48 protein-coding genes, 1 pseudogene and 1 riboswitch (2 of these 50 running past the window's edge) are annotated in these 56,776 nt (G+C 71.3%); of the genes and pseudogenes, 17 read left to right on the forward strand and 32 right to left on the reverse strand.

The features are described from left to right. Positions 1-254, reverse strand: partial view of an ATP-binding protein gene (locus tag ACFVT5_RS32815; RefSeq protein ID WP_389895485.1) — the start only. 1,642 nt of this gene lie to the left of the window's left edge; only the first 254 of its 1,896 coding nucleotides appear in the window; it begins with the start codon at positions 252-254; its stop codon lies beyond the left edge, outside the window. A gap of 514 nt (positions 255-768) precedes the next feature. Further along, positions 769-1,998 (reverse strand): MBL fold metallo-hydrolase, encoded by a 1,230-nt coding sequence (locus ACFVT5_RS32820; protein WP_389895488.1) that lies wholly within the window; start codon positions 1,996-1,998, stop codon positions 769-771. A gap of 196 nt (positions 1,999-2,194) precedes the next feature. Between ACFVT5_RS32820 and ACFVT5_RS32825 the strand changes: the two genes are divergently transcribed. The 3 genes from ACFVT5_RS32825 to ACFVT5_RS32835 all read left to right on the forward strand — a co-directional run bounded on the left by ACFVT5_RS32825 (position 2,195) and on the right by ACFVT5_RS32835 (position 4,459). Then, complete coding sequence (locus tag ACFVT5_RS32825) at positions 2,195-2,491, forward strand: hypothetical protein (RefSeq protein WP_389895491.1); 297 nt, start codon at positions 2,195-2,197, stop codon at positions 2,489-2,491. Positions 2,492-2,592: 101 nt separating this feature from the next. Then, positions 2,593-3,789, forward strand: a complete 1,197-nt coding sequence (locus tag ACFVT5_RS32830) for a Glu/Leu/Phe/Val dehydrogenase dimerization domain-containing protein (protein ID WP_389895493.1) — start codon at positions 2,593-2,595, stop codon at positions 3,787-3,789. Positions 3,790-3,826: 37 nt separating this feature from the next. Then, positions 3,827-4,459, forward strand: coding sequence for a TetR/AcrR family transcriptional regulator (locus ACFVT5_RS32835; protein WP_389895496.1), 633 nt, complete (start codon positions 3,827-3,829; stop codon positions 4,457-4,459). Between the two features lie 24 nt (positions 4,460-4,483). On the opposite strand, the gene ACFVT5_RS32840 is transcribed toward ACFVT5_RS32835, so the two are convergent. Beyond that, positions 4,484-5,560: a DUF6745 domain-containing protein gene (locus ACFVT5_RS32840; RefSeq protein ID WP_389895669.1), complete on the reverse strand. Its 1,077-nt coding sequence runs from the start codon at positions 5,558-5,560 to the stop codon at positions 4,484-4,486. Positions 5,561-5,723: 163 nt separating this feature from the next. Beyond that, positions 5,724-6,050, reverse strand: coding sequence for a hypothetical protein (locus ACFVT5_RS32845; protein WP_389895499.1), 327 nt, complete (start codon positions 6,048-6,050; stop codon positions 5,724-5,726). A gap of 242 nt (positions 6,051-6,292) precedes the next feature. On the opposite strand from ACFVT5_RS32845, the gene ACFVT5_RS32850 reads away from it, so the two are divergent. The 5 genes from ACFVT5_RS32850 (at position 6,293) to ACFVT5_RS32870 (ending at position 11,577) form a co-directional block, all read left to right on the forward strand. After that, positions 6,293-7,252, forward strand: a complete 960-nt coding sequence (locus tag ACFVT5_RS32850; protein WP_389895500.1) for an STM4015 family protein — start codon at positions 6,293-6,295, stop codon at positions 7,250-7,252. Between the two features lie 3 nt (positions 7,253-7,255). Further along, complete coding sequence (locus tag ACFVT5_RS32855) at positions 7,256-8,395, forward strand: STM4014 family protein (protein ID WP_389895502.1); 1,140 nt, start codon at positions 7,256-7,258, stop codon at positions 8,393-8,395. Between the two features lie 73 nt (positions 8,396-8,468). Beyond that, complete coding sequence (locus tag ACFVT5_RS32860) at positions 8,469-9,281, forward strand: STM4013/SEN3800 family hydrolase (RefSeq protein WP_389895672.1); 813 nt, start codon at positions 8,469-8,471, stop codon at positions 9,279-9,281. After that, positions 9,278-10,621 carry an STM4012 family radical SAM protein gene (locus ACFVT5_RS32865; RefSeq protein WP_389895504.1) on the forward strand — a complete coding sequence of 448 codons (1,344 nt, stop codon included), beginning with the start codon at positions 9,278-9,280 and terminating at the stop codon, positions 10,619-10,621. Before ACFVT5_RS32860 ends, ACFVT5_RS32865 begins: the two co-directional genes overlap by 4 nt. Beyond that, the gene (locus ACFVT5_RS32870; RefSeq protein WP_389895506.1) at positions 10,618-11,577 is read left to right on the forward strand and encodes an STM4011 family radical SAM protein; all 960 of its coding nucleotides are present in this window, start codon (positions 10,618-10,620) and stop codon (positions 11,575-11,577) included. The genes ACFVT5_RS32865 and ACFVT5_RS32870 overlap by 4 nt, the downstream gene beginning before the upstream one ends. Here the strand turns inward: ACFVT5_RS32870 and ACFVT5_RS32875 are convergent. The 3 genes from ACFVT5_RS32875 to ACFVT5_RS32885 form a co-directional block, all read right to left on the reverse strand. Beyond that, a complete protein-coding gene (locus ACFVT5_RS32875) occupies positions 11,527-12,318 on the reverse strand; it encodes an SGNH/GDSL hydrolase family protein (protein WP_389895508.1) in 792 nt (263 codons plus the stop codon). The genes ACFVT5_RS32870 and ACFVT5_RS32875 overlap by 51 nt on opposite strands. A gap of 180 nt (positions 12,319-12,498) precedes the next feature. Further along, entirely contained in the window at positions 12,499-13,446 is a 948-nt protein-coding gene (locus ACFVT5_RS32880; protein WP_389895509.1) for a peptidoglycan DD-metalloendopeptidase family protein, read from the reverse strand. Between the two features lie 4 nt (positions 13,447-13,450). Continuing rightward, positions 13,451-13,639: riboswitch (cyclic di-AMP (ydaO/yuaA leader) on the reverse strand. Between the two features lie 303 nt (positions 13,640-13,942). After that, complete coding sequence (locus ACFVT5_RS32885; protein WP_389895511.1) at positions 13,943-16,063, reverse strand: alpha-galactosidase; 2,121 nt, start codon at positions 16,061-16,063, stop codon at positions 13,943-13,945. Between the two features lie 218 nt (positions 16,064-16,281). Here ACFVT5_RS32885 and ACFVT5_RS32890 point away from each other — a divergent pair, with 218 nt between their 5' ends. Beyond that, positions 16,282-17,079: a tyrosine-protein phosphatase gene (locus ACFVT5_RS32890; RefSeq protein ID WP_389895512.1), complete on the forward strand. Its 798-nt coding sequence runs from the start codon at positions 16,282-16,284 to the stop codon at positions 17,077-17,079. A 29-nt stretch (positions 17,080-17,108) separates the two neighbouring features. Here the strand turns inward: ACFVT5_RS32890 and ACFVT5_RS32895 are convergent, their stop codons facing one another. From ACFVT5_RS32895 to ACFVT5_RS32990, 20 genes and pseudogenes are all read right to left on the reverse strand, one after another. Beyond that, positions 17,109-17,225 carry a DUF6126 family protein gene (locus tag ACFVT5_RS32895; RefSeq protein WP_389895675.1) on the reverse strand — a complete coding sequence of 39 codons (117 nt, stop codon included), beginning with the start codon at positions 17,223-17,225 and terminating at the stop codon, positions 17,109-17,111. A gap of 92 nt (positions 17,226-17,317) precedes the next feature. Beyond that, the gene (locus ACFVT5_RS32900; RefSeq protein WP_389895515.1) at positions 17,318-18,001 is read right to left on the reverse strand and encodes a helix-turn-helix domain-containing protein; all 684 of its coding nucleotides are present in this window, start codon (positions 17,999-18,001) and stop codon (positions 17,318-17,320) included. Between the two features lie 112 nt (positions 18,002-18,113). Continuing rightward, complete coding sequence (locus ACFVT5_RS32905; protein WP_389895518.1) at positions 18,114-19,499, reverse strand: aspartate aminotransferase family protein; 1,386 nt, start codon at positions 19,497-19,499, stop codon at positions 18,114-18,116. Between the two features lie 593 nt (positions 19,500-20,092). Then, positions 20,093-21,955: pseudogene (gene dxs / locus ACFVT5_RS32910) on the reverse strand (1-deoxy-D-xylulose-5-phosphate synthase); the annotation flags it as partial. Between the two features lie 48 nt (positions 21,956-22,003). After that, a complete protein-coding gene (gene ispG, locus ACFVT5_RS32915; protein ID WP_389895521.1) occupies positions 22,004-23,200 on the reverse strand; it encodes a flavodoxin-dependent (E)-4-hydroxy-3-methylbut-2-enyl-diphosphate synthase in 1,197 nt (398 codons plus the stop codon). A 4-nt stretch (positions 23,201-23,204) separates the two neighbouring features. After that, positions 23,205-24,227: an adenosyl-hopene transferase HpnH gene (hpnH, locus tag ACFVT5_RS32920; protein WP_389895524.1), complete on the reverse strand. Its 1,023-nt coding sequence runs from the start codon at positions 24,225-24,227 to the stop codon at positions 23,205-23,207. Between the two features lie 5 nt (positions 24,228-24,232). Continuing rightward, positions 24,233-24,901: a 1-hydroxy-2-methyl-2-butenyl 4-diphosphate reductase gene (locus tag ACFVT5_RS32925; RefSeq protein ID WP_389895527.1), complete on the reverse strand. Its 669-nt coding sequence runs from the start codon at positions 24,899-24,901 to the stop codon at positions 24,233-24,235. Continuing rightward, on the reverse strand, positions 24,901-26,931 hold the full coding sequence (gene shc, locus ACFVT5_RS32930) for a squalene--hopene cyclase (RefSeq protein ID WP_389895530.1): 2,031 nt from the start codon (positions 26,929-26,931) through the stop codon (positions 24,901-24,903). Before shc ends, ACFVT5_RS32925 begins: the two co-directional genes overlap by 1 nt. 105 nt (positions 26,932-27,036) lie before the next feature. Further along, on the reverse strand, positions 27,037-28,167 hold the full coding sequence (locus ACFVT5_RS32935) for a polyprenyl synthetase family protein (protein WP_389895532.1): 1,131 nt from the start codon (positions 28,165-28,167) through the stop codon (positions 27,037-27,039). Continuing rightward, the gene (gene hpnE / locus ACFVT5_RS32940; protein ID WP_389895535.1) at positions 28,164-29,603 is read right to left on the reverse strand and encodes a hydroxysqualene dehydroxylase HpnE; all 1,440 of its coding nucleotides are present in this window, start codon (positions 29,601-29,603) and stop codon (positions 28,164-28,166) included. Before hpnE ends, ACFVT5_RS32935 begins: the two co-directional genes overlap by 4 nt. Next, on the reverse strand, positions 29,600-29,749 hold the full coding sequence (locus ACFVT5_RS32945) for a DUF6380 family protein (protein ID WP_389895538.1): 150 nt from the start codon (positions 29,747-29,749) through the stop codon (positions 29,600-29,602). The genes hpnE and ACFVT5_RS32945 overlap by 4 nt, the downstream gene beginning before the upstream one ends. Next, positions 29,746-30,699: a presqualene diphosphate synthase HpnD gene (gene hpnD / locus ACFVT5_RS32950; RefSeq protein WP_389895540.1), complete on the reverse strand. Its 954-nt coding sequence runs from the start codon at positions 30,697-30,699 to the stop codon at positions 29,746-29,748. The genes ACFVT5_RS32945 and hpnD overlap by 4 nt, the downstream gene beginning before the upstream one ends. Next, positions 30,696-31,643 (reverse strand): squalene synthase HpnC, encoded by a 948-nt coding sequence (gene hpnC, locus ACFVT5_RS32955; RefSeq protein WP_389895679.1) that lies wholly within the window; start codon positions 31,641-31,643, stop codon positions 30,696-30,698. The genes hpnD and hpnC overlap by 4 nt, the downstream gene beginning before the upstream one ends. Positions 31,644-32,025: 382 nt before the next feature. Then, positions 32,026-32,823 carry an ABC transporter ATP-binding protein gene (locus ACFVT5_RS32960; RefSeq protein WP_389895543.1) on the reverse strand — a complete coding sequence of 266 codons (798 nt, stop codon included), beginning with the start codon at positions 32,821-32,823 and terminating at the stop codon, positions 32,026-32,028. After that, positions 32,816-33,745 (reverse strand): ABC transporter permease, encoded by a 930-nt coding sequence (locus ACFVT5_RS32965; protein ID WP_389895546.1) that lies wholly within the window; start codon positions 33,743-33,745, stop codon positions 32,816-32,818. The genes ACFVT5_RS32960 and ACFVT5_RS32965 overlap by 8 nt, the downstream gene beginning before the upstream one ends. Before the next feature lie 96 nt (positions 33,746-33,841). After that, positions 33,842-34,726, reverse strand: coding sequence for a glycosyltransferase family 2 protein (locus ACFVT5_RS32970; RefSeq protein WP_389895548.1), 885 nt, complete (start codon positions 34,724-34,726; stop codon positions 33,842-33,844). 8 nt (positions 34,727-34,734) lie between these two features. After that, complete coding sequence (locus ACFVT5_RS32975; protein ID WP_389895550.1) at positions 34,735-35,514, reverse strand: CDP-alcohol phosphatidyltransferase family protein; 780 nt, start codon at positions 35,512-35,514, stop codon at positions 34,735-34,737. Beyond that, positions 35,492-36,553, reverse strand: coding sequence for an iron-containing alcohol dehydrogenase family protein (locus ACFVT5_RS32980; protein WP_389895553.1), 1,062 nt, complete (start codon positions 36,551-36,553; stop codon positions 35,492-35,494). The genes ACFVT5_RS32975 and ACFVT5_RS32980 overlap by 23 nt, the downstream gene beginning before the upstream one ends. Next, positions 36,541-37,305, reverse strand: coding sequence for a sugar phosphate nucleotidyltransferase (locus ACFVT5_RS32985; RefSeq protein WP_389895555.1), 765 nt, complete (start codon positions 37,303-37,305; stop codon positions 36,541-36,543). The genes ACFVT5_RS32980 and ACFVT5_RS32985 overlap by 13 nt, the downstream gene beginning before the upstream one ends. After that, the gene (locus ACFVT5_RS32990) at positions 37,302-39,125 is read right to left on the reverse strand and encodes a DUF5941 domain-containing protein (protein WP_389895681.1); all 1,824 of its coding nucleotides are present in this window, start codon (positions 39,123-39,125) and stop codon (positions 37,302-37,304) included. The genes ACFVT5_RS32985 and ACFVT5_RS32990 overlap by 4 nt, the downstream gene beginning before the upstream one ends. Before the next feature lie 345 nt (positions 39,126-39,470). Here ACFVT5_RS32990 and galE point away from each other — a divergent pair, with 345 nt between their 5' ends. The 4 genes from galE to idi all read left to right on the forward strand — a co-directional run bounded on the left by galE (position 39,471) and on the right by idi (position 43,733). Then, on the forward strand, positions 39,471-40,454 hold the full coding sequence (gene galE, locus ACFVT5_RS32995; RefSeq protein WP_389895557.1) for a UDP-glucose 4-epimerase GalE: 984 nt from the start codon (positions 39,471-39,473) through the stop codon (positions 40,452-40,454). A 158-nt stretch (positions 40,455-40,612) separates the two neighbouring features. Then, entirely contained in the window at positions 40,613-41,551 is a 939-nt protein-coding gene (locus ACFVT5_RS33000) for a cation diffusion facilitator family transporter (RefSeq protein ID WP_389895684.1), read from the forward strand. Between the two features lie 204 nt (positions 41,552-41,755). After that, positions 41,756-43,021 carry a bifunctional class I SAM-dependent methyltransferase/N-acetyltransferase gene (locus ACFVT5_RS33005; protein WP_389895558.1) on the forward strand — a complete coding sequence of 422 codons (1,266 nt, stop codon included), beginning with the start codon at positions 41,756-41,758 and terminating at the stop codon, positions 43,019-43,021. A gap of 118 nt (positions 43,022-43,139) precedes the next feature. Next, positions 43,140-43,733, forward strand: coding sequence for an isopentenyl-diphosphate Delta-isomerase (gene idi, locus ACFVT5_RS33010; protein WP_389895561.1), 594 nt, complete (start codon positions 43,140-43,142; stop codon positions 43,731-43,733). Positions 43,734-43,816: 83 nt separating this feature from the next. On the opposite strand, the gene ACFVT5_RS33015 is transcribed toward idi, so the two are convergent. Beyond that, positions 43,817-44,353 carry an ATP-binding protein gene (locus tag ACFVT5_RS33015; protein WP_389895687.1) on the reverse strand — a complete coding sequence of 179 codons (537 nt, stop codon included), beginning with the start codon at positions 44,351-44,353 and terminating at the stop codon, positions 43,817-43,819. Between the two features lie 286 nt (positions 44,354-44,639). Between ACFVT5_RS33015 and ACFVT5_RS33020 the strand changes: the two genes are divergently transcribed. From ACFVT5_RS33020 to ACFVT5_RS33030, 3 genes are all read left to right on the forward strand, one after another. Next, on the forward strand, positions 44,640-45,401 hold the full coding sequence (locus tag ACFVT5_RS33020) for an enoyl-CoA hydratase/isomerase family protein (RefSeq protein WP_389895563.1): 762 nt from the start codon (positions 44,640-44,642) through the stop codon (positions 45,399-45,401). 87 nt (positions 45,402-45,488) lie between these two features. Further along, complete coding sequence (locus tag ACFVT5_RS33025; protein WP_389895565.1) at positions 45,489-46,352, forward strand: hypothetical protein; 864 nt, start codon at positions 45,489-45,491, stop codon at positions 46,350-46,352. 143 nt (positions 46,353-46,495) lie between these two features. Then, entirely contained in the window at positions 46,496-48,955 is a 2,460-nt protein-coding gene (locus ACFVT5_RS33030) for a Tex family protein (protein WP_389895567.1), read from the forward strand. Between the two features lie 97 nt (positions 48,956-49,052). Here the strand turns inward: ACFVT5_RS33030 and ACFVT5_RS33035 are convergent, their stop codons facing one another. After that, positions 49,053-50,690, reverse strand: coding sequence for an ABC-F family ATP-binding cassette domain-containing protein (locus tag ACFVT5_RS33035; protein ID WP_389895569.1), 1,638 nt, complete (start codon positions 50,688-50,690; stop codon positions 49,053-49,055). 594 nt (positions 50,691-51,284) lie between these two features. Beyond that, on the reverse strand, positions 51,285-52,334 hold the full coding sequence (locus tag ACFVT5_RS33040) for an oxidoreductase (protein WP_389895571.1): 1,050 nt from the start codon (positions 52,332-52,334) through the stop codon (positions 51,285-51,287). Positions 52,335-52,412: 78 nt separating this feature from the next. Between ACFVT5_RS33040 and ACFVT5_RS33045 the strand changes: the two genes are divergently transcribed. Then, positions 52,413-53,366 (forward strand): FAD-dependent oxidoreductase, encoded by a 954-nt coding sequence (locus ACFVT5_RS33045; RefSeq protein WP_389895690.1) that lies wholly within the window; start codon positions 52,413-52,415, stop codon positions 53,364-53,366. Positions 53,367-53,429: 63 nt separating this feature from the next. Here ACFVT5_RS33045 and ACFVT5_RS33050 read toward each other — a convergent pair whose 3' ends face one another. Continuing rightward, a complete protein-coding gene (locus tag ACFVT5_RS33050) occupies positions 53,430-54,776 on the reverse strand; it encodes a M14 family metallocarboxypeptidase (protein ID WP_389895573.1) in 1,347 nt (448 codons plus the stop codon). Further along, a protein-coding gene (locus tag ACFVT5_RS33055; protein ID WP_389895575.1) for a Xaa-Pro dipeptidyl-peptidase crosses the window boundary here: on the reverse strand, positions 54,773-56,776 show its 3' portion. 3 nt of this gene lie beyond the right edge of the window; the window shows 2,004 of its 2,007 coding nt (coding positions 4-2,007); its start codon lies off the right edge, out of view; its stop codon occupies positions 54,773-54,775. The genes ACFVT5_RS33050 and ACFVT5_RS33055 overlap by 4 nt, the downstream gene beginning before the upstream one ends.

Here is a 56,776-nt window from a genome sequence, read left to right on the forward strand (position 1 = left end):
GTGACGGCCGCGGCGCCGGTGAGGACCAGCCACACCGCGGGACCGGTGCGTACGGGGGCGGCGCGCACGGTGAACAGCACGGCGGCGCAGGCGCTGAGGGCGACGGCCACGGCGGGGAGCACCGCGATCCGGACGAGTTGCGCGCGTATATGGGTCTCGGGCAGGGGTGGCGCGGCGGTGCGGCCACCGGGCCTGCCGTGCCGTCCGCCCTCACGACGGTCTGCGCGTGCGGCCGGTGCGCGAAGGTGTGACATCAGCGTCCTTCTTGCGTCCTGAGAGGTACCCCCAGGCCCGCGGGGCCGTGAGGGAGCGTCGGGACTCCTGGAACGCGAATCGGGCATACGGCATCGCGGTGCCGGTCCGACGAAACGGCATCGCGGTGCCGTGCGGGCGGGTCGGTTCGCGATCCCTGAGCCACTCGGCGACCACTCACCGTAGTCGGGAACGCCTCATGTGCGCCGGGCAGTTGACAAACTCCCCCGAGCAAGGTCCCGCTCTGGTATGACCCTTCGCACGACTGCCCGAAACAGGACCGGCTACGCAAGTCTCCTGCGGAGGACTGACGGAGGGTCGGGGGTGGGGCACGGTGAGCGACGGGGGGAGGGTGGTTCGGAGGAGCGGCAGGCCGAGCCGGGGGCGGGTCGGGGCCTGGTTGAGGTCGGGTTAAGGCCGGTTGCGGCTGGACAGGGGCCCGGTTGGTGACTCTCCGCTTATGACGGGGGTGAGCTTGCGTCCCGCGCTCTCCCCCGCCGAACCCGCGTCCCGGCCCTACTTCCCCGCGCCCTCCGTCTCCTGTTCCGGCTCCCCCGCCCCGCCCACGGGGACCGTCTCGGCCTCCGTCACCGGGGCGGTCTCGCGCTCCGGGGCGGTCGTCGGCCAGCCGCCTTCCGGTACCGGTGCCACCGGACGCCACCACAGGTCCTGCGGGAGCGAGTCCGCCGCGGGCTCGAACGGCTCCCCCGGGCGCGGCAGGGCGATCTTCGTGGACAGCGCGCGTCCGGCGGCGACGGTGCCTTCGCCGGGGTCGGCCCAGGCGTGCGGTGCGAGATTGAACGTGCCCCAGTGGATCGGCATCATCACGCCGGACGGCAGGCCGCCCTGGAGGTCGACATGGGCCCGCATGCCCTCGGCGGGTGTCATATGGATGTCGGGCCAGTACTCGCTGTACGCCCCGATCTGGATCATCGTCGCGTCGAACGGGCCGTGCTCCGCGCCGATGTCCTGGAAGCCGGGAAAGTATCCGGTGTCCCCGCTGTGGTAGATCCGGTGCTCGTCGCCCGCGACGACCCATGACGCCCAGAGGGTGTTCTGCTGGTTGCGCAGCCCGCGTCCGCAGAAGTGCCGGGCGGGGGTCGCCGTCAGCTGAAGTCCGGCGATCTTCGTGGACTCGCCCCAGTCCAGCTCCCGCAGCCGGTCCGCCGGGACCCCCCACCGCTCCAGATGGGCCCCGACGCCGAGCGGCACCGCGAACACCATGTCCGTACCGGCCAGGGCCTTGATCGTCGGCATGTCCAGGTGGTCGTAGTGATCGTGGGAGATCACGACCGCGTCGAGCGTGCCCAGCGCGGCGAGCGGCACCGGGACGGGGTGCAGCCGCTTGGGCCCCGCGAAGGAGAACGGAGAGCACCGCTCGCCCCAGACCGGATCGAACAGCACCCGCCGCCCGTCGATTTCCGCGAGCACACTGGAATGCCCCATCCAGGTGAGCCGCAGCCCGCTCGCCGGCGCCCGGTCGAGATCGGTGAGCGTCTCCGTATACAGCGGGATGGCGCCCACGGGCGCCCGCCGGGCCCGCTCTTCCTTGCGGAAGTAGTTCTTCGCGAACTCGGTCATGGAGCCGGACGGGCGGGTCCTCGCGCCGAGCGGGTTCTGGAACGACCCGTCGGCGAAATGCGGTGATCTGCGAATACGCTCCAGCCGCTCGCCCGTCGCGTCCGCGCCGAAAGCAGCGGGCCGCAGCGCGCGAAGCCCGGAGCGCAGGGAACGGGAACCGGTCACAGTGCCTCCTGGTGAGGTCGGTCAGCTTTTCCATTATGGGCGGCCCTCCGACAACGCCGGGTCCCAGGGGTCACCACCGACGGCGCGGGGGCCGTCATGGATCAGGACGCGACGGCGCCCTCCGGGGATGTCACATCCCGGGACCTCCATCCGTCGTACAGGTGACAGCGCGCCGTACGCCCTGGAGGTGGCCCCCATGGCACGTATCTCGCTCACCCCGCCCCGCACCCTTTTCCACCGGGCGGTCGAGTGGTACTCAAAAGCGGCCGAACGACTGTGCGAACAGCTCGGCGAGCCCGCGTTCGTGGAGCTGACGGCGATGGTCGCGGTGGAGAATCTGCGCTCCGGTATGAACTCCGTGCTTGGCCTGACCAGCCAGGGTTTCAAGGACTCCTGCGAGGTGTCGCCCCCTGCCGCCCGGAAGGCTCCTGACGGCGCCGACAGCGCCACCCGCGCCGACGCCCCGGGTGGAGGCGCCCTGGAATCGCTTTGACACCGGTGTGGGCCCCTCCTGATACTGACCGGCGGTTCAGTTGAGCCGCCGGTCAGTGTCCCGAGGGGTCCGTCCGACGCACCGTCCCACGAGGAGACCGCATGCCCGTCGCGCCCACCGCTCCTGACCCCCTGATGTCGCTGACCTGGACCGATCACATCACCGGGCGTCGCGGCCACCTGGTCGTGGACCGGCTGGTCCGGGGTGTCTCCAGCGGCGGGCTGCGGATGCGGGACGGCTGCACCCTGGACGAGGTGACAGGGCTGGCGCGCGGAATGACCATGAAGGAAGTCCTCCACTACGACCCCGACGCCCGGTACGTCCCCCTCGGCGGCGCCAAGGGCGGCATCGACTGCGACCCCCGGGACCCGGAGGCGTACGGGGTACTCGTGCGCTATCTGCGCGCGATGCGCCCCTACATCGAGCAGCACTGGACCACCGGCGAGGATCTGGGCCTGACGCAGGACCTGGTGGACCGGGCGGCGGCGGACGCGGGGCTGGTGTCGTCCGTGCAGGCGGTCTATCCGCTCCTCCACGACGAGACGGCGGCCCGGCGGCGGCTGGCGGACGCCTTCGCGGTCGAGGTCGACGGGATCGGTCTGGACGAGTTGGTCGGCGGCTGCGGGGTCGCCGAAGCGGTCCTCGCAGCCCTGGACCGGGCGGGTCTGCCGTACGCGGGCACGCGTGTGTCGGTGCAGGGGCTCGGCACCATGGGCGGCGCCACCGCCCGCTTCCTCGCCCGCGCGGGCCTCGATGTCGTCGCGGTCGCGGATGTGCGAGGCACGATCGTGAATCCGGCGGGCCTCGACATCGAAGCGCTGCTGGCCGCCCGCGACGCCCACGGCACCGTCGACCGCGCGGCCCTGCGTCCCGGCGACCGCGAACTGCCGGGCCCCGCCTGGCTGGCCGTCGACGCCGACGTCCTGGTGCCCGCCGCCGTGTCGTACGTCATCGACGCCACCAACCAGCACCACATCAGGGCCCGATGGATCGTCGAGGCCGCCAACATGCCGGTCCTGCCGGGCGCGGAGGAGCTTCTCACCGCGCGTGGGATCACCGTCCTGCCCGATGTCGTCGTCAACTCCGGTACGAACGCCTGGTGGTGGTGGACCCTCTTCGGCGACATCGGTGCCGACGCCGACGAGGCGTTCGCCCACACGCGGCGCGCGATGCGGGTGCTGATCGACCTGATGCTCACGCGCGCCGAGGCGGACGACACAACCCCACGCGCCGCCGCCCACGCCATCGTGGCGGACCGGCTTCCGGTGATCGCGGAACGCTTCGGCTGGTACCGGTGACGGCGCCGTTCCATGACGAACTTCCAGGGTGGCCCGGGTGGCGAGAGTGCGGTTGAGCGTGGCCGAGCGGCGCGAGGAGCTGCTGTGCGCCGCCATCGAACAGATCAAGGCGCGAGGTGTGGCCGCCGTCCGCATCGCCGATGTCGCCGCCGCCCAGGGCGTGAGCAACGCCCTGGTGCTGTACCACTTCGGCTCCAAGGAGAATCTGGTCGCCGCCGCCTTCACGTATGCCGCCGAAGGCGACCTGGCCCATCTGCGCCGAATCCTGGGCCGCCGCACATCGGCCCTACGGAGGCTGCGCGCCGCCGTCCGCTGGTACGCCCCCACGGGTCCGGCCAAGGGCTGGCGCCTGTGGATCGAGGGCTGGGCGGTGTCCCTGCGCGAACCGGCCCTGCGCGAGCTGACCCGCGACCTCGACCTGCGGTGGAAGGCCGCTCTGGCCGAGGTCATCGCCGAGGGTGTGGCCGCGGACGAGTTCACCTGCCCCGACCCCACGGCCGCCGCACTGCGCCTGACCGCCCTCCTCGACGGACTCGCGGTACAGATGACGGCCTACACCGGCAGCGTGTCCCGGGCCCGCGCGCAGGAGTGGGTCGATGACGCCCTCGCGCACGAACTCGGCCTGAAGCGCGAGGCGTTGACCGCGCCGGGGGCGGCGTACAGGGGGTAACGACCGTACGGGCCACCGGTCATGTCATGTCTGGCGCTCCGGCTCGTACACCTCGGCCGTGAGTCCGAAGGTCCAGGCGACACCCTCCTTGGCCGTGCTCGTCGTCGGCGGTACCCGGAGCCAGTACGTACGGCTCGTGCCGTCGGGCTCCGGTGTCGAGTTGATCACCTCGACCATCACCACGTCCTCGTCGCCGGGCAGGGCGATGCGCCAGAGCACCCCGGTCTCGTCCCGGTGCACCGGGACGGCGCCCGACTCGGTGAGATACCGGTCGTACCCGAAGTGCTCCAGCATCACGCGGCGCAGCTCGGCGTTCTCCTCCTGGCGGATGCGCTCCGGGGTGAGCGCCGACAGTTCCTTGAGGAAGTCGCCGGGCACCGGCATCCCGCGCCACGCGTACAGGGCGAAGCCGTCGGGGAAGGCGAGCGCGGGGCCGTCCGCGTGGTCGAGGCGGCCCGCTTCGTCGCGGTGCAGCTCGGTCGGGCGCTCACAGACGACGGCGACCCGCTCGAACGGCCACCACCAGCCCGCCGACCGCGCCACCGCGGCGAGTCCGTCGAGCGGGCTGCCGTCGGCGGTGTCGAACGCGCAGAGCCAGGCCGCGTCGTGCTGGCCGAGCACCGCGTCCAGCAGGATCAGGCGCAGCCGCGACTCCGTCATGGGGGTGCCCTGCGCGTCGACGAGCGGATCGCCGGGCGGGTTCTCGGCGGCGCGCCTGCCGGTGCGGACCGCCATCTCCTCGATCAGGCCCGCCCGCAGGCGCTCGGCCAACGCCTGCACCGAGTCCCAGAGCTGACCTCCCGTCGCACCCCAGTGGGCCGCCCAGCCGACCGGGCCCAACTCCGTGTGCAGACGCTGCCGTTCGGCGGCCCAGGGGCGGCTTCTGATCTCGTCCCGCACACTGCGGCCCGGCGCGCCTCCCAGGGCCTCCGGTCCACCGACGACCAGGCGGACGGCCTCGCGCGGGGACCCGGCCCAGACGATCCGCTCCGGTTCGGGAAGGCCCGCGCGACGGTACGCCAGCCGCACACCGGCCTCGGCCACGGAGCGCTCGGCCGGCCGGGTCACCACCGCGACCTCCCGCCAGCCCGAGCCCGTCATGTCCCCTGCCTCAGTCACGTCCGCCGCGCCCACCCCGTCCTCCGTCCCCGTCACATCCGCCCTGCCCGCCATGTCCGCCGTCCCCGCCATGTCCCCGTGCCCCACCGTCTCCGTACGCACTGTCATCTCCCTTGCCCCACCGGTCCGTTCGCCGCCACCGGCCTCAGTCGGCGACGATCCGTACCGACCCCGGTATGTACTCCCGCTGGCGCACCACCCGGTACCAGCCCTTCGGCAGCGGGATCGCCGCGTGCTCCTCGTGCACCACCCGCCCGCCGTCCGGCAGATGGAGCAGGAACGGTCCGAACGGGCCCGGCTCCCGTACGAGTCGGCCCGGTCCGACCACCGCGTGGGCATGGCCCGTCACTTCGCCGAGGGCGAGGATCAGCCTGCCCCGGGCATCCCTCGGCTCCTGCGGCGCGTCGGCCGCATGCGCCGGAACCGCCGACTCCGCGACCGGCACGATGAGGACATCTCCCTGTCGGAACATGGCTCTCCCCTCCCCGGGCCGTCACACGGTGCGACGGCCACGAGATCGACAGTAGGCGGAGGGTCTGACAATCGAGCCCGCCTCGCCCACCCCACCGGAGCCCGCACCGCCCGCCCCACAAGTTCCGTACGCCTGCCGTCCTCCCACCACACCCACCCGTCCCACCGGGTTGTCAGTCCGGCTTGGTACAACTTCAGGCACATCAGCCCGACCGTCGTCCTCGTGTGTCAGGAGCAGCAGGCATGGCCATCTCGCAGCGCCTTCAGGAGCTTTACGGTTTGCCCGCGTTCGACTTTCCGGAAGCGGGCAGGGAGCTGAAGCGGAAGCTGCCCGATCCGGATGCGGTGGCCTGGCGTGTGGAGGTCGACTCGTACGACAGCGACGAGGCGTGGGAGGGCGCGTTCGCGCGCTTCCTCGACATGGTGGACACCACCGAGGTGCGGGCGCTGATCGTCGGCGCCTGGAGCGACGCCTACGACTCGGGTCCCGACGCGATCATCGCGGCCCTGCTCGCGGCCCGTGACCGGCTGCCGGGGCTGCGGGCGCTGTTTCTCGGCGACATCACGTCCGAGCAGTGCGAGATCTCGTGGATCCACCAGGGCGCGGTCACTCCGCTGCTCGAAGGCTTCCCGCAACTGCACGAGTTCGCGGTGCGCGGCGGCACCGACTTGGTGTTCGACCCGCTGCGGCACGAGCAGTTGCGCTCGCTGACCGTGGAGACCGGTGGGCTGCCCGTCGCCGTGGTGCGTGGCATCGGCGCGAGCGACCTGCCCGCCCTTGAGCACCTGGACATCTGGCTGGGCACGTCCTGGTACGGCGCGGACAGCGAGGTGTCCGACCTGGCGCCGATCCTTTCCGGCGCGCGGCTGCCCAGCCTGAAGCGGCTCGCGCTGTGCAACAGCGACATCCAGGACGAGATCGCGGTCGCGGTCGCGGCGGCCCCGGTCGTCGCGCGCCTGGAGCGGCTCGACCTGTCGATGGGCACGATCGGAGACGTGGGCGCGGCGGCACTGCTGTCCGGCCAGCCGCTGACCCACCTCACGTCCCTTGACCTGAACCACAACTACCTCTCCGACGCGATGCGCGAACGGCTCCGGCAGGCCCTGGAGCCGGCGGGTGTCGAACTGGACCTGGACGGGTCCGACGCCGATGAGGACGAGGACGAGGACGGCGTTCAGCGCTACACGGCAGTGGGGGAGTAGCCGATGCCTGGGGAGTCGGTCCGCTTCGTGGTCGTCGGCAATCCCGCCGACCGCCGGGTCACGTTCTTCCGGGACGCGGTGCGTGCCGCCGGGCTGCCTCCCGCGCGCGTACTGCCGTGGGTGGACGTCCTGCGCGGGGGTGCCGTGTTCCGGCCGGGCGAGACCGTGCGGATCGACTCGCCGGGCGAGGACCCCGAGGTCGACGCGATCCTGCGGGGCACCGGTGATCCCGCGCGCGTGGAGGGCACATCCCGCTGGTACGAGCGGTTCACGGAAGCGGTTCGGGACGTCGCGGACGCGGCGGCCCTGCGTGGATGCCGACTGCTCGACGGTCCTCACGACCTGGCGGCACTGTTCGACAAGCGGCTGTGTCACGGCGTGCTGAGCCGCGCCGGGGTCACGGTGCCGCCGTCGCCGACGTCCGGGGCCGGCGCGGCGGTGCGGGGCTGGGACGACGTACGGGACCTGATGGCGGAGCACCGGATGCCGCGGGCCTTCGTGAAGCTGGCGCACGGTTCGTCCGCGTCGGGTGTGCTGGCCGTCGAGACGGCGGGGCTCGGCCGGGTCCGGGCCACCACGTCGGTCGAGCTGACGGACAGTGGACTGTTCAACTCGTTGAAGGTGCGCCGCTACACGACCGAGCGAGAGGTCGCCGCGCTGGTGGACGCGCTCGCGCCCGACGGGCTGCACATCGAGCGCTGGCTGCCGAAGGCGTCGCTCCACGCGCGCGTGGCGGACCTGCGGGTCGTGGTCGTCGCCGGCCGGGCCACCCACGCGCTCGTCCGTACCAGCCGCTCCCCCATGACCAATCTGCATCTCGGCGGCGCCCGGGGCGATCTCACGCTCGCGCGGGCCGCCGTCGAGCGGGCGGGCGGCGACTGGGCCGACGCGCTGGGCCTGTGCGAGCGGGCCGCCGGATGTTTCCCGGACACGCTCTGTGTGGGGGTTGACCTGCTGCCGGGCATCGGCTGGCGCAACTTCGCGGTCGGCGAGGTCAACGCCTTCGGCGATCTGCTGCCCGGCCTCACCGGTCTGAAGGGTGGCGGAGCCGAGGACCTGGACACCTACGCGGCGCAGGTGGCGGCCGTCCACCGGGCTCCGGCACCCGACCGGCGGGAGGAGAACGACCGTGCGACCGTCTGAACCGGCGGGAAGCCCCCACCTGCCGGGAAGTCCGCACCCACCGGGACACCCCGACCCGGCCGACATCCCCGACATGAACGAGGTCGTGGGCCGTGACGACCTCCTCTTCGTCACGCTCGACACCCTGCGGTACGACATCGCCGCCGATCTCGCCGCGTCCGGACGGCTGCCGCATCTGGCGCGGTATCTGCCGGGCGGTGTCTGGGAGAAGCGGCACGCGCCGGGCAGCTTCACCTATGCCTCGCACCAGGCGATGTTCGCCGGTTTTCTGCCGACGCCCGCCGAACCCGGCCCGCATCCCCGGCTGTTCGCCGCCCGGTTCGCGGGCAGTGAGACGACGGCGGGGCGTACGTTCGTGTACGAGACCCCGGATCTGGTCTCCGGTCTCGCCGACGCGGGCTATCGCACCGTGTGCGTCGGAGGCGTCGGGTTCTTCAACAAACAGGGCGCGCTCGGCGACGTCCTGCCGGGCCTGTTCCAGGAGAGCCACTGGGAGCCGGAGTTCGGCGTCGCGTCACCCACGTCCTTCGAGGCACAGGTCACGCGCGCGGAGAAGGTCATCGCGGAACTGCCGCCCGAACAGCGCCTGTTCCTGTTCGTGAACGTGTCCGCGCTGCATCAGCCCAACTGGTTCCACCTCCCGGGCGCCACGCGTGAGGCGGGCGACAGCCCCGCGACGCACGCCGCCGCCCTGGAGTACGTCGACCGGCACATCGGGCGGCTGCTTGCCGCGATGAGCGGGCGGCGCCGCTGCTTCGTGATCGTCTGCTCCGATCACGGCACGGCGTACGGGGACGACGGATTCACCGGTCACCGGCTCGGCCACGAGGTGGTCTGGACAGTGCCGTACGCCCACTTCTTCGTCGACCCGACCGAGGCGCCATGAGTACCGACCGGACCAACACACCGGCCCCACGCCCGTACCAGAGCTACGTGTACGCGTACCCGCACAAGACGTCGTACCGCCCGCTGCCCGACCGGCCCGCGCTGCGCGACCTGTGGCGGGGCGAGCCCAAAAGCGCGCTCTCGCTGTACGCGCACATACCGTTCTGCGAGGTGCGCTGCGGGTTCTGCAATCTGTTCACGCGGATCGGCGCCCCGGACGAGCTGACCACGCGGTATCTCGACGCGCTGGACCGCCAGGCGACCGCCGTACGCGAGGCGTTGGGCGACGACGAGCCGGTCCGGTTCGCGACGGCCGCCTTCGGCGGGGGCACACCGACGTTCCTGACGGCGGACGAGCTGAACCGGCTCTGCGACATCGCCGAGAAGCGGACGGGGGTCGACCTGCGCGCGGTGCCGTTGTCCGTGGAGGCGTCCCCCGCGACCGCGACGCCGGACCGGCTGGCCGTCCTAGCCGAGCGGGGCGCGACACGGCTCAGCCTCGGTGTGCAGAGCTTCGTGGACGAGGAGGCGAAGGCGGCCGTACGACCGCAGCGGCGGGCCGACGTCGAGGCGGCGCTCGGGCACATCAGGGAGGCGGGCATCCCGGTCCTCAACATCGATCTGATCTACGGAATCGACGGGCAGACCGAGGCGTCCTGGCGGACGTCGCTGGACGCGGCGCTCGCGTGGCGGCCCGAGGAGCTGTATCTGTATCCGCTGTACGTACGGCCGTTGACGGGTCTGGACGGGCGGACGCCGCTCGGGGACCGCGCGTGGGACGAGCAGCGGCTGCGGCTGTACCGGCAGGGCCGCGACCATCTCCGCGCGCGGGGCTACGAGCAGGTGTCGATGCGGATGTTCCGCCGCGCGGACGCTCCCCCGCAGGGCCCCGAAGACTACGCGTGCCAGACGGACGGCATGATCGGCCTGGGCTGCGGCGCCCGTTCGTACACGTCGACGCTGCACTACTCCTTCGACTACGCCGTGCACGCGCGCGAGGTCCGCTCGATCATCGACGCCTACACGGCCACGGAGGACTTCGCCCACGCGGCGCACGGGCGACGCGTGGACGCGGACGAGGCGCGGCGGCGCCATCTCCTCCAGTCGCTGCTCCAGGCGGACGGGCTGGACCGGGCCGAGTACCGGGAGCGGTTCGGGGGCGATCCGGAGCGCGACTTCGCGGCCGAGTGCGCGCGGTTCACCGCGCGCGGGTGGCTCGACGGCACGGCGGACGACCGGCTGCGGCTGTCGCCCGAGGGCCTCGCCCACTCCGACGCGCTGGGCCCGGAGTTGTTCTCGCCCGCCGTGCGCGCCGCGATGGCCGCGTACGAGGTGCGATGAGCGCCGGGGTGAGCGAGGCGGGCGGGGTGAGCGAGGTGGGCGGCACGGATCTCACGGTGCTGTACCGGGGCCCGCTGGCGTCCTGCGACTACGACTGTCCGTACTGCCCGTTCGCCAAGCGGCGTGACAGTACGGACCAGTTGCGGGCCGATCGAGCCGCGCTCGCCCGGTTCTCGCGGTGGGCCGGGCAGCGGGTGGACGGCCGGCTGTCCGTGCTGTTCACGCCCTGGGGCGAGGGCCTGGTCCGGTCCTGGTACCGGCGCGCCCTGGTCGAGCTGTCGCACCTGCCGCATATCGACCGGGTCGCGATCCAGACGAATCTGAGCTGCCGTACGGACTGGCTGGCGGAGGCCGACCTGGACACGGTCGCCCTGTGGTGCACCTACCACCCGGGGCAGACACCGTACGACCGGTTCCTCGCGAAGTGCGGTGAACTGGCCGACCGGGGCGTGCGGTTCAGCGTCGGCGTCGTCGGCCTTCCGGAGCATCTGGAGCACGCCCGGCGGCTGCGCGCGGCGCTGCCCGCGCACGTGTACCTGTGGATCAACGCGGCCGAAGGCCACACGTACACCGACGCGGAGGCCGAGCGGTGGACGACGCTCGACCCGCTGTTCCCGTACAGCCGCCACCCGCACCGCAGCGCGGGCCTGCCGTGTCGTACCGGCTCGTCGGTGATCTCCGTGGACGGCGAGGGCACCGTGCGGCGCTGCCACTTCGTCCCGGCCGAACTGGGGAACCTGTACGACGGTTCGTACCGCGCGGCGCTCGGCCCGCGCCCCTGTCCCCGTACGGCGTGCGACTGCCACATCGGGTACGTCCATCTGGAGACCCTGCCGCTGTACGACGTGTTCGCCGGGGGCGTCCTGGAACGCGTACCGGCGAACACGGTCGTGCCGCCGGGCGGTTCAGAGGGGCAGCAGGTCCGGACGCTTGGCCTCCATGTGGTCACCCGATGACTCGCCTCGCAGCCGCCGCCCGATCCACGGCACCAGATACTCACGGGCCCAGTGGATGTCGTCGCGCCGTACTTCGAGGGTGCCGCGCGGCGGTAGCGGCGGCCACGGCTGGTCGGGGTCGGCGGGCACGTCGACGCCGAGGACCTGTCCGGCGCGCAGCGCGACCCGGGTGTGCCCCTCGGGCGAGAGATGCAGCCGGTCGTCGTCCCAGGCCCGCCGGTCCTGCACGGTCCGCAGCGACCAGAGGTCGAGCACCGGACAGCCGTAGCGGTCGGCGACCGCGCGGACATGTCCGTTGTACGTGGCGATCTTCCCGCGCAAATGCTTGAGCAGGGGCACACCGCGGGTGTCGAAGCCGGTGGTCACCACGACGGTGCCGACGGCGTTCGCGAGGTCGGCGACGGCGCTTTCGAACCGCTCGGCGACCTCGTCGGGGTCGGTGCCCGGCCGGATGATGTCGTTGCCGCCCGCGGCGAAGGTCACGAGGTCGGGCGCCAGCTTCTTGGCGCGCGGTACCTGGTCCGCGACGATCTGGTCGAGGAGCTTTCCGCGGACGGCGAGATTGGCGTACCGGAAGGTGTGTTCGGGGAGTCGGTCGTCGAGAAGGACGGCGAGCCGGTCGGCCCACCCCACGAAGCCTCCGTCGGGCCCGGGGTCCCCGACCCCCTCGGTGAAGCTGTCGCCGACCGCTGCGTAGGACCTGATCGCGTCTCTGATGAAGGTTGTCGACTCTGCTGCCACAACGCCCCATCTTTCACCGGCGCGAGTGAGCTACGCCACCGTAATAAAGCCATCCCAGGGGTTGACGAAGCGTGAGAAAGACCACCGGTCAAGATTCGGCCAACCCGGAATACGCGGAAGGGTCGCATCCGCCGATGCGACCCTTCCGTGAATCCGACCGATCGAGTGGATCGAGTTCGGTCAGACGCTGACTCCGTGCGCCCGCAGATACGCCAGCGGGTCCACGTCGGATCCGTAGTCGGGCGAGGTGCGGATCTCGAAGTGCAGGTGCGGTCCGGTGACATTGCCGGTCGCGCCCGAGAGTCCGAGCTGCTGGCCGCCGGTCACGGTCTGCCCGGCCGAGACGGACAGCTGGGAGAGGTGGGCGTACTGCGAGTACTGGCCGTCGCTGTGCTGGACGACGACCTGGTTGCCGTACGCGCCGCCCCAGCCCGCCGAGACGACGGTGCCCGGACCGACGGACTTGATGGTGGTGCCGGTCGGGACGACGAAGTCGACACCGGTGTGGTAGCCGCTGGACCACATGCTGCCGGACTGGTGGTACGGCGTACCGACGGCGCCGCCGTCGACGGGCAGCGTGTACCCCGAGGCATTGCTGTCGGCGGCGTTGGTGGTCGCGCCCTGGTCGGCCGGGGCCGCGGTGTCGGCGGACGACGAGGAAGGCGCCGGCTCGGTGGACGGCGCCGCGGTGTCGTCCGACGAGGAGGACGAGGACGACGGGTCGGCCGGAGCGTCCGCGGCCTTGCCACCGATGGTCAGCTTCAGACCGGGGTGAATCAGGCTCGGGTTGTCGCCCACGGCCTCCCGGTTGTCCTCGTAGAGCTTGTGCCAGCCGCCGCTGACGCTCTGCTCCTGCGCGATCTTCGAGAGATAGTCGCCGGACTTCACGGCGTACGTCCTGACCGTGGCCGTCTTGGCGGACTTCGCCGCTTCGGCCTTCTTGACGGCGGCCTGGTCGAGGGCGACGGACTTCTCGGCGGCCACGGGTGCGGCCTGCCCGGGAGCCGCGTGGGCGCCGGTGGCGCCGATCAACGGCAGTGCGAGCGCGGCGCCACCGGTGCCGGCGACGGCGATTCCACGGGTGAGGCGCTGGGCCTTGGGACGACGGTGCTTACCCTTCGCGGGCATGACGAATTCCTCTCCGGCGCCTACGAGGTGAGCTGTCGGGTTCGGGCTGGAGATGCCCGGTCGCGCTTTCACGCGACTTCACCCCGAGCCGCTCCGGTCTCCCGATAGGGGTTCCGGATTCGGCGTACTACCTGTGGATCCCCCGCTCCTGCCAATTTCGGGTGGGTGTCCGGATTCCGGGCGGCGGCAGGATTAGGCGTCCGTCCGGATGGAGCTGGACGCTAAGCGAGCAGGAATGCCGCAGACAAGCAGAGAATTCGCAAACGCATTCCGCTTCTTGATCCTTGGTGAATTTCCCGGTCACCCTGCGTCGATGAAGGACCTTCCGGAGTACCGCAATTCCCTTGGAGCGCACGGAACATGGCCCGAGCATGATCGCCACCCACCGTCACGGATATGATCCTGCTCACTGACGCCGCCGCCATAGCGCCTTATTCCGGTTATTTCAGGGCTAGTTGGACCAGTGGCCCAGAATCCCATCAAACGCGCAATTCGGTCAGATGCGGCGTAGCCGGATGACTGTCGCGTCCAGATCGCCGCGTAGTCCGGTGCGCAGCCCGTGGTGCAGCAGGACCGCGCCTCGGTGCACGGTCCCGGTCTCCCGGCACTCGTAGGAGGCCAAGGCGTCCAGGCCGCTCAGTCGCACCGGGGCCGTCGCTTCCCCGTACTGCTGGGCCGGCAGCCAGGCGAGCACGACGACATCGTCACCGAGCACGTACTGGATCGCGCTCGGCCCGCCGGTCACCCCCTCCGGGGCCCGCAGCCGGTAGAGGTCTCCGCGCTGGACCACCGGCCTGATCTCCTTGTAGAGATCCACCCAGGTCCGCGCCTCGGCCAGTTCCTCACCGCTCCACTCCGTGAGGTCACCGCCGAGGCCGAGCACTCCGGCCATGGCGCTGACGAACCGGAAGCGGAGCGAGCTGACCCGGTCGTTGAGCTGCGTGTTCGGGCTGTCCGTGACCCAGGCCGCCATCACCCGTGCCGGATGCAGCTGGCTGAAGCCGTGCTGGATCGCGAGCCGGTCCAACGGGTCGGTGTTGTCCGAGGTCCACACCTGGTCGGTGCGCGCCATGATCCCCAGGTCGACCCGTGCGCCGCCGCCGGAGCAGGACTCGAAGGCGACACCGGGATGGGCATCGCGCAGCCGGTCCAACAGGGCGTACAGGGCGCGTACATGGGCGTTCCAGAGCTTCTGCGGGTAGGGCTCGCCCGGCCAGCCCGCGTCGGTGAAACAGCGGTTGAAGTCCCATTTCACATAGTCGATCGGGGCACTGTTCAGCAGCGCGTCGAGCCGCTCCCAGAGATACGCCTGGACGTCCTCACGGGCGAGATTGAGGATGAGCTGATTGCGGAATTCCGTCCTGGTACGTCCCGGAAAGTGCTGCACCCAGTCGGGGTGCGCCCGGTACAGCTCCGAGTCGGGGTTCACCATCTCGGGCTCGACCCAGATCCCGAACCGCATGCCCAGCGTGTGCACGTCGTCGGCGAGCGGCTTCAGCCCGGACGGGAAGCGGTCGGGGTTGGGGGTCCAGTCGCCGAGCCCGGCCCGGTCGCTGGTGCGGGACCCGAACCAGCCGTCGTCGACCACGAACAGCTCCACGCCCACCTCGGCGGCCCGCCGGGCGAGGGCGCGCTGCTGCTCCTCGGAGATACCGAAGCCGGTGGCCTCCCAGGAGTTGTAGAGCACCGGACGGTCCCGGTCCGCTTCCGGCACGACGTACGCGCGCTGGTAGGCGTGCCAGGCGCGGCTCGCGCCGCCGAATCCGCCGCCGCTCCACAGCCCGGCGAAGACAGGTGTGGTGAGCGTGGCGCCGGGCGCGAGCAGGTCCTGTCCCGCGTCGTCGTGTCCGGTGCCGCCGGTGATCTGGACGGCGCCGTCGGGCAACTCGTGCACGGCGATCCGCCAGGACCCGGACCAGGCGAGTGCGCAGCCGTAGACCTCGCCCCGCTCCTCGGTCGCCTCGCCGTCGGCGTCGAGCGCGACCCAGGGCAGATGCTGATGCCCGGTGTGCCCGCGCCGACTGCCGATGACCCGCTCCCCGTACGTCAGCTCGGAGCGCGTAAGCCGGGACTCGGCGGCCCACCGCCCGTGCAACTGCGAGAGCCGCCAGCGGTCGCGCCGGGGCAGGGTCCAGGTCGCGGAGTCGGCGCGCAGCACCTCCAGGGCGGGCGCGTCGGCGGGGCCTTCGTGGGCCAGGACGGCGGAACGCTCGACCACGTCGCCGCGCATGCCGTACCGGAGCGTGAGCAGCAGCCCGACCACCTCGTCACGGAACCGCACCTCCAGCAGGTCGCCTTCGACGGACGCGTCCCGGTAGCGCCATTCGGTGCCGCGGATCTGGTCGGTGCCGTGGGGCTGCTCGGTACGGAGGGACAGGGCGGGGCGTACGAAGCGGGGGCCGCCCTCGACGGGGTACTCCTCGCGCCCGTCGAGCGGGGCCTCGAAGGGGCGCGGGGCGGGCGGCGGTTCGGCGGCCAGGGACTCGGCGTCGGCGAGGGTGATCCGGGGGCCCCAGTGCAGATGCAGCAGGGCGTCGTCGTCCGCGACGCGGAGCGCGTAACTGCTCGTGGGCCCCGAAAGGAGCCAGGTCCGCCCGTCAGCACCGATCTCGATCATCAAACCCCCACAGATCCGAACAGGCACGCTCAGGTACGCACATCATCAAGGGCGGTCCGGGTCCGGGGCAACGCCCCTGCGGCGAGACGTTCACCTCGGCCACAGGGGGTGTCCCGGCAGGGTCGTCCCGGAGATGATTGCCCCAGGAATCCATGTCGTAGGGTCGAGAGCGCGCCACGCCGATGAGCGGCGTAGGCGGCCGACTGGGAGGAGCCCCCGTGACGCAGCAGGTCCCGTCGACAGAGCCCGAGCTGGCCGGGGTGCGCAACTTCCGCGACGTGGGCGGTCTTCCGACCGTGGACGGCCGACGGCTCCGGCAGGGGCGCCTGTTCCGCAGCGGTCATCTGGCACACGCGACCGCCGCGGACTCCGCGTTCCTGTCCACGCTGGGCCTGCACACGATCTTCGACTTCCGCAACGCGGCCGACCAGCGGCTCGAAGGCCCGGACGTGGACCTGCCCGGGGTGCGGAACGTGAACCTGCCGCTGACCGACCCGGCGGACGGCGCCGAGTTCTGGAAGATGGTCCGCGACGGCGACATCGACCAGCTGCGGTCGCTGCTCTCGGAGGGCCGGGCGGCGGACCGGATGATCGAGTCGTACCGCGCGATCATCTCCCAGCGCACCGCCGAGCACGCGCGCGTGCTGCACGCGATGGCCGAGGAGAGCGTGCCCGCGCTGATGCACTGCGCGGCGGGCAAGGACCGCGCCGGTCTTTCGATCGCGGTGACGCTGCTCGCCGTGGGCGTCGAGCGCGACGCCATCGAGGCGGACTACCTGGAGTCGAACGCCACCCACCGCCGCTACAAGGTGCACCGCAGCGGCACCGCGGCCGACGCGTACTCGCCGGAGGTCATGGAGCTGCTCAGCCCGCTGTTCGACGCCCGCGCCGAGTATCTGGCGGCGGCCTTCGACACCATCGAGCAGACCTGGGGCGGCACCGACGCGTATCTGGAGCGGGGCCTGCGGCTGACACCGGACCTGCGGGAACGGCTCCGCGCACACCTGCTCGACTGAGCCGCCCCTACGCGACCCCGCGAGCCGGGCTACTGGTTCTGCGCGCCCATCTCGAAGAGCAGGAAGATGAACGCGGCGAGCAGATGCCCGACGGCGACATAGACGATCAGCCGAATCCACAGGCCGCGCGGAAGCTTCTCCTCCATGTCGCGGCGGCGGGCAGGCGGGGGCGCGACCGGCGCGTTGGGTTCCGTGGCTTCTGCGGCTTCCGTGCCTTCCGTGGCACGCGGGAATTCCGTCATCGGGGGTCTCCCAGGGTGGGGTGGCCCGTCGCCGGGCCGAGGCACAGCGCGGCGGACGGGCTCTGCAACAGGGTGTGGACGAACAGAAGGTCGGCGCCGCTCTCGTCGGCGGCGGCGATCCGGTGCGGGGTCAGCGAGTCGAAGTGCGCGCTGTCGCCGGGCGCGAGGACCTGGGCGCTGTCGCCGAGGCGCAGCCGCAGCCGTCCTTGGAGTACGTAGAGCCATTCCTCGCCGGGGTGGACGCGCACGATGTCGCCCTGCGCCCCGTACGGGACGTGCACCCGCAGGGCCTGCATACCGCGGCCGGGGGCGCCGGCGGTCCAGTAGGTCCAGCCGCCCGCCCTGGTCGGTTCCATGGTCCCGGCGCGCACGACGGCGTCCCGGTCGGCGACGGTCTCGCCGAGCAGCTCGGACACGGTCGTACCGTAGACACGGGCGAGCGCGAGCAGCATGGGCAGCGAGGGCTGGCGCCGACCGGTCTCCAGGCGGGACAGATGGGCCGGGGACAGACCGGCGGACGCGGCGGCGGCCTCCAGGGTCAGCGAGGCGCGGTGGCGCAGCGAGCGGAGCTGCGGGGCGACGGTGGGCAGCGCGTCGGCTTCGGTCAACGGCTCCGGGACCGGTTCCGTGACCGGTTCTGGTCCCGGTCCCGGCTCGCGTGCCGCATCGGAAAGGCTCATACCTCGATTGAGCCAGAGCCGTGCCTCTCAGGCAAATTTCTTACCCGAGAGGCAAAAGGCTCCGGTACGCGACCCTGGTGCGGCTCCGGTGCGGCTCCAGCGTGGCTTCGAGCTACCGGTTGGCGACCGCCTGCTTCATCAGTGTCTTCCCGAAGTCCCACATCAGGCCACCCCCGCTGTGCGCGTCGTCCATCACAGCGGTGAACGCCTCCACGAAGCGGTCGACGTCCGCCTCGTCCAGGACCAGCGGCGGGATCAGCTTGATGACCTCCAGATGGTCGCCGGAGACCTGGGTGAGGATCCGGTGCTTCTGGAGCAGCGGTACGACCACCATCTGCGCGAACAGCCCCTTGCGGGCGGCCTGGAGCATCGTCCATCCGCTGCGCAGCTTGAGGGACTTGGGCCGGCCGAACTCGATGCCGATCATCAGGCCCCGGCCGCGTACGTCACTGAGCATCTCGTAGCGGTCGGTCAGGGCGCTGAGCCGCGACTTCAGCAGCTCACCCGTCCCGCGCGCGTGGGCGACGATCTGCTCGTCGTCCATGACCGACAGGACGGCGAGTCCGGCGGCCATGGCCTGGGCGTTGGACCCGAAGCTCGCGGAGTGGACCAGGACGCGGTCCATCGACGAGTACACCTTCTTGAAGATCCAGTCCTTGCCGAGGGTCGCGCCGACCGGCACATAGCCGCCCGACAGCGCCTTGGCGACACACACGAGGTCCGGTTCGACACCGTCCTCGTGCTGGTACGCGTAGAAGTCGCCGGTCCGGCCGAGGCCGGTCTGCACCTCGTCGGCGATGAGCAGCGCCTTGTGCTTCCGCAGCAGTTCCTGGGCGGCCCGCAGATACCCGGGCGGTGCCTCGTGGACGCCCTTGCCCTGGATCGGCTCGATGATCAGCCCGGCGACGTCACCGCGCGCCAGTTCCCTGGCGAGCGCGTCCAGGTCGCCGAGCGGCACGGCGGTGTCCGGGAGCAGCGGCGCGAAACCGTCGCGGAACCCCGACTCGCCGTTCACCGACAGGGAGCCCGTGGTCAGGCCGTGGAAGGCGTGCTCGCAGTACAGGATCCTCGGCCTGCCGGTGGCGAACCGGGCGAACTTCAGCGCGGTCTCGACGGCCTCCGTGCCACTGTTTCCGAAGAACACCCGGTCCAGGTGCGGGCTGTACGTCAGCAGCTTCTCGGCGAGCAGACCGGGCAGCGGCTGGCAGTCGAACCGGGTCAGATCGGCGAGCGAGGCGTCCAGCACGTCGTGCAGTGCCTTGCGGACCACGGGATGGTGCCGGCCCAGGCCCATCACACCGAACCCGGCGAGCATGTCGAGGTAGTCGTTGCCGTCCTCGTCCCAGAAGTGGGCGCCCTCCCCCCGCTCGTAGACCTTGTCGAAGCCGATGGTGTGCAGCATGCGCGGCAACTGGTGGTTCAGGTACTTGCCGTGCAGCTCGTACCGCTCGGCACCCCGCTCGGCCAGCAGCTTGCCGAGGTCGAACTCCTTGCTCATCCGGATGTCTCCTCGCGGGACGATGGCTCTGCACCTGACCGCCGTCCGGCACCGGACGACTCGACGCCATCGGAACCACGCGCCCCGCGCGCGGGACGACGGCTCCGCGCCTCGGGGGCGGGGGCCGGTTTCTCGGCGAGGTGACGGGTTCCTGGGCTCTTGGCCGGAGCGGCGGTCGCCGACTCCTCGGCGGCAGGACGCGGATCGCGCGGCTCGGCCGCAGGGCTGCTGCCCGCCTCCTTCACCGCGCCGCGCGCTCCGGGCGCCGTCCGCGCCGAGGCGGCACTCGTCTTGGCGGCGGCGGACTTCTTCCCGGCAGCGAGCTTCTTGGCTACGGGCTTCCCGGCAGCGGGTTTCGCCGCCGCGGGCTTCTTCGCCGCAGGTTTGCGTACCGCGGACTTCCTGACCGGGGGCTTCCCGGCCACCGGCTTGTCGACCACCGGCTCACTGACAGCCGACTCCCCGACCACCCGCTCACCGACAGTCGGCTCCCCAGCCACCCGCTCACCGACACTCGACTCCCCAGCCACCGGAGTCTCGACGGCCGCGCCCCGTGAGGCGACGGCACCTGACCCCTCACCGGTCAGGCTCCCGACCGTCAGGCTCGCGCTGATCCGGCCCGCGATCTCCACCGGTGTGAGCCCGATGTCCGCCAGGACCTCGCCGCGCTTGGCGTGTGCCAGGAACTGGTCCGGGATACCGAACCGCCGTACCGGTACGTCGACCTCCGCATCGCCGAGGGCCAGCGCGACCGCCGCCCCGACCCCGGCGGCGCGACTGTTGTCCTCGACCACCGCGACCAGCCGGTGTCCGGCCGCGAGCGGGGGCAGCGCCTCGTCCACGGGTTTGACCCAGCGCGGGTCGACCACGGTGCAGCCGATACCCCGGGCTTCGAGGAGTTCGGCGGCCTGAAGGCACACCGGCGCCATCACGCCGACGGCGACCAGGAGCACATCGGACCGCTCCGCGCGATGCAGTACGTCGAGCCCGCCGATCCGGTCCACGGCCGGAATCGCGGGACCGACCGACTCCTTCGGGAACCGCAGCAGCGTCGGCGCGTCGTCCACGGCGACCGCCTCCCGCAGCTGGGCCCGCAGTTGGTCCGCGTCACGCGGCGCCGCGATCCGCAGCCCCGGCACCACCTGGAGGATCGACATGTCCCACATACCGTTGTGCGAGGCCCCGTCGACCCCGGTCACCCCGGCCCGGTCCAGCACGAAGGTGACCCCGCACCGGTGCAGCGCCACATCCATCAGCAACTGGTCGAAGGCACGGTTGAGGAAGGTCGCGTACACGGCGACCACCGGATGCAGCCCACCGGTGGCGAGCCCGGCGGCGGAGACGGCGGCGTGCTGCTCGGCGATGCCGACGTCCCACACCCGGTCCGGGAACTTGTCGGCGAACTGCGTCAGCCCCACGGGGTGCAGCATGGCCGCCGTGATCGCCACGACGTCCTCGCGCTCGGCACCGATCCGCACGATCTCGTCGCCGAACACCGACGTCCACGACGGCCCGTTGGACGGTGCCAGCGGCTCGCAGGTCAGCGGGTCCATCACACCGACGGTGTGGAACCGGTCGGCGTCGTCGGCGAGCGCCGGCTCGTATCCCCGGCCCTTCTCGGTGAGGCAGTGCACCAGTACGGGCCCGTGGAACCGTTTCGCCCGGCGCAGCGCCGACTCGACGGCGCCCATGTCGTGCCCGTCGATCGGGCCCACGTACTTCAGGCCCAGGTCCTCGAACATGCCCTGCGGTGCGAAGGCGTCCTTGAAGCCCTTCTTCGCGCCGTGCAGGGACTCGTACAGCGGCTGTCCGATGACCGGGGTGCGCTGGAGGACGTCCTTGCCCCAGGCGAGTACCCGCTCGTAGCTGTCGGTGGTGCGCAGGGTCGCCAGGTGGTTGGCGAGGCCACCGATGGTGGGGGCGTAGGAGCGTTCGTTGTCGTTGACGACGATGATCAGCGGCCGGTCCTTGGCGGCGGCGATGTTGTTCAGCGCCTCCCAGGCCATCCCGCCGGTGAGCGCGCCGTCCCCGATGACGGCGACGACATGGCCGCGCTCGCCCTGGACGTCGCGGGCCTTGGCGAGTCCGTCCGCCCAGCCGAGCACGGTCGACGCGTGGCTGTTCTCGATGACGTCGTGCTCGGACTCGTCACGCGAGGGATAGCCGGACAGCCCGCCCTTGCCGCGCAGCTTGGAGAAGTCCTGCCGGCCGGTCAGGAGTTTGTGTACGTAGCTCTGGTGGCCGGTGTCCCAGAGGATGCGGTCGACCGGGGACTCGAAGACCCGGTGCAGGGCGATGGAGAGTTCCACCACCCCGAGATTGGGCCCGAGATGGCCCCCGGTCCGGGCGACCGCGTGGACCAGGAACTCCCTGATCTCCTCGGCCAGGTCGTCGAGTTGCTCCTCGGACAGCGCTTTAAGATCGCGCGGCCCCCTGATGGTCTCCAGAATCGTCACGCTCGGGCCCCCTCTCAGTACGTGCTTCGTTCAGCTCACGGTGGCGGCTCAGGCCCCCGACGGGGTGGCCTCGGGAGCGCCGGACGCGATGACCTCCGGAGCGCCGGACGGAACACCGTCCCGCTCCATCTGCTCGGCGATCTTCATCGCCTCTTCGATGAGGGTCTCCACGATCTTCGACTCGGGCACCGTCTTGATGACCTCGCCCTTCACGAAGATCTGCCCCTTGCCATTGCCCGACGCCACGCCGAGGTCGGCCTCACGGGCCTCACCCGGACCGTTGACGACACAGCCCATCACGGCGACCCGCAAAGGCACCTCCATGCCCGTCAGGCCCGCCGTGACCTCCTCGGCCAGCTTGTAGACGTCGACCTGGGCACGCCCGCACGACGGGCAGGACACGATCTCCAGACGCCGTTGCCGAAGATTCAACGACTCCAGGATCTGGATGCCGACTTTGACCTCCTCGACGGGCGGCGCGGACAGGGAGACACGGATGGTGTCGCCGATGCCCTCGCTGAGCAGCGCGCCGAAGGCCACGGCCGACTTGATGGTGCCCTGGAAGGCGGGTCCGGCCTCGGTGACGCCGAGGTGCAACGGGTAGTCGCACTGCGCGGCCAACTGCCGGTAGGCGTTGACCATGACCACCGGGTCGTTGTGCTTCACCGAGATCTTGATGTCCCGGAAACCGTGCTCCTCGAACAGCGACGCCTCCCACAGCGCCGACTCCACCAGCGCCTCCGGGGTGGCCTTCCCGTACTTCTGGAGCAGCCGCCGGTCCAAAGAGCCCGCGTTCACGCCGATACGGATCGGCGTACCCGCGTCGTTCGCCGCCCTCGCGATCTCCCGCACCTTGTCGTCGAACTGCTTGATGTTCCCCGGATTCACCCGCACCGCCGCACACCCCGCGTCGATCGCCGCGAACACGTACTTCGGCTGGAAATGAATGTCCGCGATCACCGGAATCTGCGACTTCCGCGCAATCGTCGCCAACGCGTCCGCATCATCCTGCGTCGGACACGCCACCCGCACGATCTGACAACCCGACGCCGTCAACTCAGCGATCTGCTGCAACGTCGCCCCGATGTCCGACGTACGCGTCGTCGTCATCGACTGCACCGACACAGGCGCCCCGCCTCCGACGGCCACCGGTCCGACCTCGATCCGCCGGCTCACACGGCGGATGGCGAGGGGGCGGACCGGCAGCTCGGGAAGGCCCAGTGGAACAGGCTCTCCGGAGGTCACGGCGTCACCCGCGGTTTCCGGAGACGGTCTCGCGCGCGGCGCGCAGGGACTCCTTCAGGGACCCCATCGTGGCGAGCACGGCGGTCGGCTCATAACCGCAGTGCGCCATGCAGTTGGCGCAGCGCGGGTCCTTGCCCCGGCCGTACGCGTCCCAGTCGGTCTTCTCGATGAGGTCCTTGTACGTGGTGACGTACCCGTCGCTCATCAGATAGCAGGGCTTCTGCCAGCCGAACAGCGAGTAGTTGGGGATCGCCCACGCCGTGCAGGGGAAGTCGACCTTGCCTTCGAGGAAGTCGAGGAACAGGGGCGAGTGGTTGAGCCGCCACCGCAGCCTGTTGCCGCCCGCGAACGCCTTCTTGAAGAGTTCCCGGGTCTGCTCGACACCGAGGAAGTGCTCCTGGTCGGGCGCCTTCTCGTAGGCATAGGCGGGCGAGATCATCATCTCGTCGACCTGGAGGTCGTCGTTGAGGAAGTTGAGCACCTCGATGATGGTCTGCGGGGTGTCCGTGTTGAAGAAGGTCGAGTTGGTGGTCACCCGGAACCCGCGCCGCTTGGCCTCCTTGATGGCCGCCACGGCCTCGTCGAACACCCCCTCCTTCGCGACGGATTCGTCATGACGCTCACGCAGTCCGTCGATGTGCACGGCGAACGCGAAATACGGCGAGGGCGTGAACTTGTCCATCTTCTTGCGCATCAACATGGCGTTGGTGCAGAGGAAGACGTATTTCTTCTTCGCCACCAACTGCCGCACGATCTCGTCGATCTGCGGATGCATCAGCGGCTCGCCACCGGCGATGGACACCATCGGAGCCCCGGATTCAAGGACGGCGCCGACGGCCTGGGCCACCGGCATCCGCTGCTTGAGAACCCCCGCCGGGTGCTGAATCTTGCCGCAGCCCTCACACGCCAGGTTGCACGCGAAAAGCGGTTCCAGCTCGACAATCAGCGGGAACTTGTCGCGCTTGCGGAGCTTCTGTTCAAAGAGATACGTCGCCACCTTGACGGTCTGACGCAGCGGCATGGCCATCTAGCTCACCTCCGGGGGAGCATTGCATTGCGGTGCCATTCAAAAAATGAGGGAAGCACGGCACGAAGAACGCGGAAAGCTGATATTCCACCGCGGACCGTGCCGATACGGACGAGTTCATGCTCAGGAGCGTCCACGACCACCCGGACGGCCGCAACCGGACGGCTGCCCGCCGCCACGGCCGTCCGCAGGGTCGCGGCGGACTCCATGTCCACCGCGATCGCCCCCGTGGCGAGCAGATCGGCGCGTTCGTGGCCGCGCACGACATGGTCGGAGCCGATGAGCGGCCCCGTATGGACGGTCCGGCCGGGCAGCGCCCCGGCCAGCTCCTTGACCAGCAGTTCCGTGCCGACGCACGGGGTGGTGGTGCCGCTGTTCCCGTCGACCGCGGGCAGCCGGGTCTCGTCGGCGACCACCAGGTCCCCCGGGTGTATCCCGGGCGCCAGGCCCGCGCAGAACCCGGTCGCCATGACGGCCGCCCCCCGCAGCGCCTCGTCGGCCAGCGCGCGGGCCACGGCCCGCTCGGCGGCCCGTGGACCCATGCCCGTACGCAGCAGGGTCACGGGTCCCGGCGCGGCGCCGCGACCGCCCGAGCGCAGGGCGAGGTGCTCGATGCCGAGCGCGCAGGCGATCAGCAGCGGCGGGGTGCCCGGCGGTGCCGGGGTGTCGGCCATCAGCTCCCCTTGACCGGCCGGCCCGCCGCCGCGCCCGTCCGGGCGGCCGTCGTGTCGGCGAACGGTTCTCCATGGACGTACCGGCCGAGCGCGGTCAGCGGGAAGACCTGCCGGTACAGGTGGTAGTTGATGGAGAAGTCCCAGGGGAAGCCCGTGCCGGTGAAGTAGGGCTCGTCCCAGGAACCGTCCTCGTTCTGTGTCTCGGCGAGCCAGGCGACGCCCCGCTCGACGGCCTTCGAGTCCTGCTCCCCCGCCGCGAGCAGGGCCATCAGGGCCCAGCCGGTCTGCGATGCCGTGGACGCCCCGCGACCGCTCCAGCCGTCGACGTCGTGGTAGGAGCGCAGGTCCTCGCCCCAGCCCCCGTCGTCGTTCTGTACGGACTCCAGCCAGGTCACGGCCCGGCGGATCGCCGGGTGCGAGGCGGGCAGGCCCGCCGCGGTGAGCGCGGGGACCACGGACCCGGTGCCGTAGACGTAGTTGACGCCCCAGCGGCCGAACCAGGCGCCGTTCGGCTCCTGTTCGGCGAGCAGCCAGGCGATGCCCCGGCGGGTGCGCGGGTCGTGTGCCTTGCCCTCGATCGCGAGCATCTCGACGACATGCGCGGTGACATCGGCGGACGGCGGGTCGATGACCTCGCCGAAGTCGCAGAACGGCAGCCGGTTGGGGAAGGAGCTGGTGTTGTCGACGTCGAAGGCGCCCCACGCGCCGTTCTTCGACTGCATGCCGAGGTTCCACTTCACCCCGCGCGCGATGGCCCGTTCCGACCGCTCGGGGTCGGGGTGGCGGACGCGGCGCAGGGCGAGAACGACCTCGGCGGTGTCGTCGATGTCGGGGTAGTTGTCGTTGTGGAACTCGAACGCCCAGCCACCCGGGGTGAGATGGGGTCGGCGCACCGACCAGTCACCGGGCCGGACGATCTGTTCGCCGAGCATCCAGTCGGCGGCCTTGACGAGTTGCGGATGGTCGGCGGGCACCCCCGCGTCGGCCAGGGCGATGGTCGCCAGGCAGGTGTCCCACACCGGCGACTGACACGCCTCGATCATCCGGGCGCCGTCCTCGCGCCGGACCGCGAACCGGTCGAGGGATTCGAGTCCCGCGCGGATCACGGGGTGTTCGAGGTCGTAGCCGAGCAGGTGCAGCGCCATGATCGAGTACACGGCGGGTGGCTGGATACCGCCCCAGCAGCCGTCGTTCTCCTGCCGCTCGATGATCCACCGGGCCGCGCTGTTCATGGCGGCCTTGCGCAGCCCGCGCGGCGCCACCTTGCGGTACGCGTGCAGCGCCTTGTCCAGGCGCTGGAAGGCACCGTCCCAACTGGCCACCGGGGCAAGCGGCCTGGCAGGGTTGGGGTCGGCGGCGTCGGTGTGCAGCTCGTCGAGCGGGAACGGCGCGGGGCGCACAGGACGCTTCGCGGAGACGACGGTGAGCGGCACGATGGTCTGCCGGGCCCAGCAGCCGAAGTCGTAGATGTTGAGCGGGAACCACTTGGGGAAGTACACCAGCTCCGGCGGCAGTTCGGGCAGGTCGTCCCACTTCCACCAGCCGAACAGGGCGAGCCAGATCCGGGTGAAGACCCGGCTCGCGGCGATGCCCCCCTGGGCGCGGATCCACTCCGCGGCCTTCGCCATGTGCGGGTCGTCGGGGTGGTCTCCGGCGAGCCGGAGGGCGACGTACGCCTCGATGGTGGTGGAGAGTTCGCCGGGGCCGCCGAAGAAGGTGGCCCAAGTGCCGTCGTCGCGCTGCTCGCCGCGGATGAAGAGGCCCGCGGCCCGGGTGGTGTCCTCGTCGCGGATGCCCAGGAACTGCCGGAGCAGCAGGTCTTCAGCGTCCATCGTCACATTCGTTTCGAGGTCGCCCTTCCACCAGCCCTCGGTGTCCTGCCGGGCGAGCAGGAAGTCGGTGGCGCGCTGAACGGCGCGCGTGGCGGCGTCGTACGTCCCGGTCGCCGGCGGGGTCGTGTCGGTTGTTTCGGTGGCCGAGGCAGCGCGGAGCGGTACGGCTCCGGTGCTTCCGTCGGTCGTCGCTGTCATGGCTTCCCCTTCGTGCAGTGATTCTTCTTCTGCTGGGTCCGCCGTCGGCCGGTGCCCTGGATGGGCACCGGTCGGCGACTGCGATTCATATACGGGCGATAATGATCATCTCTCTCGAACGACGACGAAGTCGGCGAGCGCGACAAGTTGCGCCCGCACCTGGTCCGGCATCTCGACGGTGTCCAGCGCCTCGATGGCGACGGCGTGCTGACGCCGTGCCTCCTGCGCCGTCCACTCGCGCCCGCCGGCCTCCTCGATCAGGGCGGCACGGGCGGCGAACTCCTCCTCGGAGAAGCTGTCGAAGTCATTGCTCTTCGCGTCGGCGGCGAGCAGCTCGCCGAGCTGTTCGGACGCGGGTCCGCCGGCGGCGAGCGCGGCGACCACCGGGAGGGACTTCTTGCGCTGGCGCAGATCGCTCCAGGTCTGCTTGCCGGTGGACTCCGGGTCGCCCCAGATACCGAGGACGTCGTCCACGGCCTGGAAGGCAAGCCCCAGGTGGTACCCGTACGTCTCCAGGGTGTCGGCGGTACGGTCGTCGGCGCCGCCGAGTACCGCGCCGATGGAACAGGCGCAGGCGAGCAGGGCGCCGGTCTTGTTGCCCTCCATGTCGAGGCACTCCTCGACGGTGACGCGCTCACGGTGCTCGTAGGAGATGTCCTGGGCCTGACCGTCGATCAGGGCGCGGGTCGCGGTGGTCAGTCGCCGGGTGGCGCGGCCGGCCTCGACGGTGCCGAGTTCCAGCAGGATCTCGTTGGCGAGCGCGAAGAGGGCGTCGCCGACGAGAATGGCCTGCGCGGGGCCGTGCACCTTCCACACGGTGTCGCGGTGGCGGCGCTGCTCGTCACCGTCCATCAGGTCGTCGTGCAACAGCGAGAAGTTGTGCACGAGTTCGACGGCGACCGCGCCGGGCACCCCGACCTCGGGGGCGGCGCCCGCGGCCTGCGCGGAGAGCAGGGCGAGCGCGGGCCGCACGGCCTTGCCGCCGTCGCCGTGCGTGGGGTTGCCCTCGGCGTCGATCCAGCCGAAGTGGTAGGCGGCGACGGTGTCCATGGGCGGCGCGAGACGGTCCACGGCGGCCCGTAGCACCGGCGACGCCAGGGTCCTGCCGCGTTCCAGGAGCGCGGTCACGTCCACGGCCTCGGCGGACGGTTCGGCCGGGGGCACAGTGGGCACTGTCTCTCCTCTTGTCGCGGTGCCGGGGGTACGGGGACCTGTCCCGTGGAGGTCGATTGTCATGCCGCCTCCTCGAAGAGATGGCCACGGGAACGGCCGAGCGCCACGAGGGCGGCACCGGCGGCGCTGACACCGCTGCGTACCGCGCTTTCCATGGTCGCGGGCCAGCCTGTGGCGGTCCACGCGCCGGCCAGGTAGAGGCCGGGTGCCTTGGTGCGGGGGCCGGGCCTGAGCCGGCCGACCCCGGGTGTCGGGGCGAAGGTCGCGGTGCGCTCCCTGGTGACGAAGAAGTCGCGTACCTCGGCGCCGCGGGTGGCGGGCAGTAGGCGTTCCAGCTCCGGCAGGAAGCGTTCCCGCAGCGCGGCGACGGGTTCGTCGATCGCGTCGTGGACCGCCGACTGGGAGAGGGCAAGGTACTGACCTTCGGTCAGCCCTGAGGCGTCGGTGCGGTCGAACACCCATTGCACGGGTGAGCCGATCGCCGCGAAGAACGGCCGCCGGAGCACCGGACGGTCGTAGACCACATGCAGATTGAGGATCGGCGCGGTGCCGATGCCGAGCAGCCGGTCGGGGTCGTCGAGCGCCCCGTCCGGGAGGAGGTCGTGGGTCTCCTGCTGCGGGACGGCGAGGACAACGGTGTCGGCCTCGATGCGTTCGCCGGGAACCTCCACCGCCCACCGCCCGTTCTCCGTACGCGAGAGGGAGGTGACGCGTGTACGGATCTCGGTGCGTACGCCCGCGGAGTCGAGCGCCTTGCGGGCGAGCGTGTCATGGAGTTCACCGAGTGGGACGCGGGCCCAGCCGATATCGGCGGCGCCCGGCTCGGACAACAGCCCGGTCTTGAAGACCATGGCGGCAAGACCCAGCGAGGAGTCGCCCGCGACCGCGTTCAGGGTGGCCACGCCGACGAGATCCCAGAGTGCCTCGACGGCGCGCGCCGACTGACCGTGTTCGCGCAGCCAGGTGCCGAAGTCCTGGCTGTCCAGGGCCGGATCGGCCGGATCGAGGCTCTTCAGCGCGAGTGCGGCCCGCCCGACCTTGGCGCGTTCGGCGAGCGACAGATGCGGGTAGCCGGCGAGACTGCGCGCGAGGTGCAGCGGTACGGGCAGATCGGCGCGGCGCAGGGTGCCGAGCCGTGGTCCTTCGCCGGACCGGGTGCGCACACGGGTCGCGGCGTCCAGGACGGGGACTTCGAGGCGGTCCTGGAGCGGGGCGAGAGGGGTCGCGTCGATGCGGTCGAGGAACCATCGGTAGGCCGTGCAGCAGCGCAGATAGACGTGCTGGCCGTTGTCGACGGTGAGGTCGCCCCGCTTGAAGGAGAAGGCGAGCCCGCCCAGCCGGGGCCGTCCCTCAAGGAGGGTCACCCGCACGCCGGCGTCGGCGAGTCCGAGCGCCGCGGTGATCCCGGCGATCCCTCCGCCGACCACCACGGCCTCCCGTCCGGGGCGGCCTTCGGCGTCCGCGGGCAGCCCCGGGGGCCGCTTGTCCGTGTCGCTCACGCGCCCTCTCCGTCCACCGTGCCGCGCGCGCGGTCGGCATGATCGCCGAACCCCGTGCGGGCCGTCGCAGTCAGGGACGCCGAGGTGGGGCGGAGGGTTGCCCGCCGGTTGTGCGCGGGCATGGCGTGATCACCCAACGGGCTCATCGGACGCGCCTCCTGACGGTCTGACGCGCGATGTGCCGGGCGTCGAGACCGGACAGTCCGCGCACCGCCACGTACGCCTTCTCGCGTCCGGGCAGCGAGACCCGGCCGCGCAGGACGGCCTCCGGCTCGCGCTCGATACGGTCCAGGAGGCGCCGGTAGATACCGGCCATGGCGGCGACACAGGCGCCGCTGCGCCGGTCGAGCATGGGCAGCAGCCGGTAGCCCTCGGCGAACAGCGCGCGGGCGCGCCGGACTTCGAAGTGCACGAGGCCCGCGAAGTCCGATCCGGGCGGCGGCGTCGGCCCGTTGAACCCGGCGGAGCAGCCGAACTTGGCCAGGTCGTCGGCCGGCAGATAGGTCCGTCCGCCCTCGGCGTCCTCACGAACGTCGCGGAGGATGTTGGTGAGTTGCAGCGCGAGCCCCAGGGTGTCGGCGTACTCGGGGGCCCGCTCCGCGCCGCGCGCCGCGGGCTCGGTGCCGAAGACACCGAGCGAGAGTCGGCCGATGGCTCCGGCGACACAGCGGCAGTAGACCTTCAGGTCGTCCCATGTCTCGTATGTCTCACCGCGTACGTCGCTGAGGACGCCGTCGATGAGTTCGTCGAGGCCGCCGAGCGGAATCGGGAACGCGGTCGCCGCGTGGGTGAGGGCGACCGCGACCGGGTCGGTGTCGTCCTCGTCGACCGCGCCTTCGCGGACCCGGGTCAGCAGGGCCCGGGTCTCCTCCAGACGCACCTGTTTGACGTCGGGGGCGAGTGCGCCGTCCCCGATGTCGTCGACGCGCCGTGAGAACGCGTACAGCGCGGACATGGCACGGCGCTTGGGCGTCGGCAGCAGCCTGATCCCGTACGCGAAATTCCGGGCCTGCTGCCCGGTCACCGACTCGCAGTAGCCGTATGCGGCGAGTACCGGTGCGGACACGTGTTGGTCTGGCTCCACGGCCCGGCTCACCCCTCTCCTCGCAGTGTCGCTCCCACCTCGCGCAGCAACTGGACCTTGGTGGGCTTCGGCGGTCCAGGAAGGACGTCGTAGGAGACGGCCGCGACAGCGCGTACGGCCGCCCTCCCCCCGGCCACGAACCCCGCGAGGAGCAGCTTCAGCCTGCCGTGGACGCTACCCACGAGAGGGGTGCCTTCATTCAGCAGTCGCAGGGCGCGTTCCGCTTCGAACGCGATCAGGACACGCACCGACGCGCCCGCACTGGGGGCGGCGAGGTCGGACTCCTGCACATGGAAACGTTTCATGTCCTCGGCGGGCAGATAGACGCGGCCCTGTGCGAGGTCCTCGGAGACGTCCTGGAGGTGCTCGACGATCTGGAGGCCGGTGCAGACGGCGTCGGAGCGCCGGATCCGCTCCGGCGTCGCGGTGCCGGTGACGGCGAGGACGAGCCGGCCGACCGGGTTCGCGGACAGCTCGCAGTAGGCGAGGAGGTCGTCGAAGGTCTCGTAGCGGGTGACGAGCTGGTCCTGGCGGTTGGCCGCGATCAGGCCGAGGAAGGGCTCGGGGGTGAGGGCGTGCCGGCGGACGGTCGGGACGAGGCGGCGCAGCAGTGGGTGGCGGGGGCCGCCGGAACCACCTTCGGCGTCGGTGTCGGTGTCGAACACACGTCGGAGGTCGGTCTCGAAGGCGTCCAGGAACGCCAGCCGGTCGTCCGCCCGTTCGGGTGACAGGCCCAGGTGGCGGGCGTCGGCACCGCCGGGTGCGAGGTCGCCGTCGCCGATGTCGTCGACCAGCCGGGCGTACCCGTAGAGGGCCATGAGGTCGCCGCGCCAGGCACGGGGCAGGAAGAAGGGGGCCACGGGGAAGTTCTCGGTCGCGGCCTTGTCCAGGGTGCCGTGCACCGCGGAGCCGCTGCGGGCGGCCGTGCCGGACCGGGTTCTCCCGGGTCCCGTCACCACGCGCTGCCCGGTGCGGGGACGGCGGAAGCATCGCGGAGCTGGAGACTTTCCGTAGCCATTGCCGTCACATCTCCCGTTCTACACTGCCGACCCAATACATCCTATTTCGGACACGCCGCCTCGCCCCCCGCGGGCCGACCGCATGGGGGCGTTGTCACTTATCGCCCCACTTGCCGCGCATCAGGACCGGTACAGCTTACGTTGTACAACGAGACATGGTTCGTCGGGGTGTCCTGCACATCACAACAACACACCGATTGGCGTCAAGATTCCCCACCAGCAAAGAAGTTGGGACTTGTGAACACGACGGAACCCCGCCGGACGGTTCCGGCGGGGTTCCATACGATCCGGGCGGTCGGGCCGTGACCTGGGCGGACGGCTACTTCCCTGTGAACTTCTCGTACTCCTTGAGTACGTCGTCCGTCGGGCCGTCCATACGCAGTTCCCCGCGTTCGAGCCAGAGCACCCGGTCGCAGGTGTCCCGGATGGACTTGTTGTTGTGACTCACCAGGAAGACCGTTCCGGCCTCCTTGCGCAGTTCCCTGATCCGGGCCTCGGACCGCTTCTGGAACTTGCGGTCGCCGGTGGCCAGTGCCTCGTCGATCATCAGGACGTCGTGGTCCTTCGCGGCGGCGATGGAGAAGCGGAGCCGGGCCGCCATGCCGGACGAGTAGGTGCGCATCGGCAGGGTGATGAAGTCGCCCTTCTCGTTGATGCCCGAGAAGTCGACGATCTCCTGGTAGCGCTCCCTGATCTGCTCGCGGGACATACCCATCGCGAGCCCGCCCAATATGACGTTCCGCTCTCCCGTGAGGTCGTTCATCAGGGCCGCGTTCACACCTAGCAGCGAGGGCTGGCCGTCGGTGTAGACCTTGCCCTTCTCTGGGGGCAGCAGTCCGGCGATGGCGCGCAGCAGGGTCGACTTGCCGGAGCCGTTGGAGCCGATGAGGCCGACCGCCTCACCCCGGTAGGCGGCGAAGGAGACACCCCGTACGGCGTGCACCTTGCGCACACCGCGCTTCTCCTCGTCGGAACCGCGCTTGACGATACGGCTGAGGGCGGCGGTGGCACTGCCCCTGCCGGTCTTGGCGCCGTTGACGCGGTAGACGATGTGCAGTTCGTCCGCGATCACGGTGGGGATGTCCCCCGGATACTGTCCCGGATACTGTTCAGCCACGGCCGTACCGCTCCTCCGCCTTCCAGAAGTACACGAAGCCGCCGACGGCGACGAGAACGGCCCAGCCCGCGGCGACCGCCCACACATGCGCCGGGAGATTGCTGGAGCCGTAGCCGTCGATGAGCGCGAAGCGCATCAGGTCCATGTAGACGGCGGCCGGGTTCCACTGGAGGATCTCGGCGATCCAGGCCGGCTTGTCCTTCAGCATCACCGGGATGGAGAACATGACGCCGGACGCGTACATCCAGGTCCGCATCACGAACGGCATGAGCTGGGCGAGGTCGGGCGTCTTGCTGCCCATCCGGGCCATGATCAGCGCGAGCCCGGTGTTGAAGAGGAACTGGAGCGCGAGGATCGGGAGGATCAGCAGCCAGGACGGGCCGGGGTAGCTGCCGAACCCGATCACGATGATGAACAGCACGATCATCGAGAACAGCAGTTGCTGGAGCTGCTGGAGCGCGAAGGAGATCGGCAGCGAGGCGCGCGGGAAGTGCAGCGCCCTGACCAGGCCGAGGTTGCCCGCGATGGCCCGGACGCCGGCCATCACCGAACTCTGGGTGAAGGTGAAGACGAAGACTCCCGTGACCAGGAACGGGATGTACACGTCGTGCGACATGCCCCGGCTGGCGTTCAGAATGAGACCGAAGATCAAGTAATAGACGAGCGCGTTCAGCAGCGGCGTGGCCACCTGCCACAGCTGGCCCAGTTTGGCCTGGCTGTACTGGGCGGTGAGCTTCGCCTGCGAGAACGCCAGGATGAAGTGGCGCCGCCCCCACATCTGGCGGACGTACTCGATGAGCCCTGGGCGGGCACCACTGACGGCGAGGCCGTACTTGGCGGCGAGCGCGGCCGGGGAGAGCCCGTCGTCGGGCGACGGAGGCGCGGTCACCGTAACGCCGCCATCATGCGTTGTCTCACTCACAAGTGGAAACTTTCGTCTTCAAGATGCGCAGCCTGGTCGGGCATAGGCAGGAGCCAGGGACCGGACACGGCCCGAATGCTCTCAGAGAGGAGCTTGTCAGATGACAGGAGGTCGGCCCAGTCGTGTCAGGCGCCACACCGTACGCCACTTCATGGGGCGACGGGCCCCGCAGGGACTGGTCCAGCCTTCCCGGAACCCGCCGAACCATGCCTTCAGGGCAGGTCCCGAGGGGCGCCGGGCGAGCGTCAGCAGCATCCAGACGCCCAGGTACACGGGGACGAGCGGGGCCGGCAGATTGCGGCGGGCCAGCCAGACCCGGTTACGGGCCACCATCCGGTGATAGACCGCGTGCCGGGAAGGGGCCGTCGTCGGGTGGAACAGCACCATGTCGGAGCGGTAGTCGATCAACCAGCCCGCGTCGAGGGCGCGCCAGGCGAGGTCGGTCTCCTCATGGGCGTAGAAGAACGCGTCGGGCAGCGGGCCCACCTCGGCGATGACCTGAGTGCGTACGGCGTTGGCGCCGCCGAGGAAGGTCGTCACGCGTGAGGAGCGCATCGGGTCGGACGCGCGCAGCCGCGGTACGTGGCGCCGCTGGGTGACCCCGGTGCCGGGGTCGGCGATACGGAAGCTGACGATGCCGAGCTTCGGGTCGTCGGTGAAGGCACGGCGGCACAGCTCGGCGGTGTCGTGCTGGGCGAGCAGTCCGTCGTCGTCCAGGAACAGCAGGACGTCGACGTCGCCGCCGGACGGTCCGAACGCCTCGATGCCGACGTTCCGGCCGCCGGGGATGCCCAGGTTCTCGGGCAGCTCGACCGTGCGGACCCCCGCGGGCACGTCCGGTACCGGGGAGCCGTTGCCGACGACCACCACCTCGACCGGGTCGCCGTCCTGCTTGGCGACCGAGTCGAGGAGGGCGCGCAGCTCTTCCGGCCGGTTGCCCATGGTGATGATCACGGCACCGACCTTGAGGGGGCTGCTCATGGACGTGCTCACTTCAGCCTGCTCGAAGCGAGGACGGACACGAGGTGCAACAGGGCTTGGACCATCGCGATACCGGCGAGGACGGCGACGCCGAGCCGGGTGAAGAACAGGTCGCCCCTGACCGCGTCCACGATCGCCAGGACCAGGATCAGCAGGGACGCCTCGATGCCGAGGACGAGCCGGTGGAAGTTGAGCGCGGCGGCGGCCTTACGGGCCAGGGCCAGTCCGGACGAGCGCGGCGCGGACGCCGACTCCTGGACCGGCGGCAGCCCGCCCTGGTGCCGGGCGACACCGACGAGGTCGGTCTCGGCCTTGATCAGGATGGCGCCGAGCGCGGCCAGCGTGCCGAGGAAGGCCCACAGCCAGTCCACCCGGCCCTCGCCCCACAGATCGGCGGCGCGCAGACCGAAGCCGACCAGCACGGCGGCGTCGCACAGATAGGCGCCGACCCGGTCCAGGTAGACCCCGCTGAGCGAGAACTGCTTCTTCCACCGGGCGATCTCGCCGTCCACGCAGTCGAGCAGCAGATAGAGCTGGACCATCAGCACACCGAGTACCGCGCCCGCGATGCCCGGCACCAGGAGGGCCGGGGCGGCGAGGACACCGAAGACGGTCATCAGATAGGTCAGCTGGTTGGGCGTGACCCGCGTGGGGACCAGGTACCGGTCCACGCGCAGCGAGATCTCCCGCATGTACAGGCGTCCCGCCCAGTGCTCACCGCTGCGCCGGTCCTTCACCCCGGCGGGGTGAACGACGGGGCGGAGTTCAGCTACCGATGGCCTTGGCATAGTCGGCGTATGCGTCCTTGATCTGGTCGGTGGACAGGTCGAGGTGTTCCAGGATCGTGTAGCGGCCGGGGCGGGTCTGCGGAGCGACGGCGACGACCTGGACGAACTCGTCCCGGTTGAAGCCGATCTCCTCCGGCAGGACGGGCAGTCCATGCCGGCGCAGCACCTCGGCCATGTGCTCGGACTCCTCGTGGGCACCGCGCAGATGCATCGCGAACGCGGCGCCTATGCCCACCTGTTCGCCGTGGCTCGCGGCGCGCTTGGGGAAGAGGAGGTCGAAGGCGTGGTTGATCTCGTGGCAGGCGCCGGACGCCGGGCGGGAGTCGCCCGCGACGGACATCGAGATACCGGTGAGGACCAGTCCTTCGGCGAGCACCTGGAGGAAGGCGTCGTCGCCGACGCCGCCCGGGTGCCTGAGCACGGCCTCGCCGGCCTGCCGTGCCATGGCGGCGGCCAGTCCGTCGATGGACTCACCGGTGACCCGGTTGGACAGCTCCCAGTCGGCGACGCAGGAGATGTTCGAGACGGCGTCGCCGATGCCGGAGCGGACGAACCGTACGGGTGCCTCGCGGATCACGTCGAGGTCGATGACCACGGCGATCGGGTTGGGCACGCCGTACGAGCCGCGGCCCGCGTCGTTGTCGAGGGTGGCGACCGGGGAGCACAGGCCGTCGTGCGACAGGTTCGTCGCGACGGCGACCAGCGGCAGACCGACACGCGCCGCGGCGAACTTGGCGCAGTCGATGATCTTGCCGCCGCCGAGGCCGACGACCGCGTCGTAGCGGCCCTTCTTTATGGCGTCGGCGAGCTTGACCGCGTCGTCCAGGGTGCCGCCGCCGACCGCGAACCAGTCGGCGCCGGGCAGCGCCGGCTCCAGGCGCTCGCGCAGCTTGGCCCCGGAGCCGCCGCTGATCGCGACGGCGAGCTTGCCGGAGGCGGAGATCCGCTGGTCGGCGAGGACTCCGGCAAGGTCGTCCAGTGCGCCCGCGCGGATGTCGACGACCAGCGGCGAGGGGATGAGCCTCGTCAGTACTGGCACGCGATCTCACGTCCCTTGGCGAGGTCGTCGTGGTTGTCGATCTCGACCCACTTCACATCGCCGATGGGGGCGACGTCGACCTGGAAGCCTCGGTTGACCAGCTCCTGGTAGCCGTCCTCGTAGTAGAGGTCGGGGTCGCGCTCGAAGGTGACCTTGAGGGCGTCGGCCAGCTCGTCGGCGGCCTCGCCCTCGATGAGGGTGACACCGATGTACTCGCCGGTGGCCTCGGCGGGCTCCATCAGCTTGGTGATCTTCTGGACGCCCTTCTCGGGGTCCACGACGACCTTCATCTCCTCGTCGGCGAGCTGCTTGACCGTGTCGAGGGCGAGGATGATCTTCTTGCCGTCGCCGCGGGCGGCGAGCAGGGTCTTCTCGACGGAGACCGGGTGCACGGTGTCGCCGTTGGCGAGGATCACGCTGTGCCGCAGGGCGTCACGGCCGCACCACAGGGAGTAGGCGTTGTTCCACTCCTCGGCCTTGTCGTTGTCGATGAGGGTGAGCTTGAGGCCGTACTTCGCCTCCAGGGCCGCCTTGCGCTCGTACACGGCCTCCTTGCGGTACCCGACGATGATCGCGACCTCGGTCAGGCCGATCTCGGCGAAGTTGCCGAGGGTGAGGTCGAGCACGGTGAGGTGGTCCGCGGTGCCCTCCTCGGACCCTTCGGGTCCTACCGGCACCAGTGCCTTGGGCAGGGTGTCGGTGTAGGGGCGCAGACGCCGTCCGGCGCCGGCCGCCAGCACGAGGCCGATCATGCGGGTTCTCCTTCATCGTGTACGGCGGGTGCTTGCGAGGACACCCAGAAGCGGATGCTCTCCACGAGCACCACGAGTGCCACGGCCACGGCGAGTGCCGTGAGCGCGAGGCCGAAATCTGTGTTGCCGAGCAGGGCCGCCGCGACCGTGACCAGCAGGACCCTGCCTTCCTGCCCCCCGGTCGACCGCACCAGCCACTGCGGCGGCGCGCCGGTGCCGCCGCGGATGCGGTAGACCGTGTCGTAGTGATGGTAGGCGACGGCGGCCACCAGTCCGAAAGCCGCGGGCAAGGCCCCGTTCACCTCGGCGTGGGCCGCCAGTACCAGGACCGTCCCGTATTCGGCCGCCCGGAAGAGGGGCGGAACGAGCCAGTCGAGGGCGCCCTTGAGGGGGCGGGCGACGGCCAGGCCCGAGGTGACGCAGTACACGCAGGCGGCGACGATCGGCCAGGTCCCGCCGTACTGCGTGAAGGCGCTCACCGCGACGACGAAGGCGCCGCCGGCCAGGGCGACGGCCGGTGCCGTGAAGGACGGCAGTCGGCGCGCGAAGCCCTTGAACGCCTCCGCGAAGGACTGCGCGAGGATCCCGCAGTCGGCGAGGTCGAACAGGGCCTGGGCGGACCGGTCGGTGCGCGCTGCCTTCCTGGTCAGGGAGCGCAGAAGGCGTCCGGCGGTGGTGTAGCAGGCGGCGAGGCCGCAGCCGATGAGTAGGACGGTGAGCGTGAGGCGCGGGGTGGTCAGGGCGGTGAGTACGGCGATCAGCGCCCAGCGTTCGCCGATCGGCAGCACGATCATGCGGCGTGCCCAGACCGTCCAGCCGACGCTGTCGAGGCGGCCGGAGAGCGCGGCGGTGGGGCTGCTGCCGGCGCCGGCGACCGCGCTGTCGGAGTTCGCCTCGTTGAACGAGAAGTCCACGACGTGCCGGCAGGTCTGGAGCACCATGGCGCCCAGCGCGAGCGCCCACACGTCGTCCCCGCCGCGGGCGGCGCCGAGGGCGAGTCCGGCGTAGTACGCGTACTCCTTGGCGCGGTCGAAGGTGGCGTCGAGCCAGGCGCCGAGTGTGGAGTACTGGAGCGAGTAGCGGGCGAGCTGGCCGTCCGTGCAGTCCAGGACGAAGGAGAAGAGGAGCAGGACACCGGCGGCGACGAATCCGGCGCGGGTGCCCGTGGCGGCGCAGCCCGCCGCGATCAGCGCGGTGACGAGTGACGCGGTGGTGACCTGGTTGGGGGTGAGACCTCGGCGGGCGCACCGGCGGGCGAGGTAGCGCGAGTAGGGGCTGACGCAGTAGGTGGTGAAGAACCCGTCGCGGGACTTCACGGCGGTACGCAGCCGTACGGCCTCGTCGTCGACGGCGGCGACGGACTGCCGCGCCTCGTTGCGGGCCTGCGGATCGGCGGGGACCACGGCGATGAGGGTGCCGAGGTCGGGCCGGTGCAGCGAGGTTTCGCCGGCCTCCACCAGGGCGGCGACCCGGTCGGCCAGGGATTCGACGGCGACGGTGGCGCCGCCGCGCGCGGGGCCCCCCGTGCTCTCGCGTACCGCGCCGAGCAGCGCGGCTCGGGCGGCGGGCGCCGCGGTCACGGCGCCGGGGATAGCGGCGGCGGGAAAGCGGGGGTCGGTGAGGCCGAGCCGGAGCGCGTGGACGTGTCCCACGAAGCGGCTGTCGACGATCGCGACGCGCTGGTCGGCGGGGACCTCCACGAGGAGTCCCACGGCGTCGGACGGGTCATCGGCGAGCCGCACGTCGAAGCCGAGTTCCCGCAGATCGCCTTCGAGCGACGACCCTGGAACCGGCCTGCCGGTGAGGATGGCGGTCGACAGAGCGGACTCACTCCTTGGAATGCCGACGCGTCCTGGCGCCGGGCGTGTGTGGGTGGGCGCGCCCCGGGGCCGGGGTGGGCCGGGCGGCGTGTCGGCAGAGGCTATCGGATGAATACAAGCGGGCGTTCACCGCCCGTTCATGGGCCGATAAGCACCGTCTGCCTGGTCGGCACCGCCGCGATCATCATTGTTGATCGAAGGCCCACTCGACAAACCGTGCTCCCAGATCCCTCTATACGGGACATCGTTCGCGGGGAGCCGGTCGCATTGTTCGGTTTCGTCCACCCGGGGTCGCCCGTGCCCGCCCGGCTTCGCCCCTCCGGACCGGGCTTAGGCTCGTGGACCATGACGTGGTTGATCACAGGTGGAGCCGGATTTATCGGATCGCACGTGGTGCGGTCCATGACGGACGCCGGGGAGCGCGTGGTCGTCCTGGACGACCTGTCCTCCGGGGCGGCGGGGAGGCTGGCACCGGATGTTCCGGTGGTCGAGGGGTCCTCGCTCGACGGCGAATTGCTGAAGCGGGTTCTCGCGGAGCACGCGGTGACCGGTGTGGTGCATCTCGCGGCCCGTAAGCAGGTCGGGCAGTCCGTGGAGCAGCCGCTGCTCTACTACCGCGAGAACGTGGGCGGCCTCGCGACCCTGCTCGAAGCGGTCGCGGAGGCCGGGGTGCGGCGGTTCCTGTTCTCGTCGTCGGCGGCGGTGTACGGGAACCCGGCCGTGGAGCTGATCAGCGAGGACACCCCGTGCGTGCCGGTGAACCCGTACGGCGAGACGAAGCTCGCCGGGGAGTGGCTGGTGCGGGCGGCGGGCCGGGCGCACGGCATCGCGACGGTGTGCCTGCGGTACTTCAACGTGGCGGGCTGCGCGACGCCGGAGCTGGCGGACACCGGGGTGTTCAACGTGATCCCGATGGTCTTCGACCGGCTGACCCGCGACGAGGCCCCGAGGATCTTCGGCGACGACTATCCGACGCCGGACGGCACCTGTGTCCGTGACTACATCCATGTCGCCGACCTCGCGGACGCGCACCTGGCGGCGGCGAGGCGGCTGAACGCGGAGCAGGTGACGGGTGACCTGACGGTGAACATCGGGCGCGGTGAGGGCGTTTCCGTACGCGAACTGCTCGGGCTGATCGCCGAGGCGTCCGGCGATCACCGTCCGGCGGTGGTCGAGCCGCGGCGCGCCGGGGACGCCCCGCGCGCGGTGGCGTCGGCGCGGCTGGCCACCGAGGAGCTGGGCTGGACGGCACGGCGGGACGCGCGGGAGATGGTGGAGTCGGCCTGGCGCGGCTGGCTGCTGCACCACCCCGAGGCAGCCGGCCATTGACCCCACAGGGCCGCTTCCCTGCTCTGACCTGCGCTTCATTTCCGCAGGTCAGAGCACATGACAACGGTGTTCAGCGCCGTGTTGCCCGATACCCCCCACCCGTAGTTCACTGAAGACACGCAAGAGCGTTCAGGGCGATGACGGAGGGCGGTATTTTCATGGGGGCCGGGCACGATCACGGACATACGCACGGCGGACCGGCGACGGGGACGGCCGCCGCCGCGTACCAGGGGCGGCTACGGATCGCGCTGTCGATCACGCTGACCGTGATGTTCGTCGAGATCATCGGCGCTCTGGTCGCGGATTCGCTCGCGCTCATCGCGGACGCGACCCATATGGCCACGGACGCGCTCGGCCTCGGCATGGCCCTGCTCGCGATCCACTTCGCGAACCGCCCGCCGAGCGCGAGCCGCACCTTCGGCTACGCCCGCGCCGAGATACTCGCCGCCCTCGCCAACTGTCTGCTGCTCCTCGGCGTGGGTGGCTATGTGCTGTACGAGGCGATCCAGCGGTTCGTCACGCCGACCGAGACGGCGGGCGGGCTGACGCTCGTGTTCGGTGCCGTCGGCCTGGTCGCGAACATGGTGTCGCTGTCACTCCTCGTCCGTGGCCAGCGGGAGAGCCTCAATGTGCGGGGCGCCTTCCTGGAGGTCGCGGCGGACGCGCTCGGCTCCGTGGCGGTGCTGATCTCGGCGCTGGTCATCCTGACCACGGGCTGGCAGCCGGCCGACCCGATCGCCTCGCTCGTGATCGGCCTGATGATCGTCCCGCGCACGGTGAAGCTGCTGCGCGAGACCCTCGACATCCTGCTCGAATCGGCGCCCCGGGGCGTCGACATGGCGGAGGTACGGGCGCACATCCTGGCCCTGCCCGGTGTCGAGGCGGTCCATGACCTGCACGCCTGGACGATCACCTCGGGCCTGCCCGTTCTGTCGGCGCATGTGGTCGTCAGCGCCGAGACGCTGGACGCCATCGGTCACGAGAAGATGCTGCACGCGTTGCAGGGCTGCCTCGGCGGACACTTCGACGTCGAGCACTGCACCTTCCAACTGGAGCCCGGCGGTCACGCGCGGCACGAGGCGAAAGTCTGTCGCTGACCGTCCGGGGCGGCTGCTACGGTGAGCCGGTTCTTTGGGCGTGCGGACCACCGGGACACCGGTACCGCACACACGTGGAGGTGGGTTGATGACTGTCGTGGTGAGCGCTGCTTCGAGCGGCGACCGACGCATCCCCCTTTCGCGGGCCCACGGCTGACCGACTCACGGCAGTGCCGGGGCCCCCACACCCCGAAGGTTTTCACGTTGTCCGACAACACCGCCTCCTTCGAGGCGTTCTTCGCCCTGCACCGCGACCTTCCGCGTCAGGGCCCCGGTTCCGAGGCCACCACCCGGCACCTCCTCTCCGCCGTTTCCGCCACCGGGCCGCTGCCCGCGCGTCCGCGCGTGCTCGACCTGGGCTGCGGTCCCGGCGCCTCCGCACTGCTGCTCGCCGCGGAGGCCGGCGTGGAGGTGACGGCGGTCGATCTGCACGAGCCGTTCCTCGACGAGCTGCGGGCCGCCGCCGAGGCCCGCTCGCTCACCGACCGGATCCACCCGCTCCACGCCGACATGGCGGAACTCCCGTTCCCCGACGGTTCGTTCGACCTTGTCTGGGCCGAGAGTTCGGCGTACTCGATCGGCTTCGACACCGCCCTGCGGACCTGGCGGCGGCTGCTCGCGCCGGGCGGCGCACTGGTGCTCACCGAGTGCGAGTGGACCACCGACGCACCGGGTCCCGAGGCGCGCGCCTTCTGGGATCCGCAGTACCCGCTGCGGACCAGTGACGAGAACATCCGTGCGGCGACGGCCGCCGGGTATCACGTCGTCCATGTGCACCGTCAGCCCGAGTCCGACTGGGACGCGTACTACGGACCGCTCTCCGCGCGCGTGGCCGCCGCCGACCCCGAGGCTCCGGGCATGGCCCGGGCCCTGGCGGCGACCCACGAGGAACTGGCGATGCGCCGCGAGCACGGGGACGAGTACGGGTACACCGGGTACGTCCTGCGCCCGGCGGACGCGTCGCAGTGGCGCACCCGGCCCGAGACGGCCGCCGACCTGGCGTCCGTACGGGCCGTGAACAGCGCGGCCTTCCCGACCGAGGAGGAGGCGGCGCTCGTGGACGCGCTGCGCGCCGATCCGGAGGCATGGCTGTCCGGTCTGTCGTACGTCGCCGAGGCGCCGGACGGCACGGTCGCCGGGCACGCCCTGATCACCCGCTGCCGAGTCGGCGACACACCTGCCCTCGCATTGGCTCCGGTGGCGGTCCTGCCCGCGTACCAGGGCCGGGGCGTGGGCTCGGCGGTCGTCCGGGCGGTACTCGACGCGGCACGCGCGCGGGGCGGCGACGACCTGGTCCTCGTCCTGGGGCACCCCGAGTACTACCCGAGGTTCGGCTTCGTACCGGCGTCGCGGTACGGGATCAAACCCGGCTTCGAGGTGCCTGACGAGGCAATGATGGCGCTGGTGTTCGACGGTTCCGCGGGGGTACCCCAGGGAACGATCAGGTATCCGGCCGCTTTCGGCGTCTGACCAGTACACGCCGCATGTCCCGCCCGCCTCGGCGCGGCGGGACATGCGGGCGCAGGTACCGAGAGTGCCGTTGTTGTACGGCAGACTTGAAGTTCGAAGACCGAAGCGAAGGATGGGTATGCCGATCACACCTGCCACCGCGGAGCACAGTTCGTCGAACGGCACCGCTGAAACCATCTTGCTGGAGCTGGTCGACGAGAACGGCACCACGATCGGCACGGCGGAGAAGCTCTCCGCCCACCAGGCGCCCGGTCAGCTGCACCGGGCGTTCTCCGTGTTCCTGTTCGACGAGCGGGGCCGGCTGCTGTTGCAGCAGCGCGCTCTGGGCAAGTACCACTCCCCCGGTGTGTGGTCGAACACCTGCTGCGGGCACCCGTATCCCGGTGAGGCGCCGTTCGCCGCGGCGGCCCGGCGGACGTTCGAGGAGCTGAGGGTCTCGCCGTCGCTGCTCGCCGAGGCGGGGACCGTGCGCTACAACCACCCGGACCCGGCGTCGGGCCTGGTGGAGCAGGAGTTCAACCATCTGTTCGTGGGGATGGTGCAGTCGGCGCCCCGGCCGGATCCGGCCGAGGTCGAGGACACCGCGTTCGTGACCGCGGCGGAGCTGGCCGAGCGGCACGAGAAGGATCCCTTCTCGGCCTGGTTCATGACCGTGCTCGACGCGGCGCGGCCCGCGATCAAGGAGCTGACAGGCCCCTCCGCCGACTGGTGAGAGGGGGCTCTGCCGACCGGTGAAACCGTGCCCGGCCGACCGGTGGGACGGCGGGGGCCGGGCCGTAAGGACCGTCAGGGTCGTCAAGGGAGCGGCAGCCCCAGGCCCTGGGGGTCGGCGGGCCGGGCCGGCTTGAGGGGCAGGGCCGCCCAGATGACCTTGCCCCCGGCCGCCGTGTGCTCCACGTCGCACGCCCCGCCGGCCTCCCGGGTCACCTCACGCACCAGGAGCAGGCCCCGGCCGCCGGTCTGCCCGTGGTCGGTCACCAGGGCGGTCGGCCGGTACGGGTGGTTGTCCTCCACGGAGACCCGGACCCACTCGGCGCCGACGGCGACCTCGACAGCGAGTATCGGCGACAGCAGCGCCGCGTGCCGTACGGCGTTGGTGACCAGCTCCGAGACGATCAGCAGCAGGCTGTGCACCAGGTCGTCCGACGCGGGCACCCCCTGCCGGGCGAGCAGATCGCGCACCGCGTGCCGCGCCTGCGGCACCGAGGCATCGGTGGCGGGGGCGGTGAACCGCCACACACCCTCGTACGACAGCGGTCTCTGTTCCGTGTCGGGGTACACCCCCGGGCCGCCCTCCGGAGGCGGACCGGAACCCCACCCGCTGCTGTCCATCGTCCGGTCGCCGCCCTTGTGCTCGATTGTCACCACACGTCGAGTGTTGGGAATGCCCCGGTCCGTGCCGGATAACTGACCAGAAGTCAGCGACTATCGACACGATCTGATCCGATGGCGTATGACAGCGTCATTCGTGCGACCGCTCCTGTCCTTCTTGTGGTGACTTGGTGCCCTCTTCAGGTTGTAGGGGTTGGAGCGGCCGGTGACGGGCATCACGTGGAGCCCCCCTGACGTCCGGCCGCCTCGAAGATCACGCGCGCGGTGCCGCCGATAGCATCCGTGCATGGAGCAAGAGTCGCCGCAGTTGGCACACCGCGCGGCCGAGGGGGTCGCCACCGTCGTCATCCGGCATCCCGCCAAGCGCAACGCGATGACCGAGACGATGTGGCGCTCCCTGCCACCGCTGCTCGACATCCTCGCGGCCGATCCGGACGTACGGGTCCTGGTGCTGACCGGCGAGGGCGGCACCTTCTGCGCGGGCGCCGACATCTCCTCGCTGCGCGGCCCGGCACCGGCCGCGCAGGACCTCGCGGTACGGGCCGAGGACGCGCTCGCCGCCTTTCCGAAGCCGACGCTGGCCGTCGTACGCGGGCACTGCGTCGGGGGCGGCTGCCAGTTGGCGGCGGCGTGCGATCTGCGGTTCGCCGACGAGGAGGCGCTGTTCGGCGTGACGCCCGCGAAGCTCGGCATCGTCTATCCGGAGTCGTCCACACGGCGGCTGGTGTCCCTGGTGGGTCCGGCGACGGCCAAGTACCTCCTGTTCTCGGGCGAGTTGATCGACGCCGGGCACGCGCTGCGGACCGGGCTCGTGGACGAGGTACTGCCCACCGGCGAACTGGACCGGCGGGTCGCCGACTTCACCCGTGTCCTGGCGTCGCGTTCGCAGCTCACGCAGGCGGCGGCGAAGGAGTTCGCGGCAGGCCGCACGGACCGGGCGGAGCACTGGGCCCGACAGGCGCGGGGCAGCGGCGACACGGCCGAGGGCGCCGCGGCGTTCCTGGAGCGACGGCAGCCGCGCTTCACCTGGTCTCCGGCGGGTGACTGAGGGCCGAGGCGGTCTTCCCGCGCCCGGATTTCCCGCACCGCGTCCACCGGCTTCCCCACGTACCGACCAGTCGGTAACATCCAGCACATGGAATCTCTGCCGGAGCGTGCCGGTCGCCGCTGTCACCACATGCTCAACCCGTTGCACTCGACCCACTACTTCTCGCCGGACCTCGGGCGCGAGCTGGCCGGGATCGGGATCGATGACGCGTCCGCCGCCTACTTCGCGGTACGCGCCGCCGCCATGGGACCGGTCGGTGCCGGTGTCGTGGCGGCGACGTTCTTCAACTTCGACCCCGCGCTGGTGGCCCGGCACGTACCGACGGTGTGGACGGTCGCGGAGCCGAAGACGGTACTCGCGGCGCGCACGCGCGCGGTGGACGCGACATTGCGACGGCTGCTCGGCGACGAACTGATCGCGTCACCGGAGATGGCGGAGGCGGCGAAGCTGGCGCTGCGCGCGACGGAGGCGTGCGCCGGGGCGGCCCGCCCGCTGTACACGGCGCACGCCGATCTGCCGGTGCCGGACGCACCGCACCTCGCCTACTGGCACGCGGCGACGCTGCTGCGCGAACACCGGGGCGACGGCCATCTCGCGGCGCTGCTCGACGCGGAACTGGACCCGGTGGAGGCCCTGGTGAGCCACACCGCGACCGGCCGGGGCATGACGCCGAAGTGGGCCCTGGGCAGCCGCGGCTGGTCGCGCGCCGACTGGGACGCCGCCGTCGGACGGCTCCGGGAGCGCGGACTGCTCGACGCGGACGGCGAGTTGACGCGCGAGGGCGCCGCGATGCGCGAGGGAGTCGAGGCCCGCACGGACCGCCTCGACCACGCCCCGTACGCGCATCTGGGCGCGGCAGGTGTCGAACGGCTCACCGAACTCGCCGGAGGGATCCTGAAGACGGCGATGGCCGCCGGGGCGTTCCCGGGCGGAGCCTTCGGCAAGAACTGAGCCGCACCGCCCGACTCGTACCGCCCGACTCCCGGCCCGGCGCGCCCCGCCCGAGCGGCGCCGTCTGGCGCCCTGCCGCCCGGTTGTCGGTGCCACCTGCCACAATTGCCGCGCAACCTCAGTGGAGAAGGCGGTACGGGATCGTGACGACACCCCTCGTAGGGTCCATCGAAGGCAGGATCGCCGAGCAGCTCGGCGTGCGGGAGCGGCAGGTGAAGGCCGCGGTCGAGCTGCTCGACGGCGGCTCGACGGTTCCCTTCATCGCCCGCTACCGCAAGGAAGCGACGGAGATGCTCGACGACGCCCAGCTGCGCACCCTGGAGGAGCGGCTGCGGTATCTGCGGGAGCTGGAGGAGCGGCGCACCGCCGTCCTCGAATCGGTGCGGGAGCAGGGCAAGCTCACCGAGGAGCTGGAGGCGTCGATCCGGGCGGCCGACACCAAGGCGCGCCTGGAGGACATCTATCTGCCGTTCAAGCCGAAGCGGCGCACCAAGGCGCAGATCGCGCGCGAGGCGGGCCTCGAACCCCTCGCGGACGGTCTGCTCGGCGACCCTTCGGTGGACCCGTTCGCCGCCGCCACGGCCTTCGTGGACGCCGACAAGGGCGTGGCCGATCCGCAGGCCGCCCTGGACGGCGCCCGCGCGATCCTCACCGAGCGCTTCTCGGAGGACGCCGACCTGATCGGCGAGCTGCGTGAGCGCATGTGGGGACAGGGCCGGCTCGCGGCGAAGGTCAAGGAGGGCAAGGAGGAGGCGGGCGCGAAGTTCGCCGACTACTTCGACTTCGCCGAGCCCTTCACGGACCTGCCCTCGCACCGGATCCTCGCGATGCTGCGCGGCGAGAAGGAGGACGTCCTCGATCTCACCCTGGAGCCCGAGGAGCCATCCGACACGCCCGGCCCGTCCTCGTACGAGGGGACGATCGCCCACCGCTTCGATGTCACCGACCGGGGCCGCCCGGCCGACAAGTGGCTGGCGGACACGGTCCGCTGGTCCTGGCGGACCCGGATCCTGGTGCACCTCGGGATCGACCTGCGGCTGCGGCTGCGGACGGCCGCCGAGGACGAGGCGGTGCAGGTGTTCGCGACGAACCTGCGGGACCTGCTGCTCGCCGCCCCGGCGGGCACCCGCTCGACCCTGGGCCTGGATCCCGGGTTCCGTACGGGTGTGAAGGTCGCCGTGGTCGACGCGACGGGCAAGGTCGTCGCCACCGATGTGATCTACCCGCATGTCCCGCAGAACAAGTGGGACGAGTCGGTGGCCAAGCTGGCGCGCCTGGCGAAGGAGCACGCGGTCGAACTGGTCGCCATCGGGAACGGCACGGCGTCCCGCGAGACGGACAAGCTCGCCGGTGAACTGATCGGCAAGCACCCGGAGTTGCAGCTCACCAAGGTGATGGTGTCGGAGGCGGGCGCTTCGGTGTACTCGGCGTCGGCGTTCGCCTCGCAGGAACTGCCCGACATGGACGTGTCGCTGCGCGGCGCCGTGTCGATCGCGCGGCGGCTCCAGGACCCGCTCGCCGAGCTGGTCAAGATCGACCCGAAGTCGATCGGGGTCGGGCAGTACCAGCACGACCTGTCCGAGGTGAAGCTCTCGCGCTCGCTGGACGCGGTCGTGGAGGACTGTGTGAACGGCGTGGGTGTGGACGTCAACACCGCGTCCGCGCCGCTGCTCGCGCGGGTCTCCGGCATCGGCTCCGGACTAGCCGAGAACATCGTGGCGCACCGCGACGAGAACGGCCCGTTCCGCTCCCGGACGGCCCTCAAGGGGGTTCCCCGTCTGGGCCCGAAGGCGTATGAGCAGTGTGCGGGCTTCCTGCGGATCCGGGGCGGCGACGACCCGCTGGACGCGTCTAGCGTGCACCCGGAGGCGTATCCCGTGGTGCGCCGGATGGTGAAGACCGTGGGCAGCGAGGTCGCGTCGCTCATGGGCGACACGGGGACGCTGCGCTCGCTGCGGCCCGCGGACTTCGTGGACGACACCTTCGGGCTGCCGACCGTGTCGGACATCCTCAAGGAGCTGGAGAAGCCGGGGCGCGACCCGCGGCCCGCGTTCAAGACGGCGACCTTCAAGGAGGGCGTCGAGAAGCTCTCCGACCTGGTGGCGGGCATGGTGCTCGAAGGGGTCGTCACGAATGTGGCCGCGTTCGGCGCGTTCGTCGACGTCGGTGTGCACCAGGACGGCCTGGTCCATGTGTCCGCGATGTCCAAGACGTTCGTCAAGGATCCCCGCGATGTCGTGAAGTCCGGCGACATCGTGAAGGTAAAGGTGCTGGACGTCGACATTCCGCGCAAGCGCGTGTCGCTGACGCTGCGTCTGGACGACGAGATCGCGCCCGCGGACGCGGCGGCCGACGGCAAGGGTCGCGGAGCCCAGCGCGGCGGGCGCCCGCCGCAGCCACGTCAGGGCGCCGGACGGCAGGGCGGTGGTGCCGGCCGTCAGGGCGGAGGCGGTCGCCAAGGCGGTGCCGGTGGGCGTCAGGGCGCGGGGCAGCAGGGCGGCGGGGGCCGGCCGGCTTCCGCGCGGCAGTCGGCGCCGCCCGCCAACAGCGCGATGGCGGACGCACTGCGCCGGGCCGGGCTGGTCGATCCGAACAAGCGCTGAGTCAGAGCAAGCGGTGAGTCAGAGCAAGCGGTGAGTCGGAACAAGCGGTGAGTCAAGGGGCGCCCCGGGAGACCGGGGCGTCCGTCACCCTCGGGGCTCACACCTCGGTGAGCTTGCCCGCCGCCATCTCGATACGGCGGGTCGTGTGGACCGCGTCCAGCATCCGGCGGTCGTGCGTGACCAGGAGCAGTGTGCCGGTGTAGGACGCCAGCGCCGATTCGAGCTGTTCGATGGCCGGCAGGTCCAGATGGTTCGTCGGCTCGTCGAGTACGAGCAGATTGACGCCCCGGCCCTGGAGCAGGGCGAGTCCCGCGCGGGTCCGTTCGCCCGGTGAGAGGGTGACCGCCGAGCGCAGCACATGGTCGGACTTGAGGCCGAACTTGGCCAGCAGGGTGCGTACTTCGGCGGGTTCCGTGTCGGGGACGGCCGCGCAGAACGCGTCGATGAGGGACTCGCTGCCGTAGAAGAGCTGCCGGGCCTGGTCGACCTCGCCGACCACGACCCCGGGACCCAGCGCGGCATACCCGGCGTCGAGCGGTACGCGGCCGAGCAGGGCGCCCAGGAGCGTGGACTTGCCGGAGCCGTTCGCACCGGTCACGGCGACCCGGTCGGCCCAGTCGACCTGGAGCGACGCGGGGCCGAACCGGAAGTCACCCCGGCGCACTTCGGCGTCGCGCAGCGTGGCGACGACCGCGCCGGAGCGCGGGGCCGCCGCGATCTCCATCCGCAGCTCCCACTCCTTGCGCGGCTCGTCCACCACGTCGAGACGCTCGATCATGCGCTGCGTCTGCCGGGCCTTGGCGGCCTGCTTCTCGCTGGACTCGCTGCGGAACTTGCGGCCGATCTTGTCGTTGTCGGTGGCCTTGCGGCGGGCGTTCTTGACGCCCTTGTCCATCCAGGCGCGCTGCGTCTGGGCGCGGCCTTCGAGTGCGGCCTTCTTGTCGGCGTACTCGTCGAAGTCGGCGCGGGCATGCCGGCGGGCCGTCTCGCGCTCCTCCAGATAGGCGTCGTAGCCGCCGCCGTAGAGGTTGATCTGCCTCTGGGACAGGTCGAGTTCGAGGACCTTGGTGACCGTGCGGGCGAGGAACTCGCGGTCGTGGCTGACGAGGACGGTGCCCGCGCGCAGCCCCTTCACGAAGGATTCGAGCCGGTCGAGTCCGTCGAGGTCGAGGTCGTTGGTCGGCTCGTCCAGGAGGAACACGTCGTAACGGGACAGGAGCAGCGAGGCGAGTCCGGCGCGGGCCGCCTGGCCGCCCGACAGGGTCGTCATCGGCTGGTCGAGGTCGACACCGAGGCCCAGCGACGCGGTCACCTCTTCGGCGCGCTCGTCGAGGTCGGCGCCGCCGAGGCCAAGCCAGCGCTCCAGGCCCACGGCATACGCGTCGTCGGCCCCCGGCGCACCGTCGACCAGGGCCTGGGTTGCCTCGTCCAGGGCTCGCTGCGCCTCGGCGACACCGGTACGCCGGGCCAGGAAGGCGCGTACCGACTCGCCGGGGCGGCGCTCCGGTTCCTGCGGGAGATGGCCGACGGCGGCGGTGGGCGGGGAGAGCCGCAGCTCCCCTTCGTCGGGCGAGTCGAGCCCGGCGAGCAGCCGCAGCAGGGTGGACTTGCCCGCGCCGTTGGCACCGACGAGACCGATCACCTCGCCCGGCGCGACGACGAGGTCGAGCCCGGTGAAGAGCGAGCGGTCGCCGTGGCCCGCGGCGAGATCCTTGGCGACGAGAGTGGCAGTCATAACGGGTCGATCCTACGGAGGCCCCAGGGCGTTCCGGAAACGGACTGCCGCCGGCGGCCGACCGGGCGGTTCGGCAGCGGCTCATCCGAGGGGGGCGTCACGCGACGGCTCACCGGGCCGAGGCACCGCGTGGCAGCTCACCGGAGGATGGTGTCGCGCGACGACTCACCGGGCCGGGGCACCTCGTGTCAGCTCACCGAGGCATAGCGTCGCACGGCGGCTCACCGGTCCGAGGCACTGCCTGGTAGCTCACCGAGGCATGGCATCGCACGACGACTCACCGGGACATGGCACCCCGTGGCAGCTCACCGGAACATGGCACGGCCCGACGGCCCACCGGGCCGAGGCACCCCGTAGCAGCCCACCCGGCCATGGCACCGCGCGACGGCCCGTCGGAGCATCGCATCACACGACGGCTCGTCGGAGCGCGGCATCACACGACGGCCCCCCGGCCGCAGGACCCCACGACGGCTCGCCCGGCCAGCGGGCGGCACAACGGCTCACCGGGGCGCTTCCGCGGCGGCCCGCTCGGCGGCGGCTCGGCCGAGCGCCGGGGGCCCGGCAGCTCACCCCGCGTCGGCCCGCCCCGCTCGCTCACCGCTCCATCGCCGCCACCCGCACACTGTCCGTCGTACGCGCCACCACGAAGGACTCCCCCCGCACCGCCTTGGCGTCGAGCGCGATCCGGTGGTGGCCCGGTGTGAGCACGCCGTCGAAGATCTCCTGGGTGTGGGTCCGGTACAGGCGGTCCAGGCGGTACGCGATGAGGCGGACCCGGCACGTCGAGGTGACCTCGACCCTGGCCTCGCCGTCGGCGGCGACCAGTGCGGTGAGGCGGCGCCGCACCGGGTGGTCCCCGTCGGTCCCGGCGTCGAGGGACTGCTCGATCTGGGCGACGAGCAGCGGAATGACGGGGGCGAGCCCGTCGACGTACGCCACCTCGACGCCCGCGTCCGTGAACGCGGCGCGCACGGCGGATCGTTCCCTCTGGCCGACCGCGCGGCCGAAGGCGACGGCGCCATAGGTCCGCAGTTCGTCGGGCGGGACGCCGGCCGCGCCATCGGTGATCTCGGCGCCGATGCCGATGGCGCGCAGGGCGGCGGCGAGTTTGGCGAGGACGGCGACCCGGGCGCCGATCAGCAGGACCCGGCGGCGGCCCGGCGCTCCGCCGGCCCCGGCGTCCTCGATCAGCCGCCGCAGCGCGTCGCGGTACTCGGCACCCCGGAACCGGTAGGGCCCTATGCCGTGGTAGCCGTTGAGGTCCAGGTCGGCCCGGGTGTCGGTCTGCCAGGCGAAATCGCGCCAGATGTAGTCGTCACCGTCCGGGGCCTTCTCGATCACGGCCGTGACGGCGCCGCACTCGATGCCCTCGCACTCCGGGCAGCCGTAGATGACATACCGCCCGTCGGCGAGCGGAGCGTTGGCCTCCAGGAGGAGGCCGCGGGCCTGGGCGGCGAAGATCGCGGGCGGCACGTCGGAGGCGAGCGGCGACACCGCGTCGAGATCGGAGAGCTGGAACAGCAGCGGACGGCCATCGACGATGAAGTCCACGAAGTCCCGGTGCACTTGGTAGTCGCCGTTGGCGAGAACCCCACCGGTGCGCGTCGCGGGCGCCAGACCGAAGGTCGTATAGACGGCAGACATGTCCTGAGTATCCCCACCTCGCACGGAAAGTGAGCACGCAGCAGCGGATTCGGCTACGGTCCCGGCGTGGCTACTGACGTGATCGTGGTGGGCAGCGGCGTCATAGGTCTGACGACGGCGGTGGTTCTCGCTGAGCGCGGGCACAGCGTCCTGGTCCGGTCCCGGGAGCCCGCGGGGCGGACGACCTCGGCCGTTGCCGGTGCGCTCTGGTGGCCCTACCGCATCCGGCCCGAGGACCGGGTCGGCGACTGGTCGCTGGAATCCTTCGCTGTGTACGGGGAGTTGGCGGACCGTCCGGAGGAGACGGGCGTACGCATGGTCGAGGGCGTACACGAGGGCGGCAGGCTGGACGGGCTCGGGGCGTGGGCGGCGGACGTGCCGGAGCTGCGGGTGGCGACCGCCTCGGAGTGCCGGAGCGGTGAAGGGCTGTGGGCGCGGCTGCCGTTGATCGACATGCCGACGCATCTGCGGTGGCTGGGGGCCCGGTTGGCGGCGGCGGGCGGCGCGGTCGAGACGGGCACGGTGACCTCGCTCGCCTCGCTCGCAGGGTCGTCGGGTGAGGCGCGGGTGGTCGTGAACTGTGCCGGGCTCGGCGCTCGCGACCTGGTACCGGACCCGGCCGTGCGCCCGGTGCGCGGGCAGTTGGTGCTGGTGGAGAACCCGGGCGTGGACACCTGGTACACCGGCCCGGAGTCGCCGTCGGGCGGCTCGACGTACTTCTTCCCGCAGCCCGGCCGGCTGGTGCTCGGCGGCACGGCGCAGGAGGACGACTGGTCGACGGAGCCCGATCCGGTGGTCGCCGACGCGATCGTGCGGCGCTGTGCGGCCGTCCGGCCGGAGATCGCGGGCGCCCGGATCCTGGGTCACCGGGTGGGTCTGCGGCCCGTCCGCGACGCCGTACGTCTGGAGCGGGTGAGGCTGCCGGGCGGCGGGACCGTCGTGCACCACTACGGGCACGGTGGCGCCGGGGTGACGGTGGCGTGGGGCTGCGCGCGGGAGGCGGCCGACCTGGTGGAGTCGGGCGACGCGTGAACGGACCCGGCGCTGCCCGTCCGGCGGTTCCTGACGGGCAGCGCCGTAGGTCGAGTGCTGGGCTCAGCAGCGGGTTTCGGGCTGTGCGTCGGTCAGGTGGTACGGGGCCCTGGCGTCGAGGAGCAGCGGGACGAGGGCGCGCAGGGGCTGCCGGAGGCGGACGGTGGCTCCGTCTCGGTCCCGCTGGACCCGTACGCCGTGCAGCGCCAACTCGTCGTGCACGTCGGCGTACTGGTCCGCCGTGAGCCGGTACGCGCAGGGCGGATCCTGGATCACCTCGGCGGGCTCGGCGGGATCGTTGTCCGCGCCACCGAGGTAGACCGGGCCCCGGTCGCGGTAGCCGGCGAGACGGGCGGCCCCGGTCGCCGCCTCGATGCTCCTGCGCCGCTCGCCGGTGAAGGTGAACATGCCGTCCAGGGCGGCGAGTTGGGAGGAGACGCGGCGCCGGTTGTTCAGCGCTTCGTCGGCCTTCTCGGCGTCCGTGAGCGGGTCGACGCGGCTCTCGATGAGCAGTCCGACGGCGTGCTTGATGCCCGACGCGTTACGCAGGATGCGTTCCTGGCCGTCGCCCGCCGTCTGCCGGATCGGCTCACCGGTCACCGGGTCGGTCCAGATGCCGTAGGTCCCGGTCGAGTAGCCGGAGGTGTGCGCGGCGGGCCTGACGTACGACGCGGAGAGTGCCTGGGCCTCGTCGTGGACGGCCCGGTCGGTGTTGAGGTTGCGGGGCCAGAGGTCGAACAGGTCCTTGTCGTAGTACTTCGGCGTCGCTCCGTACTCGTGCAGGTCGTAGATGATGTCGGGGGTCCGGTCGCGGATCACGGCGGCCATGGCGCGTGCCTCGGCCGTCTTGAGGGCGATGTGGTCGCGGTTGATGTCGACGCCCGCGGAGTTGCCACGGGTGTCGGCGGCGCGGCCGTCCGGGTTGGCGGTGGGCACGACGAGGACCGTCGTACGGGACAGGAAGTCCCGGGTGTCGCGGTCCTTGGCGTACGCGAGGTCGCGGATGGTGGTGAGGCACGCCTCGCGGCCGGAGGGTTCGTCACCGTGCTGGCTGCACACGAGGAGCACGGTGGACGGGGCGCGCGGGGCGCCGATCCGGACGAGTTGGAGCGGGCGGCCCTGCGTGGTCGTGCCGATCCGGGAAAGGAACACTCGGTCGGCGCCCCGGTCGACGGCGGCGAGGAAGGACTGCTCCTCGGGCTGCGTGGTCCAGCGGGCTCCGGCGGACTCCTCGAATCCGGTACGCGGCGGGACACCGGCTGCCCGTGCGTCGGCCGGCTGTGTGTCGGCGGCCTGGGCGGGCGCGGTCAGCAGAGGCGCGGCCAGGGCGACGGCGGCCGAGGCCAGGACCAGGGCACGGGCACGGGTGCGGGCGGGGTTGTGGCTGCCGGGACGGGTGCGGTGGGTCATGAAGCGCTGCCTCCGGGGATGCGGTGGGTCGCGCGCGGCGGGTGCACCTGGTCGCGCCCTGTGGTGTGCGGCGCGGCGGTCGCGGTACCCGAGGTGGCCCGTGCGAAGGCGGCGGCGCCCCCGACGAACGGCACCTTCGCCGAGGTGCGGGTCAGGTCGAGGGTGAGCGTGGGCCGGTCGGCGGGCGGGTCGATGAGGTACTGATCGGTGCCCGCGACGATCAGCGCGAGGCGGTGGCCGGCCGGGACGACATGGTCGGTCGCCCCGAGGTCGAGCGTGATCGTGTAGCGCTTGCCGGGCGTCAGGGGGCGGCCTGTGCGGTCGGAGGCGTAGTTCCCGAGGTCGGCCCAGCCCCGGCTGACGACGGTCGCGCCGACATCGGCCTTCGTGGCGGCGGTCTCCTTGTAGCAGGCGCTGTCTCCCGGGGTGCTCGCGCCCCAGCAGGTGCGGTCGGGCAGCGTGCTGATGCCCTCGCCCGAGTCTCCGTAGTCACGGATGGTCGCGGGGCCCAGGTCGACCAGCACGGCCGACAGGTGCGCGGTCGCGGTGTTGGGGGTGGCGGTGACGGTGACCCGCGAGGAGCCGGAGAGGCGCAGGTCGCGGGTGAGCGGACGGGTGGTGAATCCGGCCTTGTCCGGGGTGCTCCGGTCGATCTGCGCGGCCCAGTCGGTCTCGTTCCTGCTCGGGTCGTCCGTGAAGGTCGCGGTGCCTGTTCCGGGGCGCAGACCGAGGGTGCCGACGCCGGGCTCCGCGCCGGAGGCGGGGCGCAGCGTGGTGGCGGCGGTGGTGCGGGGCGGCCAGGTGGCGCTGGTGGACCACTGGTCGGGGGCGCGCTCGATGTCGGCCATCGGCTCGCGGTCGATGCCGTTGTCGTAGCCGAGGAGTTCATGGTCGAACCAGCGGTGCAGGGTGGTCACCCACGTGTCGCGGCGGAAGTCGAACGGGTCGACGTGCCCGGTCTGGCTCAGCCAGATCTTGCGGTCGACGCCCGCCTTGCCGAGGGCGTCCCACCAGGGACCGACGTGCTGCGTGCGGACGTTGAGGTCCTGCATGCCGTGCACGAGGAAGACGCTCGCCCTCACCTTGCGCGCGTCGGGCACATAGGTCCGCTCGTCCCACAGCCGGGTCCAGTCACCGGTGCGGGGAGCTTCGTCGACAAGCCGCTTCTGTACGGCGGCGCAGCGGGCGCGGGCCTCGGGGCTTTCGACGGCGTCGGACAGCCACTCGGGGCCGGAGTCGTAGAGCGGGGCGCCCTTGGAGAAGTAGTAGTCGTACCAGGAGGAGATCGCGCTGATCGGGACGATCGTCTCCAGGCCGCGCACGCCGGTGGCCGCGACGCCGTTGGCGACGGTGCCGTCATAGCTCTTGCCGATCATGCCGGTGCGGCCGTTGGTCCAGGACGCCTGGGTGCGGGTGGCGCCGGTGCGGGTCGTGTAGGCGCGTGCGCGGCCGTTCAGCCAGTCGATCACGGCCTTCGCGGACTGGATGTCGGAGCGTCCGCCGACGTCCACACAGCCGTCGGAGCGGTTGGTGCCGGCGAGGTCGACGGCGACAAAGGCGTAGCCGCGCGGCACGAAGTAGTTGTCGTAGTAGAGCGGGAAGCCGACCGGATTGCCCTGCGCGTCGTAGGTCTTCTTCTGGCCCTCGTTGCCGCGTCCGCAGCACGAGTAGTACGGGCTGGCGTCCATGATGACCGGCACCTTGCGGCCCTGGGCGGCGGGTTCGCGGGGCCGCACGATGTCGACGGCGACACGGTCGTCCTTGCCGTCGCCGTCGCCGTCGAGCCCGGTGTCGACCCAGACCGATTCACGGACGGCGGTGTCGTACGCGTATACGGGCTTGCTCTCGCGTACCAGGTGGCCGGAACTGGTCGCGGCCGACGCGGAGGGGCCGGTGGTCTGGGCGGCGTTCGACGGCAGGACGCCGGTGATCACGAGGGCGGCCGTGGCGGCGGTCACGAGCATGCTGCGGATGAAGCGCGGTCGACGCGCACGTATCGA

Origin of the sequence: Streptomyces sp. NPDC058001 (genome assembly GCF_042886315.1) — a bacterium.
Classification (GTDB): Bacteria; Actinomycetota; Actinomycetes; order Streptomycetales; family Streptomycetaceae; genus Streptomyces.

What these genes read in the sequence shown, in the direction of transcription:
- ACFVT5_RS32880 (WP_389895509.1), bottom strand. Translation starts at nt 13,446, where the DNA reads ATGCCCGCGAAGGGTAAGCACCGTCGTCCCAAGGCCCAGCGCCTCACC.
- ACFVT5_RS32905 (WP_389895518.1), bottom strand. Translation starts at nt 19,499, where the DNA reads ATGAGCAAGGAGTTCGACCTCGGCAAGCTGCTGGCCGAGCGGGGTGCC.
- ACFVT5_RS32825 (WP_389895491.1), top strand. Translation starts at nt 2,195, where the DNA reads ATGGCACGTATCTCGCTCACCCCGCCCCGCACCCTTTTCCACCGGGCG.
- ACFVT5_RS33035 (WP_389895569.1), bottom strand. Translation starts at nt 50,690, where the DNA reads ATGACTGCCACTCTCGTCGCCAAGGATCTCGCCGCGGGCCACGGCGAC.
- ACFVT5_RS32970 (WP_389895548.1), bottom strand. Translation starts at nt 34,726, where the DNA reads ATGAGCAGCCCCCTCAAGGTCGGTGCCGTGATCATCACCATGGGCAAC.
- ACFVT5_RS32985 (WP_389895555.1), bottom strand. Translation starts at nt 37,305, where the DNA reads ATGATCGGCCTCGTGCTGGCGGCCGGCGCCGGACGGCGTCTGCGCCCC.
- ACFVT5_RS33015 (WP_389895687.1), bottom strand. Translation starts at nt 44,353, where the DNA reads ATGGACAGCAGCGGGTGGGGTTCCGGTCCGCCTCCGGAGGGCGGCCCG.
- ACFVT5_RS32865 (WP_389895504.1), top strand. Translation starts at nt 9,278, where the DNA reads ATGAGTACCGACCGGACCAACACACCGGCCCCACGCCCGTACCAGAGC.
- hpnH (WP_389895524.1), bottom strand. Translation starts at nt 24,227, where the DNA reads ATGGCCATGCCGCTGCGTCAGACCGTCAAGGTGGCGACGTATCTCTTT.
- ACFVT5_RS33025 (WP_389895565.1), top strand. Translation starts at nt 45,489, where the DNA reads ATGGAATCTCTGCCGGAGCGTGCCGGTCGCCGCTGTCACCACATGCTC.
- ACFVT5_RS32885 (WP_389895511.1), bottom strand. Translation starts at nt 16,063, where the DNA reads ATGATCGAGATCGGTGCTGACGGGCGGACCTGGCTCCTTTCGGGGCCC.
- ACFVT5_RS33000 (WP_389895684.1), top strand. Translation starts at nt 40,613, where the DNA reads ATGGGGGCCGGGCACGATCACGGACATACGCACGGCGGACCGGCGACG.
- ACFVT5_RS32895 (WP_389895675.1), bottom strand. Translation starts at nt 17,225, where the DNA reads ATGGAGGAGAAGCTTCCGCGCGGCCTGTGGATTCGGCTGATCGTCTAT.
- ACFVT5_RS32855 (WP_389895502.1), top strand. Translation starts at nt 7,256, where the DNA reads ATGCCTGGGGAGTCGGTCCGCTTCGTGGTCGTCGGCAATCCCGCCGAC.
- ACFVT5_RS32860 (WP_389895672.1), top strand. Translation starts at nt 8,469, where the DNA reads ATGAACGAGGTCGTGGGCCGTGACGACCTCCTCTTCGTCACGCTCGAC.
- ACFVT5_RS33040 (WP_389895571.1), bottom strand. Translation starts at nt 52,334, where the DNA reads ATGTCTGCCGTCTATACGACCTTCGGTCTGGCGCCCGCGACGCGCACC.
- shc (WP_389895530.1), bottom strand. Translation starts at nt 26,931, where the DNA reads ATGACAGCGACGACCGACGGAAGCACCGGAGCCGTACCGCTCCGCGCT.
- ACFVT5_RS32870 (WP_389895506.1), top strand. Translation starts at nt 10,618, where the DNA reads ATGAGCGCCGGGGTGAGCGAGGCGGGCGGGGTGAGCGAGGTGGGCGGC.
- galE (WP_389895557.1), top strand. Translation starts at nt 39,471, where the DNA reads ATGACGTGGTTGATCACAGGTGGAGCCGGATTTATCGGATCGCACGTG.
- ACFVT5_RS32900 (WP_389895515.1), bottom strand. Translation starts at nt 18,001, where the DNA reads ATGAGCCTTTCCGATGCGGCACGCGAGCCGGGACCGGGACCAGAACCG.
- ACFVT5_RS33020 (WP_389895563.1), top strand. Translation starts at nt 44,640, where the DNA reads ATGGAGCAAGAGTCGCCGCAGTTGGCACACCGCGCGGCCGAGGGGGTC.
- ACFVT5_RS32975 (WP_389895550.1), bottom strand. Translation starts at nt 35,514, where the DNA reads ATGCCAAGGCCATCGGTAGCTGAACTCCGCCCCGTCGTTCACCCCGCC.
- idi (WP_389895561.1), top strand. Translation starts at nt 43,140, where the DNA reads ATGCCGATCACACCTGCCACCGCGGAGCACAGTTCGTCGAACGGCACC.
- ACFVT5_RS32840 (WP_389895669.1), bottom strand. Translation starts at nt 5,560, where the DNA reads ATGACGGGCTCGGGCTGGCGGGAGGTCGCGGTGGTGACCCGGCCGGCC.
- ACFVT5_RS33050 (WP_389895573.1), bottom strand. Translation starts at nt 54,776, where the DNA reads ATGACCCACCGCACCCGTCCCGGCAGCCACAACCCCGCCCGCACCCGT.
- ACFVT5_RS32850 (WP_389895500.1), top strand. Translation starts at nt 6,293, where the DNA reads ATGGCCATCTCGCAGCGCCTTCAGGAGCTTTACGGTTTGCCCGCGTTC.
- ACFVT5_RS32845 (WP_389895499.1), bottom strand. Translation starts at nt 6,050, where the DNA reads ATGTTCCGACAGGGAGATGTCCTCATCGTGCCGGTCGCGGAGTCGGCG.
- ACFVT5_RS32935 (WP_389895532.1), bottom strand. Translation starts at nt 28,167, where the DNA reads ATGACAATCGACCTCCACGGGACAGGTCCCCGTACCCCCGGCACCGCG.
- ACFVT5_RS32830 (WP_389895493.1), top strand. Translation starts at nt 2,593, where the DNA reads ATGCCCGTCGCGCCCACCGCTCCTGACCCCCTGATGTCGCTGACCTGG.
- ACFVT5_RS32925 (WP_389895527.1), bottom strand. Translation starts at nt 24,901, where the DNA reads ATGGCCGACACCCCGGCACCGCCGGGCACCCCGCCGCTGCTGATCGCC.
- ACFVT5_RS32945 (WP_389895538.1), bottom strand. Translation starts at nt 29,749, where the DNA reads ATGAGCCCGTTGGGTGATCACGCCATGCCCGCGCACAACCGGCGGGCA.